Annotated in this window: 49 protein-coding genes and 2 pseudogenes (1 of these 51 cut by a window edge); 26 read left to right on the top strand and 25 right to left on the bottom strand. The window is 63.4% G+C overall.

Annotation, left to right across the window (positions count from 1 at the left end):
• The 9 genes from AC628_RS07360 to AC628_RS43785 all read left to right on the top strand — a co-directional run.
• Window positions 1–1126, top strand: a 1126-nt coding sequence (locus AC628_RS07360) for a metallophosphoesterase (RefSeq protein ID WP_143201482.1), incomplete at its 5' end; no start/stop codon positions are given.
• 58 nt (window positions 1127–1184) lie between these two features.
• Window positions 1185–2453, top strand: a complete 1269-nt coding sequence (locus AC628_RS07355) for an MFS transporter (protein ID WP_074126050.1) — start codon at window positions 1185–1187, stop codon at window positions 2451–2453.
• Between the two features lie 239 nt (window positions 2454–2692).
• Complete coding sequence (locus AC628_RS07350; RefSeq protein WP_245321082.1) at window positions 2693–4189, top strand: sensor histidine kinase; 1497 nt, start codon at window positions 2693–2695, stop codon at window positions 4187–4189.
• Window positions 4174–5592 (top strand): sigma-54-dependent transcriptional regulator, encoded by a 1419-nt coding sequence (locus AC628_RS07345; protein WP_074126049.1) that lies wholly within the window; start codon window positions 4174–4176, stop codon window positions 5590–5592. The genes AC628_RS07350 and AC628_RS07345 overlap by 16 nt, the downstream gene beginning before the upstream one ends.
• Window positions 5593–5664: 72 nt before the next feature.
• Entirely contained in the window at window positions 5665–6423 is a 759-nt protein-coding gene (locus tag AC628_RS07340; protein WP_143201481.1) for a hypothetical protein, read from the top strand.
• A gap of 51 nt (window positions 6424–6474) precedes the next feature.
• The gene (locus AC628_RS07335) at window positions 6475–7095 is read left to right on the top strand and encodes a hypothetical protein (protein ID WP_074126047.1); all 621 of its coding nucleotides are present in this window, start codon (window positions 6475–6477) and stop codon (window positions 7093–7095) included.
• 62 nt (window positions 7096–7157) lie between these two features.
• A complete protein-coding gene (locus AC628_RS07330) occupies window positions 7158–8420 on the top strand; it encodes an MFS transporter (RefSeq protein ID WP_074126046.1) in 1263 nt (420 codons plus the stop codon).
• A gap of 171 nt (window positions 8421–8591) precedes the next feature.
• Window positions 8592–9824, top strand: coding sequence for an anion transporter (locus AC628_RS07325; RefSeq protein ID WP_074126068.1), 1233 nt, complete (start codon window positions 8592–8594; stop codon window positions 9822–9824).
• Window positions 9825–11174: 1350 nt separating this feature from the next.
• Window positions 11175–11333, top strand: a complete 159-nt coding sequence (locus AC628_RS43785) for a hypothetical protein (RefSeq protein WP_168193323.1) — start codon at window positions 11175–11177, stop codon at window positions 11331–11333.
• Between the two features lie 323 nt (window positions 11334–11656).
• On the opposite strand, the gene AC628_RS07320 is transcribed toward AC628_RS43785, so the two are convergent.
• The 5 genes from AC628_RS07320 to AC628_RS07305 form a co-directional block, all read right to left on the bottom strand.
• A complete protein-coding gene (locus tag AC628_RS07320; protein WP_074126045.1) occupies window positions 11657–11920 on the bottom strand; it encodes a hypothetical protein in 264 nt (87 codons plus the stop codon).
• Between the two features lie 536 nt (window positions 11921–12456).
• The gene (locus AC628_RS45180) at window positions 12457–12924 is read right to left on the bottom strand and encodes a hypothetical protein (RefSeq protein WP_245321081.1); all 468 of its coding nucleotides are present in this window, start codon (window positions 12922–12924) and stop codon (window positions 12457–12459) included.
• 97 nt (window positions 12925–13021) lie between these two features.
• The gene (locus AC628_RS07310) at window positions 13022–13207 is read right to left on the bottom strand and encodes a hypothetical protein (protein WP_074126044.1); all 186 of its coding nucleotides are present in this window, start codon (window positions 13205–13207) and stop codon (window positions 13022–13024) included.
• 120 nt (window positions 13208–13327) lie between these two features.
• A complete protein-coding gene (locus tag AC628_RS42635; protein ID WP_143201480.1) occupies window positions 13328–13513 on the bottom strand; it encodes a hypothetical protein in 186 nt (61 codons plus the stop codon).
• A gap of 309 nt (window positions 13514–13822) precedes the next feature.
• Window positions 13823–14116, bottom strand: a complete 294-nt coding sequence (locus tag AC628_RS07305; RefSeq protein WP_502689541.1) for a PRC-barrel domain-containing protein — start codon at window positions 14114–14116, stop codon at window positions 13823–13825.
• A gap of 158 nt (window positions 14117–14274) precedes the next feature.
• Between AC628_RS07305 and AC628_RS45175 the strand changes: the two genes are divergently transcribed.
• The 6 genes from AC628_RS45175 (at window position 14275) to AC628_RS07275 (ending at window position 18161) form a co-directional block, all read left to right on the top strand.
• Window positions 14275–14508, top strand: coding sequence for a DUF6894 family protein (locus AC628_RS45175; protein ID WP_074126067.1), 234 nt, complete (start codon window positions 14275–14277; stop codon window positions 14506–14508).
• Window positions 14509–14515: 7 nt separating this feature from the next.
• Window positions 14516–15781, top strand: coding sequence for an ATP-dependent Clp protease ATP-binding subunit ClpX (gene clpX / locus AC628_RS07295; protein ID WP_074126042.1), 1266 nt, complete (start codon window positions 14516–14518; stop codon window positions 15779–15781).
• A 71-nt stretch (window positions 15782–15852) separates the two neighbouring features.
• Window positions 15853–16038 (top strand): hypothetical protein, encoded by a 186-nt coding sequence (locus AC628_RS07290; protein WP_074126041.1) that lies wholly within the window; start codon window positions 15853–15855, stop codon window positions 16036–16038.
• A complete protein-coding gene (locus tag AC628_RS07285; RefSeq protein WP_074126040.1) occupies window positions 16035–16241 on the top strand; it encodes a hypothetical protein in 207 nt (68 codons plus the stop codon). The genes AC628_RS07290 and AC628_RS07285 overlap by 4 nt, the downstream gene beginning before the upstream one ends.
• A gap of 137 nt (window positions 16242–16378) precedes the next feature.
• The gene (hemA, locus tag AC628_RS07280; protein ID WP_074126039.1) at window positions 16379–17608 is read left to right on the top strand and encodes a 5-aminolevulinate synthase; all 1230 of its coding nucleotides are present in this window, start codon (window positions 16379–16381) and stop codon (window positions 17606–17608) included.
• A gap of 61 nt (window positions 17609–17669) precedes the next feature.
• Window positions 17670–18161 (top strand): hypothetical protein, encoded by a 492-nt coding sequence (locus AC628_RS07275; RefSeq protein ID WP_143201479.1) that lies wholly within the window; start codon window positions 17670–17672, stop codon window positions 18159–18161.
• 115 nt (window positions 18162–18276) lie between these two features.
• Here AC628_RS07275 and AC628_RS07270 read toward each other — a convergent pair whose 3' ends face one another.
• Complete coding sequence (locus tag AC628_RS07270) at window positions 18277–18492, bottom strand: dodecin family protein (protein ID WP_074126066.1); 216 nt, start codon at window positions 18490–18492, stop codon at window positions 18277–18279.
• Window positions 18493–19191: 699 nt separating this feature from the next.
• Here AC628_RS07270 and AC628_RS07260 point away from each other — a divergent pair.
• A complete protein-coding gene (locus tag AC628_RS07260) occupies window positions 19192–20061 on the top strand; it encodes a COG3904 family protein (RefSeq protein WP_074126036.1) in 870 nt (289 codons plus the stop codon).
• 366 nt (window positions 20062–20427) lie between these two features.
• Here AC628_RS07260 and AC628_RS42625 read toward each other — a convergent pair whose 3' ends face one another.
• The 4 genes from AC628_RS42625 to AC628_RS07245 form a co-directional block, all read right to left on the bottom strand.
• Window positions 20428–20784, bottom strand: a complete 357-nt coding sequence (locus tag AC628_RS42625) for a hypothetical protein (protein ID WP_143201478.1) — start codon at window positions 20782–20784, stop codon at window positions 20428–20430.
• 790 nt (window positions 20785–21574) lie between these two features.
• Window positions 21575–23890, bottom strand: a complete 2316-nt coding sequence (locus AC628_RS07250; RefSeq protein WP_074126035.1) for a molybdopterin-dependent oxidoreductase — start codon at window positions 23888–23890, stop codon at window positions 21575–21577.
• A gap of 263 nt (window positions 23891–24153) precedes the next feature.
• On the bottom strand, window positions 24154–24321 hold the full coding sequence (locus AC628_RS43780) for a hypothetical protein (RefSeq protein WP_168193322.1): 168 nt from the start codon (window positions 24319–24321) through the stop codon (window positions 24154–24156).
• A gap of 110 nt (window positions 24322–24431) precedes the next feature.
• Window positions 24432–24731 carry a hypothetical protein gene (locus tag AC628_RS07245; RefSeq protein WP_168193319.1) on the bottom strand — a complete coding sequence of 100 codons (300 nt, stop codon included), beginning with the start codon at window positions 24729–24731 and terminating at the stop codon, window positions 24432–24434.
• On the opposite strand from AC628_RS07245, the pseudogene AC628_RS46090 reads away from it, so the two are divergent.
• From AC628_RS46090 to AC628_RS44705, 4 genes and pseudogenes are all read left to right on the top strand, one after another.
• Window positions 24667–25006, top strand: a pseudogene (locus tag AC628_RS46090) (polymorphic toxin type 17 domain-containing protein). The gene AC628_RS07245 and the pseudogene AC628_RS46090 sit on opposite strands and share 65 nt — an antisense overlap.
• Before the next feature lie 8 nt (window positions 25007–25014).
• The gene (locus tag AC628_RS07230; RefSeq protein WP_074126031.1) at window positions 25015–25287 is read left to right on the top strand and encodes an Imm31 family immunity protein; all 273 of its coding nucleotides are present in this window, start codon (window positions 25015–25017) and stop codon (window positions 25285–25287) included.
• 37 nt (window positions 25288–25324) lie between these two features.
• Window positions 25325–25450, top strand: coding sequence for a hypothetical protein (locus AC628_RS45780; protein ID WP_283806540.1), 126 nt, complete (start codon window positions 25325–25327; stop codon window positions 25448–25450).
• A gap of 131 nt (window positions 25451–25581) precedes the next feature.
• Window positions 25582–26145 carry an RHS repeat domain-containing protein gene (locus tag AC628_RS44705; RefSeq protein ID WP_210190169.1) on the top strand — a complete coding sequence of 188 codons (564 nt, stop codon included), beginning with the start codon at window positions 25582–25584 and terminating at the stop codon, window positions 26143–26145.
• Window positions 26146–26663: 518 nt separating this feature from the next.
• Here the strand turns inward: AC628_RS44705 and AC628_RS07220 are convergent.
• On the bottom strand, window positions 26664–26909 hold the full coding sequence (locus AC628_RS07220; protein WP_074126029.1) for a hypothetical protein: 246 nt from the start codon (window positions 26907–26909) through the stop codon (window positions 26664–26666).
• Window positions 26910–27144: 235 nt separating this feature from the next.
• On the opposite strand from AC628_RS07220, the gene AC628_RS07215 reads away from it, so the two are divergent.
• Both AC628_RS07215 and AC628_RS07210 read left to right on the top strand, forming a co-directional pair.
• Window positions 27145–27525 (top strand): hypothetical protein, encoded by a 381-nt coding sequence (locus AC628_RS07215; protein ID WP_143201477.1) that lies wholly within the window; start codon window positions 27145–27147, stop codon window positions 27523–27525.
• Window position 27526: 1 nt separating this feature from the next.
• Window positions 27527–28476 (top strand): annotated as a pseudogene (locus AC628_RS07210) (UDP-glucuronic acid decarboxylase family protein).
• 39 nt (window positions 28477–28515) lie between these two features.
• On the opposite strand, the gene gspM reads toward AC628_RS07210, so the two are convergent.
• The 11 genes from gspM to AC628_RS07155 form a co-directional block, all read right to left on the bottom strand.
• Window positions 28516–29088, bottom strand: a complete 573-nt coding sequence (gene gspM, locus AC628_RS07205) for a type II secretion system protein GspM (RefSeq protein ID WP_083632674.1) — start codon at window positions 29086–29088, stop codon at window positions 28516–28518.
• 3 nt (window positions 29089–29091) lie between these two features.
• Window positions 29092–30141: a PilN domain-containing protein gene (locus AC628_RS07200; RefSeq protein ID WP_074126026.1), complete on the bottom strand. Its 1050-nt coding sequence runs from the start codon at window positions 30139–30141 to the stop codon at window positions 29092–29094.
• Entirely contained in the window at window positions 30138–31013 is an 876-nt protein-coding gene (locus AC628_RS07195) for a type II secretion system protein GspK (RefSeq protein ID WP_168193321.1), read from the bottom strand. Before AC628_RS07195 ends, AC628_RS07200 begins: the two co-directional genes overlap by 4 nt.
• Before the next feature lie 58 nt (window positions 31014–31071).
• On the bottom strand, window positions 31072–31806 hold the full coding sequence (locus AC628_RS07190; protein WP_074126024.1) for a PulJ/GspJ family protein: 735 nt from the start codon (window positions 31804–31806) through the stop codon (window positions 31072–31074).
• Entirely contained in the window at window positions 31803–32270 is a 468-nt protein-coding gene (locus AC628_RS07185) for a prepilin-type N-terminal cleavage/methylation domain-containing protein (protein WP_083632672.1), read from the bottom strand. Before AC628_RS07185 ends, AC628_RS07190 begins: the two co-directional genes overlap by 4 nt.
• Window positions 32242–32691 carry a prepilin-type N-terminal cleavage/methylation domain-containing protein gene (locus AC628_RS07180; RefSeq protein WP_074126023.1) on the bottom strand — a complete coding sequence of 150 codons (450 nt, stop codon included), beginning with the start codon at window positions 32689–32691 and terminating at the stop codon, window positions 32242–32244. The genes AC628_RS07185 and AC628_RS07180 overlap by 29 nt, the downstream gene beginning before the upstream one ends.
• Before the next feature lie 9 nt (window positions 32692–32700).
• Window positions 32701–33906: a type II secretion system F family protein gene (locus AC628_RS07175; protein WP_074126022.1), complete on the bottom strand. Its 1206-nt coding sequence runs from the start codon at window positions 33904–33906 to the stop codon at window positions 32701–32703.
• 7 nt (window positions 33907–33913) lie between these two features.
• Window positions 33914–35635, bottom strand: coding sequence for a GspE/PulE family protein (locus tag AC628_RS07170; RefSeq protein ID WP_083632670.1), 1722 nt, complete (start codon window positions 35633–35635; stop codon window positions 33914–33916).
• A 6-nt stretch (window positions 35636–35641) separates the two neighbouring features.
• Entirely contained in the window at window positions 35642–36274 is a 633-nt protein-coding gene (locus AC628_RS07165; RefSeq protein ID WP_074126021.1) for an RNA polymerase sigma factor, read from the bottom strand.
• Window positions 36275–36537: 263 nt separating this feature from the next.
• The gene (locus tag AC628_RS07160) at window positions 36538–38997 is read right to left on the bottom strand and encodes a tetratricopeptide repeat protein (RefSeq protein ID WP_074126020.1); all 2460 of its coding nucleotides are present in this window, start codon (window positions 38995–38997) and stop codon (window positions 36538–36540) included.
• 185 nt (window positions 38998–39182) lie between these two features.
• The gene (locus AC628_RS07155; RefSeq protein ID WP_168193320.1) at window positions 39183–41375 is read right to left on the bottom strand and encodes a tetratricopeptide repeat protein; all 2193 of its coding nucleotides are present in this window, start codon (window positions 41373–41375) and stop codon (window positions 39183–39185) included.
• Window positions 41376–41743: 368 nt separating this feature from the next.
• Between AC628_RS07155 and AC628_RS07150 the strand changes: the two genes are divergently transcribed.
• Both AC628_RS07150 and gspG read left to right on the top strand, forming a co-directional pair.
• Window positions 41744–43666, top strand: coding sequence for a substrate-binding domain-containing protein (locus AC628_RS07150; RefSeq protein ID WP_083632667.1), 1923 nt, complete (start codon window positions 41744–41746; stop codon window positions 43664–43666).
• A gap of 159 nt (window positions 43667–43825) precedes the next feature.
• The gene (gspG, locus tag AC628_RS07145) at window positions 43826–44317 is read left to right on the top strand and encodes a type II secretion system major pseudopilin GspG (RefSeq protein WP_074126018.1); all 492 of its coding nucleotides are present in this window, start codon (window positions 43826–43828) and stop codon (window positions 44315–44317) included.
• 58 nt (window positions 44318–44375) lie between these two features.
• On the opposite strand, the gene AC628_RS07140 is transcribed toward gspG, so the two are convergent.
• From AC628_RS07140 to AC628_RS07130, 3 genes are read right to left on the bottom strand one after another with little or no spacing between them, the layout of a single operon-like run.
• Window positions 44376–45110, bottom strand: coding sequence for a COG3904 family protein (locus AC628_RS07140; RefSeq protein WP_074126017.1), 735 nt, complete (start codon window positions 45108–45110; stop codon window positions 44376–44378).
• A 20-nt stretch (window positions 45111–45130) separates the two neighbouring features.
• Complete coding sequence (gspD, locus tag AC628_RS07135; protein WP_245321080.1) at window positions 45131–47497, bottom strand: type II secretion system secretin GspD; 2367 nt, start codon at window positions 47495–47497, stop codon at window positions 45131–45133.
• 58 nt (window positions 47498–47555) lie between these two features.
• A complete protein-coding gene (locus AC628_RS07130) occupies window positions 47556–49703 on the bottom strand; it encodes a hypothetical protein (protein WP_074126016.1) in 2148 nt (715 codons plus the stop codon).
• A 366-nt stretch (window positions 49704–50069) separates the two neighbouring features.
• On the opposite strand from AC628_RS07130, the gene AC628_RS07125 reads away from it, so the two are divergent.
• Together AC628_RS07125 and AC628_RS07120 are read left to right on the top strand one after the other, a co-directional pair.
• Window positions 50070–50576: a hypothetical protein gene (locus AC628_RS07125; protein WP_143201474.1), complete on the top strand. Its 507-nt coding sequence runs from the start codon at window positions 50070–50072 to the stop codon at window positions 50574–50576.
• 291 nt (window positions 50577–50867) lie between these two features.
• Window positions 50868–54516 carry the start of a filamentous hemagglutinin family protein gene (locus AC628_RS07120; RefSeq protein WP_143201473.1) on the top strand. It continues 9659 nt past the right edge of the window, so 3649 of the gene's 13308 nt are visible here — the first part of the coding sequence; the start codon lies at window positions 50868–50870; its stop codon lies off the right edge, out of view.

Below are 54516 nucleotides of genomic sequence, written 5' to 3'. Positions count from 1 at the left end.
CCGCTATTCCAACGTGCTCTCCTGGGTGCACTTTGGCGATCTGCATATCACCGATCGTGACGAGCAGAACTATCAGGAGTTCCTGACGCTCATCGCGCAGGCGAACACGAACCTCTCTGGCGGAATCGACTTCGCTGTCCTTCCTGGTGACAACGCCGAGGACGGAACCGAGGAGCAGTTTCTCCTCGTCAAGCAGGCGATCGAACGCCTGACCATCCCGTCGGAGATCATTCCCGGCGATCACGATGCGAAGACTGGCAGCCTTGATCTCTATTGCCGCTGCTTGGAGCCCGCGCTTTGGCGCAGCCGTTCGATCAGCTCTTATCGGTGCCTGTTCCTTAATGCTCGAGACAATGGGCGCCCGAAGGGTTTTGGGATCGGTCCCGGCCAACTCGAGTGGCTCGCACGCGAGTTGCAGGCGGCCGATGCGGGTGAGCAACGGCCGGTCTTCTTCGTGCATACCTATCCGAGCGAACTAGGAAGCAGCGCGGACACAGTGCAGGCGCTGATGCGGAAGCATCGCGTCATCATGGTCGACATGGGGCACACGCACTACAACGAAATCGCCAATGACGGCCGGACGATCTATGCAGCCACGCGCTCGACCGGCCAGATCGAGGAGGGGCCGGTCGGCTTCTCCATCACCAATCTCGACGACGGCGTGGTGAGTTGGAAGTTCAAGCCAATCGGCGGCTGGCCGTTCGTCATGATCACGTCGCCCGCCGATCAAGCCTTCGTCATTGATCTTGACCAGCCCGAGCAGGTGGTGCGCGGCGTCGCCGAGGTGCGCGCCAAGACCTGGGACGCCCTGGGGGTTGTTTCCGCCATGTGCCGTATCGATGACAGCTCGTGGCAGCCGATGCAAAGGAGCGGGACCAGCACGACCTGGGGCTGCGTCTGGGACTCCCGTGAGTCGGCGGATGGCGTCCATCACGTCGCAGTCCAGGTCAAGACCGCGGATGGGCGCGAGGCTTCCGACGCGATCTCCGTGCTGACCAGCCAGTCAGGCCGCTATGAGCTGCCGCCGTACCTGCCAGGCGACGATGCCAACGCGATCGGTGCTTATCCGGAGAAAGGCATTCTTGGAACGCAGCTCGGCCCGAACAAGAACGGTCGCAAGTGGTGAATGTATTCGTATCGCCCTACGAGTCTGGCCAAGTCGCTGTTGTAGCGGGAGACCAACCATGCGATGGGCGTCCCTTGACTGGCTCAACTTCACTCTTGCCGACGTCAGGGGCTCGTTGGGGCCATACCTCGGAATTTTCCTATTGACCGAGCGGCATTGGGACCCGGCGACGATCGGTATCGTCGCCACGGTCGCCGGAATTGTGGGGCTGGTCGTTCACGCACCAATTGGCGCCTTCATCGACGCGACGCGTTGGAAACGTGGGGCCGTTGTGGCTGGACTTGGCGTCCTGACTGCAAGCGCGCTCGCCATCGCGACTGCGCCAAACGTCCCTGTTGTGCTGACGGCACAGACGATGATGGCCGTGGCCGGCGCCTTCTTCGGCCCGGCGATTGCCGCGATCACCCTCGGTATTCTGGGATCACACGGTCTCGCTTACCGCACAGGTAGGAACGCTGCCTTCGATCATGCCGGCAATGTGTCGATCGCCATTGTGGCTGGGGTCGTGGGCTGGTGGTTCTCCCAGAGCGCGGTCTTCTTTCTTGTTCCGATCTTTTCCGTGCTGGCAGCTCTTTCGGTACTGTCGATCCCTGCCAGCGCCATCGATCACGCGCGGGCGCGCGGTCTCGACCGAACCGATCCAGTCGGCGGCGAACAGCCGTCTGGCTTGAGCGTGCTCCTCACATGCAGGCCGCTGCTGATCTTTGCCGTCTGTGTGGCGCTGTTTCATTTCGCCAACGCCGCGATGTTGCCATTGGTCGTTCAGAAGCTGGCACTCGCGCACAAGGGTCAGGAGACGCCGTTAATGTCGGCCTGCATCGTGGCGGCGCAGGTGGTCATGCTGCCGATGGCGCTCCTTGCAGGAGCCAGGGCGGACGCTTGGGGACGCAAGCCGATCTTCCTCGCCGCCTTCGCGATCCTGCCGCTCCGCGGGGTGCTCTATACAGTCTCGGATGATCGCTTCTGGCTCATCGCCGTACAACTGCTCGATGGGGTCGGCGCCGGCATCTTTGGGGTACTGACGCCGCTGGTGCTGGCCGACCTAATGCGCGGGACCGGTCGCTACAACGTGAGTCGGGGCGCGGTGGCGACGGTGCAGGGGATCGGCGCTTCTCTCAGCAACATCGTCGCGGGTGTGATCGTCGTAAACGCCGGCTACAGCGCCGCCTTCTTAACGCTTGCCGGCGTCGCGCTCGCAGCCTTCATGGTCTTCCTGATCGCAATGCCCGAAACGGGAGAGGACACCAAGAAACAGCGGCACGAGCCTGCGACAATGGGCGAGCCTGCGCAAGCAGCGATGGCTGGCACCGTGATCGGTTCGGGGTAAACCCACGCCGCCCGGGGATCCGCACTGATGGCAGCCCGGATTGTCGTTCGTGGGTTGTTGCCGGAGAACGGGCCATGAGGCGGCTTGAAGTAGCGTTGTTCGACGAGGATGATCGGACGGGAGCCCCGTAGACGTGAACCAAGGGATGGCCAGATTGCTCGGAGATTATCATGCGCTCTGCCGCTCCCTGTGACGCAAAGGCGTCCGTCGGGCGCCTGACCAGGACTGGTCGTCAAATCTTGGACCTGGCAGACAGAGCCGTACCGCGTTCGATCATCGGCTGGTTCGTCGTCTGCTGGGGTACTTTCCTTCTCGCTTCCGTCGTCGTCGGCGCACTGCTGCTTTCGCTCTACGAGCAGTCGACTACGGAACAGCTGCGGCGGGCATCAGCAGCCGTGGCCCATGGTTGCGATGCGATCGCGGCGCGCTACCAGTTCTTCACCACCGGTGCGACACGCGCACCGGCGGATGTCCACGACCCTGACCTGACTCGTGGCTTGACCGGGGTGGTGCAGATTGCGCTCCGTGATCTCAATGGCGTCGAGGGCGGGATCTGGCAGAGGGGCGAAGGCTCGCTTGCCTATGCGTTTCCGACCTATGAGGGGACCGGACAGAAGACCGATCTGCCGGAGGCTGAGCTGCCGAGCATCCGCGAAGCCGCCGACACCGCGGCGCTCGACGGCGCGCCTTTTGACCGCCGCCGGGAAGGCCGGGCACAGACCCTGCTGCTCCATGCCTGCCCTCTGCCCGGACCTGTTCCAGGTCTGTCTGCGTGGACCATGGCCCGCGTGCCGACCACGGGCGGGCAAGCCTATATCCAGGCTATGGCGGGACTGAGCGTTCTGCTCCTCGTCGTGCTGGGGTCTGCCGCCTGGCTTGGGCGCTTGCTCCTTGGCTGGTCGCGACGGCTACAGCGGGTGGAAGCGGCGCTCACCAGCAGCAACGATGAGCTGCCCAAGCTCGACCTCACCGGACAGCGGGATCTCGATCGAATTGTCGAAGCAATCAACCGCGCGGGTATCCGCCTGGCTGAGGCCCGCCGGACCTCAGAGGCATTGGTGCGGCAAGTGGCCGAGGCCAACCGTCTCGCCACACTGGGGCGTGTCGTCGCCGGCGTCGCGCACGAGATCCGAAACCCGATTGCAGCAATGCGGCTCAAGGCCGAGAATGCTGTCGCTGCCGGCCCCGATCTCGCACGCAAGGACAACGCGCTGCGGGTCATCGTCGAGCAGATTGGTCGCCTGGAAACTCTGCTCCGCAATCTCCTGAGCTCAGTCCAGCGCGCGCCGCTGGTCGCGCTACCGGTCAAAGACGTGGCCGCCTTCCTGACGGAGCGCATCGAGCTGTTCCGCGAGCAAGCGGCCGAGCAGGGGCTCGAGCTCGAAGTCTGCGGAGGCGGCGCCGAGGCGCGCTTCGACCCCGCACGAATCGCGCAAGCGATCGACAATCTCATCCTCAATGCCATCCAGAACACGCCGGCTGGTGGTCGCGTGACGCTCTCTGCGGAAAGGATAGGGGATCGTATGGCTTTGTCCGTTGCTGACACCGGTCGCGGAGTCCCCGAGGAAGTGCGAGCCCACCTATTTGAGCCATTCGTGACAGGACGTTCCGAGGGTACGGGTCTTGGCCTTGCCGTTGTACGGGAGATCGCCGAGGCGCATGGTGGGACGGTGCGGGCCGTTCACAGAAGCGATGGGACCGTATTTGTATTGGAGCTGCCATGGCGACCATCCTGATTGTCGACGATGACGCAGCGCTGCGAGAAGGGCTGGCCGAGACGCTGAGTGATCTCGGCCACCGCGCGGTCGAGGCGCCGAGCGGACTGGTCGCTCTTGATCTCGCCAGCCGCGAGCGGGTCGATGCCGTCCTGCTCGATCTTCGGATGCCAGGGATGGATGGCCTCGAAGTTCTTCGGCGCCTGCGTGCCGACCCCGCTAAAGCGCCGCCTGTCGCGATCCTTACCGCCTATGCCAGCGCTGCCAACACCATCGAGGCGATGCGGCTGGGCGCCTTCGATCATCTCACGAAACCGATCGCTCGCGCCGATCTCGATTTCCTGATGTCGCGGATGCTGCGGGCGCGGGCATATTCCGACGCGACGCCTGCGTCCCGCGCGTCACCGCCAGATGATGATCTGGTCGGCTCAAGCGAGGCGATGCGCGCGGTACAGAAGACAATTGGGCTCGTGGCCGACAGCGATGCAACTGTCCTGATTACCGGCGAGACTGGAACCGGAAAAGAGCTGGTGGCGCGCGCCATTCACCGGCACGGACGGCGCGGCAGTGGGCCGTTCATCGCCGTGAACTGCGCCGCGATTCCGAGAGACCTGCTTGAGAGCGAGCTGTTCGGTCACGTGCGCGGGGCGTTCACCGGCGCCCTTGCCGAGCGCAGCGGCGCATTCCGCGATGCCGACAAGGGTACGCTGTTTCTCGATGAGGTCGGAGATATGGATCTCACGATGCAGGCGAAGATCCTTCGCGCGCTGCAAGAGCGAAACGTCGCGCCGGTCGGTGGCCGTCCGATTCGGGTCGATGTGCGCGTGCTGGCGGCGACCCATCGTGATCTTGCGGCCGCCGTGCAGGAGGGGAAGTTTCGCGAGGACCTGTTCTATCGGCTCAACGTGGTGCCGATTCACCTGGCGCCGCTGCGCGAGCGTCCCTCCGACATCGTACCGCTCGCGGAATATTTCCTGAATCAAGCAACGGACCCGCCCAAGCGTCTGAGCACGGAAGCCGCCACCAGCCTGTCGGCGCACACCTGGCCCGGGAATGTCCGCGAGCTCAAGAATGCGATTGAACGGGTGGCGATCCTCTGCCGCAGCGATACCATTGCGGCAACGGATTTCGACTTCCTCTCGATCGCCGCTCGCGCGCACGGATCTACCGCTGCGCCGGACTGGGCGGAGGGTGATCTCGCCTCTGCGGTCGGCCGGCTGGAAGAGTTCATGATCACGCGCGCGTTGCGCGAAGCGGGCGGTAACCGGACCGAGGCGGCCCGGCGCTTAGGGATTCATCGCCAGCTCCTTTACGCGAAGGCGCAGAAGTACGGGATCGATGTCGGCGAGGCGTCCGCTGATCGGACAGGCGATGTCGTGAAGCCGGACGAGGCGCGCCGGGCTCCTCCCGAAAACATCAAATAGATCAACACGATCATGGTTGGCATAGCCCTTGCGGAAGACTTGGTACCGCGGGGGCGAACAGGAGTGCCAACCATGAAGCGATCGCTGCGTCTACTCATCGTTGCCGGAACCGCGCTGGTCTCGAGTGCCGTCCCGGTATCGCTCTACGCCCAACCATTGCCGCCATCACCCTCGGCGGGCGCGCCTCCGCCTCCACCGCTTCCGCCGCCTTCCGGGCCTGCGGCCGCCGCAGGCCCCGCCGCCGTCTATGACCCCCAGCAATTGCCGGCGATCAACGGGACGGTGAACCGTTACACGCTGACCCCGCGCGGCGACGTCGACGGCCTGATTCTTGCCGACGGCACCGAGGTGCATCTTCCGCCGCACCTCTCGACGCAACTCGTCTATGCGGTCAGGCCCGGCGACGCGGTGACGGTGCGTGGCCTCAAGGCGATGACGATCCCGCTGGTTGCCGCGGTCTCCATCACCAATGATCGCTCGGGTCAGACGGTCACCGATAGTGGCCCAGGATTCGGTCCCGGCCCCAAAGGCCCGCGCCAGGCGGGTCAGCCCTCGACCGTGCAAGGCCGCGTCCAGATGGCGCTACACGGGCCGCGCGGCGACGTGAACGGAGTGCTGATCGAAGACGGCACCATCCTGCGCCTGCCTCCGCCTGAGGCCGAAAGGTTCACGGCGTTCCTGGCTCCGAGCCAGCCCATCACGGCCCAGGGTGATGCGCTCACGACGCCGATGGGGCGTGTCATCGACGTGCAGGCAATCGGACCTTCACCGACACAGCTCAGCTTCATCCAGCGTCCGGAGCCACCCGGCAAGAAAGGCCCGCGTCCCTGAAGCTTCCAAATTCTTCCGCCTACCCCCTCAAAGCATTAACAGGAGAAAACTATGCATTGGCTTGATCCCGACCACCTTCCGGTCACGACCGGCGTCGTTGAGCGGTTCACCATCAATCTCGATGGCGACATTGATGGTCTTGTGCTCAGCGACCAAACCCTCGTCCATACCCCGCCACATCTGTCGGACAAGTTGAAGGCCAGTGTTCGCCCGGGCGGCTCAGTCCGTGTGCGGGGCGTGAAACCGCGTGGTGCCGATCTGATCGCCGCAGTTTCGATCGAAACGGCGGGTGGTGCGGTCGTGATTGATGAGGGGCCTGAAGAGAAAGATGCGGACAGCGGCGACCAGCTGCCAAAGGCGGAACGCGCCGCGATGGAGGCGTCGGGGATCGTGCGGCTGACCCTCTTCGCCCCGAAGGGGCAGGTCCGCGGCGCCTTGCTCCACGACGGCACCATTCTCCATCTCGGGCATAAGGAAGCGCGGCGGCATTCCGATCGGCTGCGACCCGGCTCGGAAGTCTCCGTGCATGGCGAGGGGCTCGTCAACGAGCGGGGCCGCGTGATCGAAGTCCGCGAGATCGCAAAATCGGACGGCACTTTTGAACCCGTCAAGAAGCCGAAGCACGAGGACGCTAACGCTGCGGAGCCCGACGCGGCCGAAGCGACAGCGTGAGAGGTGCAGAAGGCAGGAACGTCGCTGGCGCGACGTTCCCACTCTTCAAGGCGGAGAGGACGATGAAGAACCGGTATGCGCTCGATTGGGTCAACTTCCTGCTTGCGAACGTCAAGGATGGCCTCGGCCCGTTCCTCGCCGTCTATCTGCTCGCCAGCCAACATTGGGACGCCGGCAAGATCGGCGTCGTCATGATGATCGCGGGTGTCGCGACCGTCATCGCCCGCGCCCCGCTCGGCGCGTTCGTCGACTGGACCCATTGGAAGCGCGGATTGATCGTCATAGCCTCCGCGACCGTCGCGCTCGGGGCTCTGGCGATATCGCTGTTTCCGACTCTCATCCCGGTTGCCATCGCCCAAATTGCGATCGGGATTGCCGACGCGGCCTTCCCGCCGGCCATCGCGGCCATCTCGCTGGGCCTCGTGGGTCCAAAGGCCTTCACGCGCCGTGTCGGCCGGAATGAAGCATTTACCCACGCAGGGACGGCATCGACGGCGGTCGCGGCTGGCGTCGCCGGCTGGCTCATCGCGCCCAGCGCCGTCCTGTGGTTCATCGCTGCGCTCGCGCTTGCGAGCATCTGGGCAACGTTGCGAATCGACCCAGGAGCCATTGATCACGCGCTCGCGCGCGGCGCCGAGCGCGGGCATGAAGAGCAGCACACTGATTGGCGCAGCCTCGCACGATCAAAGCCGCTTCTTGCGTTCACTGCCGCGATCTCGCTGTTTCATTTCGCCAACGCCGCGATGCTGCCGCTGCTTGGCGAAAAGCTCGCAATCGGCAATCAGGAGACCGCGACCCTGTTCATGGCTGCCTGCATCACCACGGCACAGATTGCGATGATTCCGATGGCGATCCTGGTTGGCCGCAAGGCCGATGCGTGGGGCCGGAAGCCGATCTTCCTTGCCGGCTTCGCCGTGCTGCCGCTGCGCGGCGTCCTCTACACACTGGCTCAGAGCCCATACGCCCTCGTTTCGATTCAGATTCTCGATGGTATTGGTGCCGGCATCTTCGGCGCGCTGTTCTATATCGTCGTTGCCGATCTGACGAAGGGCACCGGCCGCTACAACCTCGCGCAAGGGGCGGCCGCCGCGGCCTGGGGGCTCGGCGCCGCGCTGAGCAATTCCGTCGCCGGCGTCATCGTCGACATGGCAGGATATAATGCGGCATTCCTCTTCCTCGCCGCGGTTGCGCTTGCCGCCTTCATCCTGTTTTGGATTGCGGTTCCAGAAACCGGCGGACAGATCAAGTCCATCGAACCTGAGGTCAATGAGCCACGCCTGCCCGCGCCAGCAACCCTGGTCGGGCTACGCGTCCCTGCGGAGTGAATTATGGTGTCGATCGAAACCCAATCCGGCCAAGCCCAGGTCCAACCGGCGGCCACGAACAATGGCGCGCTGCGAGCTCGTAGGTTCGGTTGGATTGCAGTCGCGTTGACTGCGGCGGCGATCATCCTCGGGATCGTTGGCGCAAGATATTTCGGATGGCAGCTCCCTTCCATGGGAGCGCTTCGCGCCAACGCAACGGCCAGTATCGCGGTCGTAATCTTCGCGGGCACCTATCTCGTCATCGCCATTGGCAAGTTGCCTGGCTATCACCTCGACCGCGCCGGCGCCGCCCTGCTTGGCGCAAGCCTCATGGTCGGATCGGGGGTGATGTCGCTCGATCAGGCGTATCGGGCGATTGATTTCGACACGATTGCGCTTTTGCTCGGGATGATGATCGTTGTCGCCAACCTGCGGCTCTCTGGATTCTTCCGACTGGTCAACAACTGGGCCGTGACGCGCGCTCGCCATCCGCTCGTGCTGCTTACCTCGATCGTGCTGCTCGCAGGCGCGCTCTCGGCTTTCCTGGTCAACGATACGATCTGTCTCGTGATGACGCCGCTCGTGCTCGACCTGGTCACGCGGCTCAAGCGGGATCCAATCCCGTATCTGCTCGCAATCGCGATGGCGTCCAATGTTGGGAGCACAGCTACGATCACCGGCAATCCGCAGAACATGATCATCGGCGGGCTTTCGCACATCCCCTATGGCACGTTCGCGGCCGCCCTGTGGCCGGTTGCGGCCGTTGGTCTTGTGCTTACAGCGCTTCTGATCGCCCTGGTCTATCGCCGTGAATTCTTCACTCGCGAGCGTTTCTCCCCCGTTGTTGCGGATCCCGTGCGTTACCACGGACCACTGGTCCTGAAGTCGTCTCTAGTGACGCTTGCGATGGTCATCTTGTTTTTTGCCGGCCAGCCGGTCGCGAAGGTGGCCATCGTGGGCGGCGCGCTGCTGCTGTTCACAAGGCGCGTGCGGCCCGAGAAGGTCTACAGTGAGATCGATTGGACGCTGCTCTTGATGTTCGTTGGGCTATTCATCGTGGTGGCTGGCTTGGAAGCGACCGTGCTCACGCCGGAGATGGTCGCGCGAATCGGCGAGCTACACCTCAACTCTGGATCGGTCTTGTCACTGGTCACCGCTGGCCTGTCCAACCTTGTCAGCAACGTGCCGGCCGTGTTGGTCCTGAAGCCCTTTGTTGCCAACCTGCAGGATCCAACGCGGGCGTGGCTTCTCGTTGCGATGGCGTCCACGCTTGCCGGCAATCTGACGCTCGTCGGCTCAGTCGCCAACCTGATCGTCGCGCAACGGGCTCGTCGCATCGGCATCACACTCGGCTTCTGGGCGTATTTCAGAGTGGGCGCCCCATTAACGATGCTGACGATCCTGTTCGGCACCTGGTGGCTTTGATCAGCGGTTGGCCGATGCGAGCAGGGGTGCGGTATTAGATGCTTCTACTGTGACAGTGTCCGCGGGATCTGTGGAACGAAGTGCCTCCGCGGGGGAAATCCGATGACTCCGCTCCACTCACTCGAGCCAGAAGCGGGGGAGGCTGCTGCCGCCAGCCAAGTGGCGCCCGACAACGCAAGCCGCCAAAGAGCACCGGTGCCGATCGCTAAATTCTCGCCGTAGGGCTTCTCCTTTCGGCCGGATTTGTATTGCAACCTGTGCACGACGTGGAACCTCGTTGCACTTGCCGCTTGGATCACCTACAGAAAGCCGGGGCAGGGAGCTGGGAATGAACGACAACAAACCCTCGGCGCGAAGCGATCTGCAGGGATTGAGATTGATCCGCGCTTTTCTCAGGATACGCGATCAACCGCCGCCTGGTTGCTCAATTACAAGAAGTCGATTGCCCCGATGTTGAAGCTCATCCTGCATGGCTCAAACCACTCATCTACGAGAGAGTGAGACCAGCCCCAGCGAGAGGCACAAGCTGAGGCCAGCTTCCACAAACAGTGCTGTTGCCGAACAGCACTGGCGGCCCAATAACGGCAGCTGCCAGCGCTTGGTTCCTACCACTGGCTGAATAGGACGCAGTCTGCGGGCCTAACCGAAAAACGGAAAGACGAACGAGCCGGTCTCTGGCATCCTTCCTGGTATTTCCAGTGACGAATCAATTTCCGGTGGAAGGGACATGGGACAGTGGTCCGCAGAGGAAGAGCGACGGCTTCTGCAGCTAGCACGAAACACTCATCTTACGCAGTGGGAGATAGGCCAGAGGCTCGGACGGAGTGAAGCGTCCGTACAACTCCGCTTGGCGATCCTTCGCAAGCGGATCGCCGAGAATGAATAAGGCAGCTTTCAAGATTAGAGGAGCCCCCAACTGGCCGCCTTGTCGGGCGTGCGGCAAGGGCATGGCCACGATCAAGCATAACGCCGATGACGATGGTCGCGAGTGGTGCGTATTCGAGTGCTTCAACTGCGGCTACACGGAAACGTCGGAGCCGGCAGCGCACGGACGATAACCAATAGGAAGGTACCGTGCCGGGAATGGTTGGTGCGCTCCTGTATGCTGATCGGTCCGTTGTTCGGAACACCGTGCTTTCCCGGAATCCTCAAACCCTGTGGATAAGGGTAAAGTAGCTCTTGCCGAGTGAGAGCATTTCAGCGCGTGAGATTTTCGAGAATTTTCTCGGTTGGGGGCCGTAATACGCGAGCGGCCCTCTCTCGATTCAGCCCGCGCGGTGAGACGCCCCCAGCATTGCCCTCCAAGGGTGCTGGGGCCGTTTCTTATGACAACGTCGCTGCCATACCTAAGTGAATGCAGGAACGTATGCGCTGGACCTTCCCGATGGCGCACATTGGGCGCTGATCCATGAAAAGCTCAATCTCAACTACGGCGAGGTGTTCGACTATATCGCCGAGGACCCGGCTTTCTTCGGCGCGGCGCCAGATCCTCCGGGACGGCAGACTTAGGCGACCTTTTGGAAGAATGGTGGGCCTCGTCAGCCCGTGCACCTGCCAGGGCGAGCAAGACGGCGTCGACGAGCGGGAATCGGATAAGGTCTTAGAGGTTGATAACGACGACGGCAAACGTCGCCATTAGAACGAAGAAGCCGATAACGGAAATGGCTAGAAAGACTTTTCCCATTCGGGCAAAACCCAGCTCCTGGCCATAGGTTTCTCGTGCGACGATTTGACCGGCTTAACGTCGGCCGCGCTTGTCCAACCGGATTAGGAACACCGATCTTCGAGGCATGTTGCACAGCACCAGCGCCCGGTAGAGGCGCTGGTGTTTTTCATGAGAGGAGGTCCTTGCCTGGCTGCAGCATCCTCACGAATGTCCCGCTCTCGTGATACTCGAGCCAGCCTTGGCCGATCGCGTGTTGTAGACCAGCCCAGTATTCGGCCGGCGTCGCCTTGTCCTCGTCGATCATGGGGCGGTTGATTTTCTCGATGTAGATCCGGCCGTCCTGGATCGGCTCGAATGCTCGAGCGTGCTCCATGAGCCTACGGGCTGCTTTCTCAGGATTAACGAAGGGGCGATCTGCTGTCAGTTTCATCGGCGGGGAATCAAGACTTCCATCGCGCACGGAGTGGCATCGTGTGACCAACTCTGTCACGCCAATTCACGACGATGTTCACAGCGCCCGGAGCCGTGTACCCATGTGAGCGCGCCGAAGCCGGGTTCTCCCAATCAATACCCCGTCGGGTCTGGGTCGACGGGAGTGGGAAAGATGGTGCGAGGCGAGACATATCCTGGTGGCGCTCCAAGGACCCATCCACATCACAGCGTGATGGAGCAACCTTCGTAAGGTGATTTGTTGGGCAACCGGCCGCGGATTGGAGCATCGTGGGGTTCCGAAATTAGACGACTATCGATTCCTCCTTACGTATGGCGCTCCAACGTGCTCATCGGGCGTGGCCTGATTTATGCTTCGAGATGACCGACCGTATATGGAGGCACGCAATGAGGCAGGACCTTTTGGCGATCTGCGGTGGAATACTTGCCAGTGGCGCAATCGCTTGGACCTTGTGGGGCAACCCGGCGAATGTGGCGCACATGCACGGGCCAAACACGATAGCAGCGGATCAAGACTTACGACTCGTCTCTTAGCGAAGTCCATATATGCGGGACGAGCGTTAGGGCTGTCACCGTTCCCCCCGGCCACCAAGTCGACGGCGGATTCATGGTTGAGATCTTGTTCGTCCGCAGTGCCACCAGATGGCTGCGCTTAAACGGGTGACCGGCCCGGCGTGAGCAAGCCTTGCATCGCATATACCGCTCGAGCTCGTGGATCGGTGTCCACTTCGGTCGGCGGACGATATCCAGCGCCACTGTCTGATGGGTGTCGCAGCCGAGGCACTTCACCTCGAGATAGCGGTAGCCGGCGTTGAGCGCGTCACCGAGGGCAGGGGATGGCTGGGCAGGCCCCTGGAAGGCGAGCATCCGGGCGTTCCACGCCTGGCAGCCTAGCACATTGGCCTCCCGACGCGCCTCCGCAGCCCGTTCGGCAAGGTGCCTGACAGTCGCGCCGAACATGTACTCCCGGGATTTCGAGCCCATGCGGCCATGATCGCCCGAAACATGTTGGGCGAGAAGCCGCTAGGATTTGGGTCTCGCGTGCGCTCGCAATGCGAGACTTTGGTCAATTGGGCGTGCGTTAGCTCGACGGCCTTCGAAACGGGATCACGTCGCCGTCCGCGGCGCGTATCACGACGTTCGCCGGATCCATAATCTTGAAGCCTCGATCGGCCAATAACTCGGCGACGCCTTGGCGGTCCATCTCATGGACGATCGCCTCGGCGACCTTCATCAGCCGGGCTGTCTCGGCGGTAGTGTCGGTCATGGTGGGGGCTACTGCTGGAGGGGAGGCATTCCAAGAGGCTACCGGAGGAGAAATAGCCGGGGCAATCCCGCGATCAGCACATTGTTGATTGCCGCCGCGATGCCGGGCTGGACGAGTGCTCTAATAGCGTCGACGCCCTAGGAGGGCTCCGACCAAAAATGCTGCGGCGAGCATTTCAAGCGGAGCTTCGCGAGTTGCGGCACTAAGGCGGTCGATCCACGTCGGGCGCACAACATCGTTAGCGATGCCCCGCGAAAACTCGCGCAGCGTCTCTCGGACACCTGTTTCCGTCTCTTCGATGGACATTTATAGCCTCCAGACGCTGACAACGCCGAGCGAGTGGCTCAGTTCATTTGAGCGAGCGTTGCAATCGGTCGAAGCAGCGCTTGTTGTTCCGGGCCGGCCTTACCGTGAGACAGAAAATCGGAAATCTCGATCTGCTCCAAGGCGTCGCCGATCGCAGATTTGCCTCGTGCAGGACGAAAACGCGCCCGTCATCCTCGCTGCATAAAGTCCAGCGATTTCCGTTAGAGCTTTGGTAGATTTCGCGTTGAACGGACATGCGCAAATAGAGCTGGGCGCGCCCAGAGCGGGCGCGCCTCGGAATGGATACAGTCAGAACGGGACGCCGTAGTACTCATTCACAGATCGGCCGACCGTAGGGTCGTTCCAATTCCAGCCCGCGTCGTCTCGATATTTCGGCGCGCCTTGAAGCTGGCTTTCCGTGATGCCTGTGACGTAGCCGCCAAGGTTTGTGTCGTATTTCAGCGATTGCCATGGCAACGGATAGTGGTCGTCGCCGATGCCGAGAAAGCCGCCAAAACTGAGAACCGCATACGACACTTTGCCGCTCGTCTTGTCGATCATCAGCCGTTCGATGCTGCCGATCTTCGCGCTATCCGCCGCCACATACAGTCAACGAGGTGTTCAGATGATCCTATTTCCTCTCATGACCACCTGGATGTGGTTCGAGCTCATGCGAGCATCTTCCACTCTGCCGTCAGTGTCACCGCGACGACATCTGCGGCGGTAATTTTCGGTAACCCGTTCTGTTGAAGGAGCTCAACATGACCCAAGTCTATTTTCACTGTTCGAGCACGCAAAAGGTTTTCGTCGATCGACGTGGCGCCGTTGTAGACGGTCTCGAAGAGGCCCGTGATCACGCGACTCGCGTCGTGCACTCGTTCACTGATGAGCTTAGCCTTGAAGACTGGCGCGACTGGGTCCTGCACGTTAGCGACGACCAGGGCGATGAACTCTTTGTCATCCCCTTCTCGTTCGTCCTCGGCAAGCCGCATTGAGGTCGCCATGGCAGTTCAATTACCTTCCAAGAACCCGCTATTTTGCTCGTTCTGCGGCAAGAGCCAGCACGAAGTCCGCAAAGTAATTGCGGGTGGCACGGTCTTCATCTGCGACGAGTGCGTCGAGCTCTGCACGGACATGATCCGCGAGGAGGACAAATCCTCGCTGGTCAAGTCACGCGACGGCATTCCGGCGCCGAAGGAAATCTGCAAGGTCCTGGATGACTACGTCATCGGCCAGAGCCATGCGAAGAAGGTGCTGTCGGTCGCCGTCCACAATCACTACAAGCGGCTTAACCACCAGACCAAGCACAACGACGTCGAGCTCGCGAAGTCGAACATCCTGCTGATCGGTCCGACCGGTTCGGGCAAGACGCTGCTCGCGCAGACGTTGGCCCGCATCCTCGACGTTCCCTTCGCCATGGCAGACGCGACCGCGTTGACTGAAGCCGGCTATGTCGGCGAGGACGTCGAGAACATCATCCTGAAGCTGCTGCAGGCCGCCGACTACAATATCGAGCGGGCCCAGCGCGGCATCGTCTACATCGACGAAATCGACAAGGTCAGCCGCAAGTCCGACAATCCCTCGATCACCCGCGACGTGTCGGGTGAGGGCGTGCAGCAGGCGCTGCTGAAGATCATGGAAGGCACCGTGGCTTCGGTCCCGCCGCTGGGCGGCCGCAAGCATCCGCAGCAGGAGCTCCTGCAGGTGGACACCACCAACATCCTGTTCATCTGCGGCGGTGCGTTCTCGGGCCTCGAGAAGATCATCTCCGCGCGCGGCCGGTCGACCTCGATCGGTTTCGCGGCGCAGGTGATGGCGCCGGAAGATCGCCGTACCGGCGAGATCTTCCGCCACGTCGAGCCTGAGGATCTCTTGAAGTACGGCCTCATCCCCGAGTTCGTCGGTCGTCTGCCTGTTGTGGCGACGCTCAAGGATCTGGACGAGAACTCGCTGAAGAAGATTCTCACCGAGCCCAAGAACGCGCTGGTGAAACAGTACCAGCGGCTGTTCGAAATGGAGAACATCGAGCTGACCTTCGCCGACGAGGCGTTTGGCGCGATCGCCCGCAAGGCGATCGAGCGCAAGACCGGCGCGCGTGGTCTGCGTTCGATCCTCGAAGCGATCCTGCTCGAGACCATGTTCGATCTGCCGGGCCTGGAAGGTGTGGAAGAAGTCGTGATTTCACGCGAAGTCGCGGAAGGCACGGCCCGTCCGCTCTACATTTTCGCGGACCGACCCGATCACAAACGTAGCGCTCGTGGGGCGTAGGCGATCGAACGTAGAGTGAGCGGCTCATGTCGCCAAATGAATGGTGTAGAGAGCTAGAGAGGAGACGGAACATGGAAGAGTTCTTTCGGTTCATCCAGCAGTCCGGGCGCGAGCGCAGTCGCCTGGTGCGGGAAGCTCAGGCAACTTGTGACAGCGTGGTCCTGCCATTGCCGAGGGAAACGCCGAGCAACAAAGGGGCGACGGCTCACACCATCGGCCATGCCATTGCGGCTCGCGACCTTGGGGCTCTCTCGTGATCAAGATCATCGCCGTCCTCTGCAGCCTGTCCTCTCCGGAAAATTGTCACGAGCAGACCGTCACCACCTCAGATTTCGCGGATGTCTCGGTGCGGTCATGCTTGATGGGGGCGCCGCAGCTTGCGGATTGGATGAGGCAGCATCCGGCCGAGCGCCTCGCAGCGTGGCGCTGTGTCATCGGCAAGCTGGGCAGGGGAGCCTAGGGTGGCTCCCCGCGGGCGGTCCTTAGCCTCCGGAAGGACCGGCCGCTCCATTAAGGCCCGACTCGAATTGGCGGCGGCCGTCTTCATAGAAGGGTTTTTTCGATGATCGAGCGCAAGCTGGACGGAGATCGTTCTCTATGAACTATGATCACTTCTTTTCCGCAGCGCTTGCGCGCCTTCATGAGGAGCGGCGCTATCGCGTGTTTGCCGATATCGAGCGTATTGCCGGTCGATTTCCACACGCGATCTGGCATTCAGCGGACGGCCCGCGGCCGGTCGTGATCTGGTGCTCGAACGACTACCTCGGCATGGGCCAGCATCCGAAGGTGATCGGCGCTATGGTCGAAACCGCCACTCGCATGGGCGCCGGCGCCGGCGGCACCCGCAACATCTCCGGCACCGATCACCCGCTGGTCGAGTTGGAGCGCGAGCTCGCCGACCTGCACGGTAAGGAGGCTGCCCTGGTCTTCACCTCGGGGTACGTATCCAACGAGACCGGTATCGCGACCATCGCCAAGCTTCTTCCAAACTGCGTGATCTTCTCGGACGCTTGGAACCACAATTCGATGATCGAGGGCGTAGGGCGCGCCAGCGCGGAAAAGAAGATCTGGTGCCACAACGACGTGAGTCATCTCGAAGATTTGCTGGCGGCGGCGGCGCCCGACCGTCCGAAGCTGATCGTGTTCGAGGCTATCTACTCGATGGACGGCGACGTCGCGCCGGTGAATCGGATCTGCGACCTCGCCGAGCGCTACGGCGCCATGACGTATATCGACGAGGTCCATTCGGCCGGCATGTACGGGCCACGCGGTGCCGGCATCGCCGCGCGGGAAGGGGCTTTGCACCGCATCGACGTAGTCGAGGGGACGCTGGCGAAGGCATTCGGCTGCCTCGGCGGCTACATCGCGGCCAATGCTGATATCATTGATGCGGTGCGCTCGTACGCGCCCGGGTTCATTTTCACCACCGCGCTGCCGCCGGCGGTGTGCGCCGCGGCGACCGCGGCGATCCGGCACCTCAAGACCTCGCAATGGGAGCGCCACCGCCATCAGGACCGTGCCGCGCGGGTCAAGGCTGCGCTCAATGCCGCCGGCCTGCCGGTCATGCCGAATGACACGCACATTGTGCCAGTGATGGTGGGTGATCCGGAGAAGTGCAAGGAAGCGAGTGATCTCCTCCTCGCCGAGCATGGCATCTACGTCCAGCCGATCAACTATCCGACCGTTCAGCGCGGCACCGAACGGCTGCGCATCACGCCGACGCCGTATCACGATGACGCTCTCATCAATGCGTTCGCTGAGGCGCTGGTCCACGTCTGGGAGCATCTCGGTCTACCTCTCCGTTACGGCGCGCTCGCGGCAGAGTGAACATCATGGGAGCATCGGTCGGGCGCATCAACCAAGCTCTACCGGTGGTGACGCGCTCGGCATGGCCAAGATTTCAAACGATGTAATCCGGCTCTCGCATGTGCACGAGCAAAGGAGAGTGCAAGTGCTTGATCATATTCTGCGATTCATGACACTTGGCACCGTCATCGTTGGCAGTATTGCCGTCTACACTGCGCTTTACACCAACAATAGGCGTTTGGGAGCCGAGATATTTCTCAAATATTCTGATCAAATCTCTGACGTGAGGCGCAACCTCCCAATAACTGCTTTCGATGGGCGGGACGGGCCCGGTAACTTGGAGATGACGCCGGAAGAACGTCGAGCAGCACATGAAATCATTTACTCGATCTTCGAACTCTATGAGCTCAAAGTGCATGGCTACCTTCCATCGGAGGTCTGGAAGATAAGAGAGCCAGATATCAAAAGAACACTTTCTCTCCCGATTTTTCGACAAGAATTGGAAGCATTGGGGAGCAGATTTGGAGGGCGCCCACACTTTGTGAGCTGGCTCGAACAGGTCAAGCGGATGTAGCCCCGCTTGCGACCTGACATTCGCGGAGGAGTAACTTCGGGGGGCCCGCATGAAGTGTCAACGCGAGCGCGATCCGGCGGTCGACGATCCGGCCGTGAAGCAAGTTCACTTCAGGTCAGGAGCCCTCGAACTTGAATGAGACGTTGAGTTTGGCGCGATAGGCTTCGACTTTTCCCTTGGCGTCCAGTTGCATATCGAGTTTGACGACCTCTGCAACGCGAAGATCTCGCAGGGATTTTGCGGCTTGCTCCACCGCGTTGGCGGCGGCCTTTTCCCAGGATGTATCGCTGGTCCCGATGAGCTCAATGACCTTGTAGACGCTCTCAGCCATGTTGTCCTCCCGTTCTGTATGAAGCAGGAAGCAGGTAGTTCCTGCCGACGTCGAACCTAGCATCACGACGTCGGTGCTGAAAGCACGCGGCATCGCCGCAGCGCAGGTCAGCTGGGCCGTGTTGCATCGCGGCAGATCCGAGTAAGCGCCGTTTGAAGGTCGGTTAGGCTCGGGCAGATCTAAACTTAGGTTTGCTGTTGTTCGCCAATGTAAAGTACGCGATCGACCTCTGTGCAATGGTTTGGTTCTCTTTTCGTGGACTATGCTCGGGGCGTCAATTGTCCGATCTACCGTGGGCGACCGAGGAGTCACAGCGATGAGAATCTTGGATGCATGCGCCTTGTCGGGTCTTGCTCGGAGGGCGGCCGACACGGCCTCCGATTTCGCTTGTGTCGTTCGTAATCTGATTCTGGACGTGCGCGACAGCTACCGGCCCGAGCTGCACTACATGCGGGGTCCTGGTCCGAAATGGCGTGCCAAGTATCAGCCTTGGCTGCAATTCGATTCTCAAGCCGTACCGCCAACTGGGCAGCACCAGCCATCGTTGCTGTATGCACGCCGCCGCGATGCGACCAGCCCCGCTCGATAGTCAACTGAGGTTACGGTATCATGCCCCTATCGAGGGCCGGATCCCTGGATTGTCCCCGCAGCTCCGATCCAACCTCTGCTCGCGCTCCTTGGGTGGAAGTCCGAGGTTGGATGCTGCTCATTGGCGCCGCTCTTTGCATCGCATTGGTGGCCATGTTGACCAGTTCGGCGCATGCCGGCGTTGCGGTCGAAGGACGCAAATTGCCGTTGAAGTTCAGCTGGGTCGCTTGCCAGCCGAATTGCCGAGGCTGGATCAGTGCCGTCGGCGTCGTGACTGCCGATAGCCCAAGAGACTTCGATGAATTCGCGCGTGGCAGGCGGCTCAACGGCGTCACCATCGCGCTGGATTCCAGCGGCGGTTCGGTCAACGATGCGATTGCGCTTGGTCGACGCTGGCGCAATCTCGGGGTGCTGACCACCGTCGGCACCGGCGTTCAGGCCAACCCAGCGCAGAACGATCCCATCAATATGGCGCCTGCAGCTTATTGCGAATCCATGTGTGTGTTCCTGCTTCTGTCGGGGAAGACGCGTTACGTGCCCAAGACCGCCCATGTTCGTGTGCATCAGATATGGATGGGGGACCGTGCCAATGACGCCAGGGCCGCGACCTATAGCGCAGATGATCTGACGATCGTCGAGCGCGATATTGGGCGTCTCGCCAAATACACGTTCGACATGGGGGGCACCGGCGATTTGTTGTCGCTGTCGCTGAATGTGCCACCCTGGGAAGATCTGCACGAGCTGTCACAGGACGAATTGCGACTGACCAATCTCGTCAACATAGAAATGATTGATCAACCGGGCAGCCCCAACACTGCGGTGGTCGAGCTCCCGCGCAAGCCAGTCCAGGGCGGCAGCTTCGTGGCCAGTGCCACTGCGAACGGGACATCTCTGGAGCCCGCGAAATCGGTCCAGTCAGCTGAAGCCATGGGGCGGATGGGCGACCTGGGGACCACAGTGGCGGTGCCCGGACAAGAGTAGCAGATCAGAGGGTACCGGCAGGGCTTGAACCGCGCTATGGGACGCAGGGAAAGTCGAGTGGATGCCGTTCGTCATCGATCACGGCAAGCTCGATCGCGCAGTCAACGGAGCCGACGCGATATCCCGCCATCCCAATGAAGTCAGCCTTCTCATCAATGAAGTGAAGATCTGACGCATGTCGTGAATCACTCCGCTCACGCATCGATCGTCACATGCTCATTGGCTTGAATGTTTGATTCAGCGCAACTGCAGTGCCGGAAATTTATGCCCTCGCTTTGGACTGAGTGCGTAGCAACGCGTTTCCAGGGAGAAATCGTTGTAATCGAAACGGACTGGCTTCTCTTCGGGCTATTCAAGGTCCGAGGTCTACCGCTGTTCAACCCTGGTGCGCCACAGGGTATCGAAAGTACTCGGATGAGTCGGAGTCCATTCTTCTGAACCGCTCGGATCGCCAGCTTTCTCCACGACAGCGCTTGCAAGCTCCTTTTTGGGACGAGGTTGCGTCGAAACCTGCACAGGCCATTCCAACAATAATTTTGAGAGCATGGGCCTGCCGACGTACCAGCATTTTCGTCCGTCGATGAGGCGCCAGGACCAATACTCGCGTGGATTTGTCGGCATCGCGGCGTTGCATTGTTGTTTCGCCTGCGTGCTTGGCATTCCCATTAATAGAGACGAAGTGATGCAGGTGGCCAAAAGAATTGATGGAAATTGCTTCGTCATCTGAGCACTCAGAGACTACTTCGTTGCTGCAATCGGCTCACAGCAACGACCAGATCGGGCCGCTCAAGAACTTCCACCACCTGTCGAGAATGCGCTCATTGTCGTGGGGTCGGGGTTGAAGGTATTCGTTCAGTATGCGTTGGGCCTCGCTGACGGCCCGAAGAGCAAGCTGTTGATCGGTCACCACTTCTTACCCATTCGACTGATGGAGGATCGCGACGTCAAAGAAGGATGAAGGATCAAGTCGTCATTTGGACTTATCCCATCAAATTTTATTTCAATTGAGGCGGATTGCGAAGTTACGGAGCACGCCACCAGCCGCGCTCGCTAGGCCACGGATACCATAAACTCGGCGGACAGCGGTCGGGGGGAACGTAAGTAGCGCTCCAGCGACTCGAACCCCCGACGCGTCCGGACTGCTTTTCCGAACAGTAGCCGGTGCGTCGTACTTGCGAGCCTAAACCCAGCATTCCGACGGATGGAAAAGCTCTCGTGCCTTCAATGCAGTTCCATCTCCTCATTTATTGCAATGGGTACTGATCCTTCTTGCAAATCATCGTCTCTTAATCAGCGGCTCTGCCGCAAGTTTCCAGGTCATCAGGCGGAGCGGGGAGCCGCACTTGCGGCAGCATCGGTTCTTGGTGACTTCGACCGCCGCGCCGGCGCCCGCATTGCGCTCGCTGCGAGCGTACATTCGGGAAGGTGAAGCGCGTTCCCGATGCTAAGCGCCGCATATGAAGCGCCGCGAGCACTTCGCAGGCCTTGAGAAACTCGCGCTCGGCCCGAAAGCTCAAGTGGTGTGAATACGCCGCGAGCGCTCCTCGAAGACGGCGGCTTCGCTTTCCGGGAGCCGCTCCAATCGAACCGCCACATGCTTGTGGTAAGGTGTCGCGGCGATTGGATCGCAATTGTTGCTGTCGGTCAGGGCGTTAACGCGGGGACCGTTGCTGAGCCGTTCACCGTCGCGGGTCGGGTAGCTTTGACCGTAGCCGTGCGGCAATGCGAGCTGGCCTTGGCGCAGGCTGTCATCCACCTTGCAACGGACCACGACCCGGCCGGCTGGTGACCGAACGGCTATCCATTCGCCGTCGCTCGCTCCGAGCTCGTTGAGGTCACGTGTATTGATCAGGAGCGCTCCATCGGGATCGTCACGCCGCCAGGCCGGATCGCGGAAGATCTGATTGCCGTTGAACATGCGCCGCTGGCCGGCGGCGAGCACGAAGGGGTAATCCTTGGGCATCTGCGCCGCCGCCGGATCGAGCCTGCCGAGCCATTCGAGCAGCGGTGCAATGGCGAGATGCACCTTGCGGTCGGGATGGCTGACCAACGACCACACGTCCTCATAACTGTGCTCGGTGATGGCAACACCGCTCCGCGTTCGGACTATGGCATCAAACAATGCATCGCCCAGACCGGCGTCCGGTACGTTGCCATGAGGTCCGAGTGCGCGCCGCACCGCTTCGGGCGAGCGCTTGGCGCAGGCTTGCGCCGCCTGCCAGAGTGGTGCGGCAGCGGCCGTGCCGTCCGGCAAGGTTGCCCCCAGGGTATGATAAAGCACGAGAGCGCCGACCGCGGAGCTTTGCGGATTGGCGCCCATGAAGGTACGAAGTGCCTGCGCGAAGGCGGGTCGTGAATGGAGGGCGGCCTCGCGGAGCGGAGCCAGCGCGTTGTCGCCGGGCAGGAGCCCGAGCGCACGGGCGAGCCGCGTATAGATTTCCGGTTCGGGGAGGGTACCTTGTAGCGGCGGCACCGCGCCTGAACGGACATGGAAGAAGTTCTTCGGAAATTCGAAATTGAATAGCGTGAACTCGGTCTTCTCATACTGCGAAGAGGCCGGCAGCACGTAATGGGCGAGCTGGGCCGTTTCGGTCATGGCCACATCGACGACGACACAGAGGTCGAGCGCGGCGAGCGCTTTTTCCACTTCTGCGGTATTCGCAGCTGTGTTCGCTGGGTTGGAGCTGTCGATCCACACTGCGCGCAGACGGTCAGGATGATCGTTGAGTACCGCTTGCGGGAATATGTTCGGCGGCAAGAGCCCACCGATCACGTCGGTATCGGTTGCGGCGAATTTCTGGTTTGGCGAGTTGCCCCAGAGCGGCATCAACCAGCTATGAAGCTGGTTGGTACCTGGCCTGCCAAAGCTTCCCGTCAGCATGATCAGGAGCTTTTCCAGATAGGAATTGAGGGTCGAGTTGACACCCTGCTGTATGCCGAGTTCGACGCGGACCGTCATCGCCTTGGCCTCGCCGATCATGTCGGTACAGCGTTCGATTTGGTCAAGCGGGATGTCAGCCGCTGCGGCCCAATCCGCGACAGGAATGCGGAGCAGGGCGTCCTTTACTTCGCTGAAGCCCGTCGTATGCGCAGAGATGAATTCAGGGTCCAACGCATCGCGCCGCAGCAGAGTAGCGAGGATCGCCCCTAACAGGAATGCATCCGCGCCGGGACGAACGGCGAGGTGGAGGTCGGCCATCTCGGCGGTCTCGGTACGCCGCGGGTCGATCACGATGAGCTTGCGGGCGGGATCCTTCCTGATCTGGTTTAGATGGTCGCGAGCATTGGGGAAACCGTGGGCGATCCAGGGGTTTGCGCCGATCACGAAAAGGAGATCGCAGTGATGCACGTCCTCCGCCGTGTGGCAGGTCTGGCTGCCGAACAGATGACCGTTGACCCAGAAATCCCCGGTCTTCTCCTGCGATAGCGCGTTGAACACGTGGCGCGAGCCGAGTGCGCGCAGGAACCCGGTCGCGTAGGCGCCGCCGGCATGATTACCCTGGCCGCCGCCGCCATAGAGGGCAATGCTCTTGCCGCCGTGGCGGTCGACGACATCCCGTAGCCGCGCGCCGATCTCGGCAATCGCAGTATCCCAGTCGATGGCGTCAAAGCCGCCATCAGGGCGTCGTCGCAATGGTGTGGTCAACCGGTCGCGATGGTGAGCATAGTAGGGAATGCGTGCTGCCTTGTTGCAGAGATAGCCTTGCGACTTTGGATTGTCGCGGTCGCCCCGCACCTTAGTAAGGCGCCCCTCCTCGACGAGGACCTCAACTCCACAATTGACGTAGCAGATATTGCACGCGGTTTTCTTCCATCCTGCGCTCGACATCGCATCTTCCTCCCGGACTGGATGGCGGCAGATGTTATATGATGGTCATAATAAAACAACCTGGGCCACGGGCGAGCGGCTCAAGGAAATGTTCTGGCACGTTTCGTAATCGGCCCGCCGGTATCGGCTCGTCCACGGTTACGGATATTCTCACCGGCGCGGACGGCGACGCCATCTTGCCCCATCCCCATCCTTCACCCTGACTTCGTTCTGAATTGCCTGGTAACCTATTGATCAAATTGAAGCCGAAAATGGCTCGAAATTCAGAATGGCCACTGATTTTTCTCGAAATCCTCGCGGATTTTGATTCCGCCATTCGGAGGTTCGATCCCTCCCGCCCCAGCCACCGTCAACACATTGATTTTGTTGCCGTAATCGTTGTGGATCGAGTCGCCATTTCGCGGCATTTGGAAACGGATTTGCCGCGTCATTTGGAAATCCGTGCCCATTTTGTTTCGGCGCCCGCACGCAACGCGTGTCGCGTCGCTATCTGTGAGCGATGTTCAAAATTCGGCTGTGAATGAAATGAGCGTCGGCCTCGTTATAACGCATTCCGTCGCATCTCGCCGTCACCGCTCGTCGTGCTCGGCTCACCCGCGTTGGCATCCGCTTGTTCGAGCTGCTTCTGCGCCAAAAGGTGCGCGTGACGTTTGCGTGTTGCCGCCAGCGCCCGCCGCATTGTTTCTTTAGCGTAGCCCCGATAGGCCTGCGCCGTCTTGTGTCCGGAGAGCGCACGGCCCTGACCGTCTGTCAGTTCGGCTTCCTCGAGTTCGGTCATGCCGCCGAGCCGGCATGCATCAAGCGTAAACAGCTCAGATACGCCGTCGATCTTCTTGCGCATCTGCTGGACGCTGAACACAAACAACCTGCCGACGAGCGGGAAGATTCGGTTCGTTCCTGAACGTGGATACGATCCAAACGTTCCCCTTCCGCGAGGACCGAACTGGGGATTCTTGGATCGATTCGGCAATGAATGGGTCAAGGGTCCATCGTACAGCAGGACAGCCGTTCGAGTGGGACGTTCAGCTTAGCCGCATGGGTCGAAATCAGCTGGGTTGGGCATCGCGAGATGGTGCCCATCTCAACGTATCGTTAGATGGACACATAACGCACTGAGGATTGTCATGAAGATCGGATTCTATGAAAGGGTTATCATCGCTGAGAGCGATCGCTTTCCCGAATATGTTGGAAGAACCGGTGTCGTGCTGGGTATTAGCGAAGACGATACGCAGGTCCACTCGTATTCTGTGTTCTTCACTGGCGAGGACGAAGGTGTTAGCTTTCTACCGACCGAAGTGAAGGGAACGGGTGAATTTGTCGATCGCAGTCAGTTCTATGATGATGCTGACCGCATCAAGGTAAGAGTTGAAGGCGAAGACGGTTCTATTAGCGAATAGTTGTCGTGGGCGACTTCTCGGTCGGCGGGGCTGGCCGATGCTCTCGGCGGCGTTCGGCGCGGCCGCATTCGGTGCCGGCATCAGCGGCAGCACGATCGGCACCACCTTCAGCTATGATGCCATCGGTAACCAGAGCGCCGGGCTCGGCCGGAGCGTCACCTAGGACCTCCTACAACAAGCCGGCAAGCATCACGTAAGGCACCGGCCCCATCAGCTTCCTCGACCGACACCGCGCACCAGCGCTTCAAGCAGGTGACGCCGGAGGGCACGACGCTCTATTTCGCGGCCTTCGGCGTGACGGCGGAGATCACAAGCCCCGGCGCGCCGGCGCAACGCTGGACCGAATATCTGTCGGTGTCTGGCTCGTTCGTCGACATGCGCAGCACGGCGTCCGCGATGACGGCGCTGCGCTACTTCCACCCCGACCATCTCGGCTCGATCTCTGTGATCACTAACGAGACCGGCGCGGTGGTGGAGCGGCTGTCGTACGACGCCTGGGGCAAGCGGCGCAATCCCGACGGCAGCGACGATCCCTCCGGCGGCCTCACCAGCCAGACCAATCGCGGCTTCACCGGCGAGGAGCAACTCTCGGTGGCCGGCCTCGTGCATCTCAACGGCCGCGTCTACGACCCGCTCACCGCGCGGATGAGCGGCAGCCTTAATTCCTACAATCCGGCGGCGCACGATGGCGTCGTTGCGGCTACCAATGCCGGCTGCTGCCTATTATCGCTCGCGAGGAGCGTTTGTAGCCGCCCATTCCTATCGGGACGTGTGGATGTCAATCTCCATCAGCTAAACGTTGGCACCGAAAATTTTTGTGGTTGGCTTCGGTTTTCATTTGAACCCATGCATTTGTAAAAGCGGCGCTTGGCCGGCATCGTAGCAGGCGCTCACGAACTGCCCTCATGCGGAGGACTGAATGAGATAGCGCAGGCTTGCTTGGTTTGGGGAAAGGCAGTAGCGCTCCACGGACTCGAACTGCCGACGCCCTCGGACGTGGGGCACGATCCTCGCTCGGAGAGGCATCTCCATTTGGAAATGCGTGCCAAGTAATTGATATCACTGGGGCGAATTCGAACATTTTTTCCAAACGCGGCTTGAAATCGTTGATTAAACAATCAGATTTTGATTCCGCCATTCGGAGGTTCGATCCCTCCCGCCCCAGCCAACACGCAAGCCATTGATTTTGATAATAAAATAGGCGAAGCCCTTGCCGGGCGCTTGCGGCTGATCGGGAAGGCGATTGACCGGCGTCCTTGGGGCGCCGCTGTCGTTTCCTCGCGGGCAAGTGGCCGGCATCGAGTCGCTCGCCGATATAGAATTGAGCGGCGTTCAAATTGTGCCGGACCCGCCGTGGGCGAAAAATATTGCCCGGGTCATCGCGCGGCGGCGCGGCGGCGAAAATGCGCACCGTCGCATTCGGCGAAGACCGACTCGACGTTGCGGACACGTCGGCAGGTGATCTGCGCCATGACGACGCAGTTCTCAACTTCGAGACTGCTCGCCGTTGAGTTGAAATTCGATCGAGACGCGAAAAATTTTTGCACGTTAGCCCGATGTGAATCGTCGCACTCCATCAAGCGATCGGAGGTTGCGCGAAGCCGCATCAGCTCATCGCGCATCACGCAAAACGCGAGCGCTACGAAGCGATCAGCTGCGCACGTTCCGCACTGCGCAGTCATTCACGTAACGCAATGCGGACGAGACAATTACAACGGGAAACGCCACAAAACTGCAATGGCGCGCTGCTATCGTTCAGCGCCTGCCACGTGGCAGCTGCAATGAATGTCCGCAGTGCGTTCGCCTCCCATGCATCGCTCATCTTATCGACAGCTCGTTGTGACGGTGATGGCGGCGATGCTCTCGTCTGCTGCGGACGCGGCTGAATTCACCATCGTCAACGCCTCGAACACGCCGCTGCAGCATCTCTACATTTCGCCGTGCGGAGCCGGGCAGTGGGGCCCGGATCAATTTGCCGAGGCGCTGCCGCCGTCGCGATTGCACACGGTCTCGCGCATCGTGCCGGGCTGCTACGATATCCAATTCGTGGTTGCTCCCTGGAATAACTGCGTGATTGCTGGAGCTGCGCTCCGCCGCAACGAAATCTGGAAGGTCACGCAGTGGACGGTGTTCGGCTCGCAGAGCGGCGATTGCTCGCATGTCGCCGGCTACGTTCCCGCGCGCCGGCGTGCATGGGTCTGGCAACCGGCTTCAAGCTCGGACATCAAGAGAGAGTGACGTGGCAAAGGTGCTGGTGACCGGCGGAGCCGGATTTCTTGGCTCACATCTGTGCGAGCGGCTTGTCGAGCAGGGCCATGACGTGCTCTGCGTCGACAATTACTTCACCGGCAGCCGGGGCAATATCGCGCATCTGATAGGCAATCCCCGGTTCGAAGTCATGCGCCACGACGTCACGTTCCCGCTCTACGTCGAGGTGGACCAGATCTACAATCTGGCGTGTCCGGCTTCGCCGATTCACTACCAGTTCGATCCGGTGCAGACGACCAAGACCAGCGTCCACGGCGCCATCAACATGCTCGGCCTCGCCAAGCGCGTGAAGGCGAAGATCTTGCAGGCCTCGACCTCGGAGGTCTATGGCGATCCGGAGATCCATCCGCAGGTGGAATCCTATTGGGGACACGTCAATCCGATCGGATTGCGTTCCTGTTATGACGAAGGCAAGCGCTGCGCCGAGACGTTGTTCTTCGACTATTGGCGCCAGCACGGCCTGCGGATCAAGGTTGTGCGGATATTCAACACCTATGGCCCGCGCATGCACCCCAATGATGGTCGCGTGGTGTCGAACTTCATCGTCCAGGCGCTCAGCGGCAACGACATCACCATCTACGGAGATGGCCGCCAGACCCGCAGCTTCTGCTACGTCGACGATCTGATCGAGGCGATGATCCGGACCATGAACACGCCGAGCGATTTCACCGGCCCGATCAACATCGGCAATCCCAGAGAGTTCACCATCCGCGAACTGGCCGAGCAGGTCATTGCCATGACCGGATCAAGAAGCAGACTGGTGTTCGCGCCGCTGCCGTCCGACGACCCCCGTCAGAGGCAGCCGGACATTTCGCTGGCGCGCGCGGTGCTTGGCTGGGAGCCAACGATTGATCTCAGCCGCGGCGCCTCGAGCGAACGATCGGTTACTTCCGCGGCCAGTTGAAAGCTGCGGCTGGATAGCGTCCCTTGAGTTGGCCGCCCGTGCGCCGATGCGGACGATCAAGCCGTCCTGCGGCGCCAGAACGCGTGCACCGTCAGGTTGACCTTCAAGACCGGATCGCCGGCGCTGCGCTCGGCGGATCCCCCCGGCTGCACCAGCAGTGCGTCGACGAACACATAGGGCGCGCCGCTCTCGAGCCGGTAGAGCAATGTCTGCAATGCCGCGAGCGAGGCATTCAGGGAGATCTGGAGCCTGATGGCGTCGTTCTTCTCGTCGCGGTCGGCGGGAACCCCCGACGAGACCAGCACCGCGTGCTGACTGGTCACCAGTTCGGACAGATAGGCCTGCAACTGCGCGGTGGCGAGGCCGCTGGTCGGCGCATCCAAGAAAGCCGTCGCCGGCGCCGCGAGACGTTGGGTCTGCGCACGCTTGTTGGCGGCCGGCCGCGAACGCGCCTCGAGCGCTGCGAGTTCGTCGTGCTGTTCGGCGAGGTGTTGCAGGGCATTGGAACGTGCCTGCAGCGCGACCGCGATCGCAATTGCGCAGATCATCAGCAGCGCGCAGAAGCCGCCGACTGCGAAGATTTGCTCGCGGTTGAGGTCGATATCAAAGTTGAGCTTCGCCTTCAGCACGATTCACTCTCCCTCGATCCGGATATGCGGCTCGACGCGGGCCTCGATGTGGAACACGAAGCGGCCGCCATCGGCGTTGCGCGTCGTCGGGGCAAAGAAATGCACATCCTTGAAATGTCCGGAACGTTCGAGCGGCGCGATCAGCGCCGGCGCGTCGCCGGCGAGGCCTGTGATGCGCAGCGTCGCGCCGTCCATGTTCAGCTCGGTGAGATGGGACGTATCGGGGAGGGCGCGGGACAGCGCCTCGACGACGACCACGGCAACCGGCGACGTTTCCTTCAGGGCGCGCGCCCGTTCGGCCGGCGCGAGCGCGGCGATCGCCTCTTTCGACGAATTGCCCATGATCTGGCGCTGCAGTGTTGCAAGGCGCGATCCGACCTCGTCGTTCTCGCCGTCTGCGGATGCCGCGGCCATGAAAGCCCAGACATTGACGGCCAGTGTCAGACAGACCGTTCCGACCATCAGGCCGGCGGCCATTCGGCGTGTCCGCGCGAGATTGCTGTCGGTCGCATCGGCGAGACGGGACCACAGCGTGATCGCTCCGTCATCGCGGCCCTTGCCGGCGACGACGCGGTCGACCCGCAGCCCCAGCGCGCGGAGCTCGCCGCACGCCTCGTCGAGCGTCGCGCGCGAGGTGGCGAGGACCTGCACATTGAGGATATTTGCATCCGCTCCGGCGGCGACCCTGAAGCCATAGGCGGCCTGGCTCGCCCGCCAAGGAAACAGCCGCTCGATCTGATTGCGCACGATGCCCGCCAGCAGATCGCGCGCCTGTGCCGGGACAGTCATCGCGCGCGAAACGATATCGGAGGCAGGAAGCTCGAGAATGACGAAGGATTTCTGCGCGGCGCGAACGATCTCGTCCGGCAGCCCGACACCCGCGGTCCCCGCCGCGAATGTCGATCGTGTCGATGTCTTCGCGTCTTCAAGAACCCATTCGCTGCCGACCCTGGTCACCTTCAACCAATGCCTGGCGCGACGCCGCTCCTGCCAGCCAAGCCAGAGCCGGACGAGGATGTCGATCCAGCGCCGCATGATCACGTCGATGTTCATCGGCGCGCCTCCAGCGCTGCGACGACGCCTGTCGTTGCGAACCGCGATACCGGTGTCCAGGCCAGAACGCGGTACGGTTGCTTGTCGTCGGGGAGCAGCACGATGAATGCCCTGGCCGCGGCGGTGTATCCGCCGGTCGTGCCCGCGACGAGGTTCACCGCGATCACATGCGTCTGCTGCGCCTTGAGATATTTCTGCGCCGGCCCAAGCAGGAAGGCGAGCCGCTCAGGATCGGCGAACGGAGAGCTCCGCATGTCGAGGAAGGCGTCGAGGCGCTCCGCATCGAACGACGGCAGGGCCCGCAGCACCGCGACCGGCGCGGTGAGCGGATTGACGCCGTCGCTGCCGAACACGGTGATCAGGGGTGCCATCGCAGCCATCCATTGCGGCTGCATGCCGGGAATATCAGCGATCTGCCCGACGTCGGTGAACGGTGCGGCGGCGGGCGCGGGCTGGTCCGGTGTATCCGGCGCCGATGGCTTCGCTGCATTGTTCGATCGCGGTTGCGCATCGTTCGGTCGCGCTTGCCCCGCGGCATCGCGCAACGCGACGATCCGTTGCGCCACGATGCCGGCATCGTCATCCTCGGCACCGACCGAGCGCAGCAGTGATGCGAGCAGTTCGACCGGGGCTCTTCCGATGTCGATGCGGCCGCCCTCATCGCTGACGGTCAGCCGAACCGATCCGGCCGCGAATGTCAGTGTGGTGCTGCGCTCGGCGAGCGGGGCGTCGCGCAACGCCGCAACGATGCCGGCGGCGGCTTCGAGCCCTGCGCTCAGGAGTCCGTCGGCCTGCACGCGTTCGCGATCGATCCGGACGATGCCGGCGAGACTGCGAAACTCGTCGAGGTGGCCATGGCGAGCGCGGCGCACAGTGCGATCGCCCATAGCACGGCGAGCAGAACCATGCCGCGTTGGGTGTGAAGCCTGTTCATCGGCGTGCTCCCGGCGGCGGGTCCTTGGCCGGCGGCTCCTTCGATGCGGACTTCCCGGCGACGCACTCGGCGTTGGCTCCGGGCTGGGCGCAGCCCATCGGCGCGTCGGCGCGCAGCGCGAACTGAACGCCAGGCAAGAGATCGGCACCGCTGGCGCGGTCGCGAACGGTCAGCCGCACCAGCCCTGGCAGCAGCGGCTGCCCGATCCATGTCGCGCTCCAGGACAAGGTCCCGTCCGGGCCTGAACTTCCAAACGCAAACGCGATGTTGACCTGGCCCTCGATCAGACGAACGGGATCCTGCAGCGCGACGCCCGCGAACGGCGTGCGTTGCCCTTGCCATCGAGCACGGCGCCGGACCAGATGATTGACGCCATCGGTCTCCTCGACTTGCAGGCTGACCACTTCCTCGCCCCGGCCGCCACCCGCGCTGCTTCCGGTGACGAACGTCATCTGGTTCGCATCGCCATTGAAGGCGGCTGCCGCGTCCGCGCCGTCACCTTGCTTCACCTGCCGGGCGGACCCGATGTCCGCGGCAAGGCGGTCGACCGCGAGCAGCAACTGATCGGTCTTTCCCACCAATCCTGTCCTGCGGTCGAAATTCAGCGCGACGTTGTTGATCAGCACCGCGGTTGCGGCAATCACCGCCGACCCGATCGCGAGCGCGGCAAGCACCTCGATCAGCGTGAAGCCGCGCGCCGCATGGCGCCCCGGGCGAAGGGCTGCGCTCATTCGTCGGCTCCCAATCCGAGCCGCAGCGTATCCGCGCTGACCATCTGTCCGGGCGCCCACGACACCGTCGCAACGAGATGATATGCGATCCAGTTCGGACGCTTGGTCGCTTGCCCCTCCTTCTTGTCCGGCGCGGCTGCGGCCGGCGTGTCCCGCCGCGCGACCATGGCGTCGACGAACATCGGCTCCGATGTAACGGACCAGCGCAGACCGGCAGTCTCACCGTCGCGTGTTCCATTTGTGAGGATCGAACGGTCGACCGGCGAATCGAGGATCGTGCGCAACAAGACCTGTGCCGCAATACGGCCGTCGATCTTGTCCGCGATCCGGCGGGCGTAAAACAGGTGCGGGCCAAGCACCGACACAAACGCCAGGAGCAGCGCCAATGCCACCAGCGCCTCGATCAAGGTGAAGCCTGCCTCAGCCGCGCGAGGTTCAGGGCAGGTCGACCGCAACACGGCCATTGTACCAGTTGACGTCCACCTCATAGCGCACATTCTCCCAGGAGAGCTTCACTACCGAGCCGGTCGAAGCGCCGTCCGGCTCGAACCGCACGACCGCCTGCCGTCCCGACCAGAGCTCGTTGACGCCGGTCACGTCGACCCGGACGTCGCGAGGGATCGCGATCGTGCCAGCCTGTGCGACGATCGTCCGCGCATTCCCGTCGAGCGACACGCTGCGGCTTTGGCCGATGAGAATAGCCGCAAGTCGCTCGCGTCGGAGCAGGGCTGCGGTCTGCAGCGTCAACGCCTTCAGGCTGCCGCGCCCGGTGCCGGGAACCGTCGTCACCACCAGCGATGCCAGCATCGCGATGATCAGCATCACCGCCATCATCTCGATCAGGGTGGAGCCCGCCGTCGAACCGCTGGTTGTCGCGCGTGTCATCGGCCATCCCTACATCGCAAGCTCGGTGATGCTGAGCAGCGCACTCATGATCGACACCACCAGCGTTCCGATGCCGATGCTGACCGCGATGATGGTGATGGGTCCGATCGCACCCATCAGCCGGTCGAGGCCAATGGCGAGGCGCTGCTCGTAGAGATCAGCGGCGTGCTGCGCGATTGCCGACAGGTCTCCGGTCTCGTCACCGACCCTGAGCATGCGGATTGCGAGCGGCGGCACCAGATCGCTCTCGGACAGTGCCTCGATGAAACGGCGCCCGTTGCGCACCTGCTCATGTACCTGCTCGACTGCCGCGGCGTAGCGGGGCTCGGTCATGATGTCGCGCAGGATCTTCAGCGCGGTCGGCAATGCGACGCCGTTCTCGACCAGCAGCCCGAGCGTGCCGATGAAACGGGCGGTGCGGCGATCGTGCATCGGGCCGGACACGCCGGGGATGGCCGCGAGCAGCGCCATCAGCGAGGCCCGCGCAGCCGGCTGGCGCAGGATCAGCCAACCGAGCAGCAGCACCGCGCCGCAGCCGCCAAGGAATGTGTTGAGATGGGCGCGCAGCCAGGTAGACATTGTGAGCGCAAAGGCCGCGCCGGAATTGAGGCGTCCGCGCAGCTCGGTGAAGACCGATTCGAATTGCGGCACGACATAGAGCAGGAAGAAGAACAGGATGACGAGCGCCGACCCGACCAGGAACATCGGATAGCGAACCGCTGACGTGATCCGTTGCGACAGCTGCTCGCGCCGCGTCCGGTCCTCGACGATCGCGCGCAGCACCACCTCCAGCTTGCCGGACGCCTCGCCGGCGCGCACCATCGCGATGTAGATCTGTTCGATGATCTGGTTGTGGCGCTCAAGCGCCTCGGCGAAGCCGTCGCCGCCGGAGACCGCGGAGCGCAGTCCGCCGGCAAAGCGCGCCACCGCCTTGTTGGTGTCTTCCTCCAGGGTCTGCAGCGCCGCTTCCAACGTCAGTCCCGAGCGGAGCAGCAGCGCCAGCAGGCGGAGGAACGTGGTCAGTTCGCGTTGCCGGGGCAGGCCGCCGCTTGAGATGTCGGCGCGCAGCGCGCTGCGGCCGGCGATCTCGGCCTCCACCGGGAGGTGGCCGAGATACTCGATCCGTCGCAGCACCTCCTCGCGCGAGGGCGCGTCGACGTCGCCGAGAATGATCTCTCCGGCCTTGGTCAACGCGCGATAACGGTAGTGCGGCATGACCTTCCTACAGGCTCATGGTCAGTCTGAAGATCTCGTCGAGCGTGGTCTGCCCGGCACGAAGTTTTGCGACACCGTCCTCCGTCATTGACGTCATGCCGGCGCGCCGGGCCACGGCTTCAAGATCGGAGGCATCGGTCTTCGGACCGATCGACCGACGCAGCGCCGGGCCGATTTCCATGATCTCGAACACGCCCTTGCGACCGCGGAATCCGGTCGAGCCGCACCAGTCACAGCCCTTGGGCCGGCAAACCACCTCGCCAGCCTCGATGCCGAGTGTGGCATAGCGTTCGTCGGCCGCGATGTCCGCCGCCGACAGCGTGTGGCGTTCCTTGCAGTGGTCGCACAGGATCCGGACCAGCCGCTGTGCCACGATCACCCGTGCGCACGACGCCAGCAGGAAGCTCTCGATTCCCATGTCGATCAGGCGGGTGACGGCGCCGGCGGCGGTGTTGGTGTGCAGCGTCGTCAGCACCAGATGGCCAGTCAGCGCGGCGTGGACGCCGATATGGGCCGTCTCGGAGTCGCGCATCTCGCCAACCATGATGACGTCGGGGTCGAGCCGCATGAAGGAGCGCAGCGCCGACGCGAAGGTGAGCCCGATGCCCGGATGCACCTGCGTCTGGGTGATGCCAGGTATCTGGTACTCGACGGGGTCCTCGATGGTCAGGATCTTACGGGTGGGCTCGTTGATCACGGCGAGCGATGCTGCCAGCGTCGTCGTCTTGCCGGAACCGGTCGGGCCGGTGACGATGACCATGCCGTAGGGCGCGAGCAGCGCCTTGCGCAGGACCGCTTCGTGATGCGCGCTGAGTCCGATCTGGTCGAGCGAGACCAGGCCGGCACCCTTGCGCAACAGTCGAATGACGGCGCATTCGCCGTGCATCGTCGGCATGGTGGCGACGCGCAGGTCGATCTCGTTGCCGCCGACCTGGATGTGTGCACGTCCATCCTGGGCCAGTCGGCGCTCGGTGATGTTAAGGCCTGCCATGATCTTGAGGCGCGACAGGATGCCTTTGGCCATCGCCATCGGCGGTGCCGGCACGTTCTTCAGCATGCCGTCGACGCGCAGGCGCGCCTGCAATGCGTTGCCGGCCGGCTCGATGTGCAGATCGGTCGCGCGCTGCTCGACGGCGAGGCGGAGCAGATCATCAAGCGCGCGCACCACCGGCGCACCGCGCGCGAGATCGCGCAAATTGTCGAGATCGTCCTCGCCGGCGCCGGTCCCGGCCTGCGGAGCATCGCCCGGTTGATCCGGCTCGAGCCGCAGCGACAGCGCGGCCTCAAGATCGTCGGCGGTCGCCGCCGCGAGTGCAACCGGCCGGCGCAGCATGAGCTCGACCGCGCGCAACGTCTCGTCGTCGATCGGGGAGGCCACCGCGAGACGCAACGTCCCGGCCGTGCCCTCGTAAGGAAAGAGGCGTTCCTCCCTGAGGAATCGCGCGGACATCTCATTGCCGGCAAAGCGTCCGTCCACCAGATCGTCGCGACGGACCCGATCGCAGCGATAGAAGCTCGCCAGCTCGTCGGCCAGCGCCGACGGCGTCAGCTTGGTAACGGCGCTCCAGTCGACATGGCCAGCCGACCCGTCGCCGTTACGCGGACGACCGGCGCCGTCATCTTTCTGGCTGTCGCGCAACGCGCCCTTGCCGGCGAGATACGCCATGAAGTCGATCGGCGTGGCGGCTGGTGTCGCCGGCGCATTGCTTTCACGCGCTAGCCTTGCCATCGTGCATCACCTGCTGCCGCCCAACGGCAATCGCCGGCCAAGCACCGTATCGCCATCGCTCGCGGGATGAAGCGCGGCGCGGTCGCGCTCGGTGAATGGATTTCGGCGCCGAAACGCAACCCGCGGCATCTGCGCATTCCGATCGATGCATACTGCGCAATGCACCAGCGCCTGCTTGATCTCGACCTGGACCGTGCGCACGCTGATGCCGAACCGCTTGGCCACTTGTTGCAACGGGACTTCTTCAACGCATATCGCCATGAAGATCTCCCGGCGACGCGTCGGTAACTCCTGGATGGCGCGGCGGAGCGCGGTGATCTCGGATCGCGCCTCGATGATCCGGTCCGGGCCGGGAGTGTCGTCCGGCAGGTCGAACAGCGTATCCGCTTGCGGCACCGTCCGACGGCGTCGTTCGGCAACACGCCGGTTGCTGATGGCGCTCATCGCCACGCGGAACAGATATGCGGGCAGATCGCGAACGGGACCGATGCCGTCCGCCTTGCTCAAGCGCAGAAACGTATCCTGCAAGGCCTCGTCGGCGAGATCTGCCGACCCGGTCCGTCGCGTCAAACGTTGTTTGAGATCGTCGTAGCTTGTGACGAGGAGCGCGAGCAACGCCGTTCGATTGGTGTCGCTCATTACTGGGGCCCCATCCCCAACCGCGGCAATCGTCACATTTCAATTCGGTCGCGACACTTCTAGCTGCGGTTGGTGACATGGAAATGAAACCACAGCGAGTGCTCACGTCGCGACATGCGGAGCCACGATCGACGATGCAGAATTGACCTGCGTGCTGCGCGAGTGCTGCGCGCGTCGCGGCTGCGACTGCACATCCGCAGGATCCGTCGCAGGCGCCGGACACGATGGAAGTACGAACGTTGTCACCGGTAACGAGACGCATGTCACGACATTTCGCTGACGACCGAGTTCCGCTGCGCAGTCTGCGCCCGTTCGATTCCGAGCAAGGCTGCCGCACTTCCGGCATCGATCGCCAATGCCTCGCGGAAACTCGTCGATGCTTCATCGGGTTGTTCGAGCGAGAGATAGAGATCGGCAAGCGCGCAATGGGCAGTCACCCGGCGCGGATCGAGCGCAACCGCGTGTTTCAGGCTGATCTCGGCGCCCTGCGGATTGCCGCGCGCGGCGCATGCGCGACCAAGCGCTTCGTAGAATTCCGAAGACTGTTGCTGATTGATCCTGGTCGCTGCCAGGAAATGCAGCATGGCGTTGTCGAGATCGCCGAGCTCGCACAATGCCAGTGCGTATTGCGCATGCAGTGCGTCACTGGCGGGGGCGAGTTCCAGCGCCTTGCGGTAATGTTGATGAAGCTGGCGCTTCAACACATCGGCATCCATGCCGCTCGCCTGCTCGTGACCAGCGAGCTTGCGCAGCGCATTCGCATACGCCGCATGGACATCGACGCTCGACGGCGTAAGCTCGATTGCCTTGCGGTATTGAGCAACCGCTTGCTCCGCCCTCTGAGTAGCGATCAGCACATCGGCGAGCGCAACACGCGCCGGCGCCAGGTCGGGCGCCGCCGTCACCGCAGTCTGCAACAGCGTGTACGCGCGTTCGTGATGGCCGCGGCCAAGCTCGATCGCGCCGAGATTGCACAGTGAGTTGACGTGTCCGTGATCGAGGGAGAGAACGTGCTCGAACAGTTTCGTGGCGCGATCCGAATTGCCTGCGCGATGCTGACGGCATGCCTCGACGAACAGGGCGTCGCATAGCAGCGCGTCGTTCTCATGCTGCGGTACGGTCATCCTGAGCGCGGAGGTCATGATCGGATCGGCGATCCATTCCGCCGCCGGCTCGGACCCGGCTCCGGCGAGCGACCTGAGCTCGGCGTTCAGCCGTCCGATCACCTCAACCCAATCGCCCGGTCTGGTCTGCCGGAACAGCCGGGCTTGCGGATACCACGGTGTATCGCTGCGATCCCGAAGCCATCGCCAATCGCTGCCGTTGGCGAGCAGAATCCAGACCGGCTTGCCCATCGCACCGGCCAGATGCGCGATGGCACTGTCGATCGAGATGACGAGGTCGAGATTGCCGATGATCGCGGCCGCATCGGCGAACGACGCCGCGTCGATTTGCGCACCGGCATCGAGGATGCGATCGTCGAAAGCAGCGAGCTGCTCGCGTCCGCGGCCGATCTGCAGGCTGACAAATCGCGCGCCCGGACAGTCGAGCAGGGGACGCAGCAGATCGAGCCGGATCGAGCGGCGCTGATCATTGAGATGGCCGGGATTGCCTTGCCACACCAGTCCGATGGACATGCCGTGGCCAGGACTGCCGCCGAGGCGTTCGCGCCATCGCGTGACCAGGTCCGGATCGGGGGTGACATAAGGTGTTGCGGCGGGAACCGTGTCGACTTGCGTGTCGAAGATCAGCGGCAAGGACAGCAGCGGCAGGTGGACGTCGAATGCCGGCGCCATGGTCGCGTCACTGACCACATCATCGATGCCGGCGACGGTTTGCATCAGGGACAACAAGACCTGCGGCGTGCGCAGGATCACGCGGCCGCCCCGCGCTTTCACCATCGACGTGTAGCGCACGAATTGAAGGGTGTCGCCAAAGCCCTGCTCGGATTGCAGCAGGATGGTCCTGCCGGCAAGATACTCACCCTGCCAGCGCGGCCGGTCGGTCGAGATTAGATGCTTGCTGACACGCGGGTCCGACAATCGTCCTTCATACTCCGCCCATGCCGCCGACCAACTGCCGACGCCGAACAGGCAGACGGCAAGCACGGCGCGCAGTTCCGCGCGCATGGGGTATCGTTCCAGCGCGTCGCGCAGCAACGTGATGCCTGCGTCATGGCGGTTCGTGTCGCTGAGCAACCATCCGAAATCGACGATCGCATCGATATAGTCGGGTGCGCTCGCAATCAGGTCGCGGAATACGTCGTCGGCGAAATCGCTCAGCTCCAGCATCGCCAGCGCGCGGGCGAGGCCAAGCTGCGCCGCTACATTGTCCGGCCGCAGCGTCAGCGCAGCCGTGTAGGCTGCCAGCGCCTGCGGATACTGGCGGCCCTTCAGCAGCAGAACCCCGAGATTGCCGTGCGCTTCACCGTCGGCCGGATTGAGCCTGACTGCTTCCTCGAGCAACTCCAGCGCGCGCTCGTCCTCGTCCCGCTGCAGCGCGATCACGCCGCGGATATGCAGGACGTGTGGCCGCACCGCGGGTTCCTGCTCCATGGTTTCGAGCAGCAGATCCGCGCTGTCCAGCTGGCCGTCGCGAAACAGCGCGATGGCACGGTTCATGACGGTCTGGATGAATTCGGCGCGCCGCTCGGACGAAGCTTGATTCAGCATCGCCAGGCCTGCGCGCATCGTCTGCGCTTCGCTGACCCCCGCTTTCGACATCAACGCACCCTCTACTCTCGACCTGCGCGTTCCGCGCAATTCATCGGCGGACCGCAGCTTGTCCGCTTCGCCAGCGATTGCGACCAAAGCGCGATGAGATGGGGTTGGATCGTCATCGCGCTTTAGCTCTTTAGTTTGAGCATGATCTCTTCGCAGAACCGCTTCGCACTTTTCCGGATCACGCTCTAGGCCGCCGTGTTGGTGCGGGCCTCGCACCATTCCGCCCAGAGCCTCATCAATTCGCGGGAGAGATTGTCGGCGAAGCGCGGCGCGTCGCAGAGCGGCGAGGCCGCTACGCGATCGCGCAGGCTGCGGCGCAACTCGGCGAGTTCATCGCGGCGGTGCGTCCAGCCGACTGCCATGGCGACGTAGTCGTCGATGCTGTCTGCGCAGAAGCTGCTCAGTCCCGCCGCGGTGAGATGGGCCGCCGAGTGACGGCCGGCGAACGTATCGCCGACGAAGGTCACGGTCGGAACGCCCATCCACATCGCCTCGAGCGTCGTGACGCCTGCAGAATAGGGAAACGGATCGAGCGCGACGTCGACCTCGCCATAGGCCACAAGCAGCTTGTCCTGCTCGGTTTCGCCGACCAGCTCGACCCGCTCGCGCGGCACGCCGCCCTGGCCGAGCACGTTGTAGACCGCATCGCGCGTGCTGGTCTCGCCGAGGCCGCCATAGACCATCAGGATGCGCGATTCCGGCACCTGCTCGAGAATCCGCGCCCAGGCCTTGCCAAGCTCGCTGTTGAGCTTCGCCGGACGATTGAAGCAGCCGAAGGTGAAGCGGCCACCGCTCAGGCTCGGCAGCGGCGGCACCTCAGGCGCCTTGGCCGGCGGGTGATAGCAGACATAGCAGTCGGGCAGGCGGATCGGACGCTCGATATAACTCGCATCGTGCTCCGGCGGAATCTCCACCGGATCGGCGATCAGGCCGTCGTACGTATCGAGCCCGACTGTGCCGACATAGCCGGCCCAGCTGAGCTGGATCGGCGCCGCGCGCATTGCAAACAGCGAGAGGCGGTTGCCGGCAGTGTGCCCGGCAAGATCGAACAGGACGTCGATCCGGTCTTCGGCGATCTGTTGCCCAAGGGCCTGATCGTCCAGCCCGGAGACATCGCGCCAGGACAGCGAGATCTCCTTGTAGCGTTCGCTGAAGTCGTCGTCCTGTCGCTTGCTGTCGGTCTTGTAGCAGAAGATCTCGTAGCCGGGTGCGGCGAGCGCCTCGAAGGCGCGCAGGACCAGGAACGACACGGCATGGCGATGCAGGTCCGCCGACACCAGGCCAAGCCGCGGCTTGCGCGCCGGATCCGGGGCGTTGGCGAACGCAAGACGACTGAGCGGCGCGCTCGGCCGATAGAGCACCGCCCATCGCCGATGCTCGCGCAGCAGCTCGGCGCGTGTCACGCCGGGCTTGTGTTGAAGTGCGAACAGCAGGGTTCCGGCGATGCCGGCGCTGCCGGGATCGAGCTCGCCTGCGCGCCGATAGGCCGCGACGGCCTCCTCGATGCGACCCTGTCCGAGCAATCCGAAGCCGCGGCCGACGTGGTGCTCCGCCTGCAGCGGATCGATCGCAAGCGCGCGATCGACATAAGAGAGTCCGCGCTCGAACGCGCGATGATTGATCAGGAAGTGGCCATAGAGATATTGCGGCAGCGCGACGGTCGGCGCGCTCTCGGCGGCGATCTCGAACAGCCGCGCTGCCTGCTGGTCGCGCGCGGCGATGCCGAAATTCATGCCGAGCTCGATGATCGCCTTGTAATTGTCGCTGTCGATCGTCGAGGCGGCGCGGAGATCGTCGACCGCCTTGTCGAATTGTCCGTCCATCACATAGGCGAGGCCGCGGGTGCGGTAGGCTTCTCCGTATCCGGCGTCGAGCTCGATCGCCTTGTCCAGCGCCACGAGGGCCTCGCTGCGCCGGTTCTCGGTCAGGAGCGCAAGGCCGAGGCTGTATTGCGCGAGCGGCATGTTCGGCAGCAGGCGCAATCCGTCCTGGAGATAGGGAATGCCGTCCCGGGTGCGCCCGGTCCGCGCAAGGCAGGTGCCGATCTCGGCCAGTGCCGGCGCGTGCGTCGGTGTCACCCTGAGTTCCGCAGCGAACGCCTCGCGCGCGTCGTCGAAACGATCGAACCGGCACAGCGCGACGCCCTTGCAGTAATTGAAGCCGGACTGGTCGGGCGCGAGCCGCGCGGCTTCGTTGAATGCGCGCAGCGCCTGGCGCCAGCGGTCCTGGCGTGCATGCGCCACGCCTTCCTGATGCAGCGCTTGCGCTCGCTTCAGATCGGTCGATGGATAGCTGCCGTTTGTCAGCGAGCGCGCCAAAATTGCATGGCCGCCATGCCCCACATGAATCGCAAGACGCCCGCTCGAGTTGTCTTCCATGTGGGAGGCCTCGCTTGAATGAAAGCCCGTGTAGATTGTTTCATCGACAATCTACGATCAGACGGAGAGCCGTCGGACGATGAGTCCATAGAGCATCCGGCGAGGTATTGCCAAGATGTTTTTCGGACACTGATCGAAAAAAATCCCTGCGCGAAGCCTATTGTCGAATTGTCTATCAGACGTGAAGTCAATCATCGGCGACGGAGACATGACGTCGACGGCAGAGGTACTTGCCTAATCATAGATTCATTCCAATAAATCTTGAATAGGCGGCAAAATAAGCTTCTTATTGTTTGAAGATTACTTTGCGCTCTCATGACGACGCAATGACGATGTGCCGGTGGTGATCAACCCACAGGAACAGCGCAATGAAAATGCAAACGTCCAAATACATGCTCGGCACCGCTTCGGTGCTCGCCCTGCTCGCGTCCTCGACCATCACGCCCGCGAACGCGCAGGCCTCCACCGCCACTGCCGGCATCTACGCGGGCGGCAGCACGCTCGCCTCGGAAGCCTTCCGCCAGATCTTTGACTGCTACATGGGCGGCATCGTCGGCTCCGGCACCAGCTATCCCGACGGCTTCGCGTTCAACGCCGGCTTCCCGGCGCCGGGCAAGCTGCCGACCACCTGCACGCTGGTCAGCCTGCCGGTGCAAGGCATGTATGCCGGCGTCGGCAGCGGCAACGGCGTCCGCGGCTTCATCACCAACAATCCGCAGCAGTGGTACAACGGCACGGTGACGCCGAACGCGTCGGCCAACATTTTGATCAACACGCCGCTGCCCGCGAACCAGCCCGCGATGATCGACCTCGCCAATCCGGGCAGCCCGGCGACCAAGTTCGGCAGCTATCCGTATCCGCGCGTCGATATCGGCCTGTCGGACTCGCCGCTCGGCAGCACCCTGGCGGCCCTCACGACGTCGTCCGTCAGCTTCAACCCGACGCAGAGCTGGACGACCACCGGCGGCGCGCTGACCCAGATCACGCTGAACAGCACCTCGACGGCTTCGGTCGCCTACAACACCACGGTCTACGGCAGTCCGATCCAGATCCCGGCGTTCGAAGTCAACGTCGCGATCGGCGTCAACACCAGCACGATGACGGTGAACTCGGCCGTCGTCGGCACCGGTGTAACCCCCGGCACCCAGGCCAACCAGGGCGCCGCCATCCAGCTCTCGACGGCGCAGATGTGCGCCATCTTCACCGGCCTGGTGACCGACTGGAACAACACGACGCCCAACAACATCCCGTATCTCGACAAGACCGGCGCGCAGCAGCTCGCCGCTTTCGACTACACCAACCCCAACAGCTCGGGCACCGCGCAGGCCTACTCGACCTCGTCGCTGCCGATCCGGATCGTGTACCGCGGCGATGGCAGCGGCACGAGCTTCATCCTGACCAACTATCTCAAGGCGGTCTGCCCGCTGCTCGATACGGCGACCGGCACCTACGGCTACAAGTCGATCTTCAACACCACGACCCTGCCGAGCACGTCCTTCACCAACCTGATCGCCCGTATCGACGCCGTCCGCGGCGCCGGTCCGTGGTCGGTGACCACGACCGTTACGACCAATGCGTGGATCAGCGCGACAGGCAGCGGCGGCGTGGCGTCGGCGATCAGCACCGACAGCAGCAAGGCCGGCCGCATCGGTTACGTCAGTGCCGACTTCACCCAGCCTTACACCACCCAGGTTGGGACCATCGCGGCGCCGCGCTCGGCGGCTCTGTCGAACGAGCAGCTGCGTGGTGCCGGCACCTATGTTCCGAACAACGGGGGATCGACCACCCTGGCGTTCATCGCACCGACGCCGGATGGCGCTGCTGCCGCGTGGAGTGACACACGGCTCAAGACGCCGGCCACGACCTGGACCTGGAACGACTACAACATCTACGCCAATGTGTTCGGCACTGTCACCCAGTCGGGCGTGACCGTCACCGGCCTGCCGGTACTGCCGCTCACGAACAAGCTGAACGCCTATCCGCTCAGCGGCACGACGTTCCTCGACCTCTATAGCTGCTACAACGTCCAGGCCGACGCCAACCGCAAAACCAACCTGGTCAACTTCCTAACCACCTACGTCGCCGGTGCCGACTCGACCGATCCGAACTTCGATCCGGATGTCTCGGCGGTGATCGAGAATGCCGGCTTCCACCCGGTGCCGGTTAGCTATGCGCAGAACATCAAGAAGCAGTACTGGGGCACGCTATCGACTGCCATCAGCGCGGCTGCCGCCACCCAGACAAACGGCTGCTTGAATGTCGCCAACGGCGCCAGCGGCGGCGCCAAGTAAGTCGGCGCATTGCGGACGGTGCAATCGCGATTGCGCCGCACCGAGATAGCGTCGAGCACATGACAAGGCCGGGCGCCTCAATCGAGGCGCCCGGAACTATTCACAGAGCGCGCCGGCAAATCGCGTGATGACGCTGTGCAGCTCGTTGGATGAACAACGATGTCGAAGCAAAACTCGATCCTTGTTTCCAGGCGTATCGACCGCGACAAGACGCGGCAGGGCGAGCGCGGATTCACGCTTGTCGAGATGCTGGTCGTCATCGCCATCATCGGCTTGATCATGGGACTGGTCGGGCCGCGCGTGCTGAGTTACCTGAGCGAATCGAAGGTCAAGGCCGCCAAGATCCAGATGCGGAGCTTCGCGAGCGCGCTCGACCTGTTCCAGCTCGATACCGGCCGCTACCCGTCGACTGCGGAGGGGCTCACGGCGCTGGTGCAGCGGACGTCGGGCGCGGCCAACTGGAACGGTCCTTATCTCAAGGGCGGCGTGGTTCCGAATGACCCCTGGAGTCATCCCTATATCTATCGGGCGCCCGGCGAGCACGATGCCTACGACATTCTCTCCTATGGCTCCGATGGACAGGAGGGAGGCAGCGGGACCGCCGGCGACATTTCGCTGGACAAGCTGACGAGCGCCGCCAGCAACGAGTGACACGGCTGCGATCGCGGTGTGCGTTCAACGAGCTCTTCCGCGTCAGGCCGCCTCGGCCTTACTTCCCTTGCCAAGGCAAAACGCGCTGGTCCGGTTTGCCAGTCGCCTCACGCGGGCGCCGATCGGCGCCTCGCGATCTCGTTGCTGTGCCTTCCGGCTGCGTCTCGAGCCCGGCAAGCCATCGATCGTCGGGCGAGTTTGGCAGCGGCGTGTGGCGTCCGGGCCGATCGGTCATGATGGCGCCCATGGCGCGCAGATCGTCCGGCGTCAGCCAGGCGATCTCGTGGGCGTGGGTCGCCACCATCTGTCCGATAATGCGCGGCGGCACGCCGAATCCGCTGGCGACACGGGCCATGGCGATCGTCGCCTCCTCGGTCTGCGCCGTTTCGTGGCCGAATTTGTCGGACACGCCGTGGACGCCGATCGCGGCCTCATAGCTCGCGAACTTCTCGTTCCCCGCCGCGAACACGATGAAGCAGGCCGATGCGCAGCGCGAACCGGCCGCAACGATGGTCGGCAGCTTCGCCCTGCGGATCAGACCGGCGAGCTTGACCGCCTCGGCGAGGCTGCCGCCCGGTGAATCGAGCCGCACCGCCGAGATCAGGCGGTTGCCGTCGTTGGCGGCCTTGATCAGCGCTTCCGCGGCCTCGGTGTCACCCTGCGCGACGTCGCCGCTGAGCGCGACAATGGTGACGTCCCCCTTCAGGGTCACGCTGCTCAGCTCGGCGGCGGTCGCGGCTGTGCTGAAGACGGCTGCACCGAGCACCCTCAGCATGGATGAAACGACCGCCATCGGATGCCTCAGGCTTCGGCTCATTTGCGTGTGGCAGCCGGCGCTGGCGCGGCCGACGCATCGAAGGTGGTCGGTGCGCGCCGCATGCTGTCGAGGCGCTCGCGGAACTCCTCGGCGACGACCTGGGCGTCGTGAGGATTGCGGACGATCTTGGTGGTGACGAACACGATGATCTCCGAGCGGGTCTTGCTGTCGCTCTTCTGGCTGAGCAGGTCGCCGAGATACTTGATCTCGTTCAGGCCGGGCAGTCCGGCCACCGTGCGCTCGTCGTCCTCCTTGATCAGGCCGCCGAGCAGCGCGGTCTGGCCGCTGCTGGTGGCGATTGTCGAGTGGATGCGCCGCTGCGAGATGGTGGGCGTGAGATTCTGGGCACTCGCGCCGGCGGGATTGACGACGTTGGAGACTTCCTGCTCGATCTCGAGCTCGATCGATCCGTTCGGATGCACATGCGGCAGCACCTTCAGGATGATGCCGGTGTTCTGCCGGCTGATGCTGCTCACCACATTGAGCCCGGTGACCGTGCTGCCGGTCGAGATCGGCACCTGGTCGCCGACCTCGAGGATCGCCGGCTCGTTGTCGGCGACGACCAGCGAGGGCGCCGAGAGCACCTTGACGGTGGTCAGCGTGGACAGCGCATTCAGCACGAGCTTGGGATTGGCTTCGGCGCCGAGCAGTGCGTTGAACCCGGGCAATACGCGCGAGAGCAGGGCGGTCTGCGTCGCCGATTGCGCGGCGGCGAACAGGCCGACTGATCCCTTGTCCTGTCCCGCGCCGGCATTGGCGCTGGTCAGATAGGCCTGCACGCCATATTGCAATTGGTTGGTCAGTGTGACCTCGGCGACCATGGCGTCGACGGCGACCTGCAGCCGCGGCCGGTCGAGCTGCTCCAGCGCGCGCTCGATCACGACGTAGTCCTCCTGGTTGGAATAGACCATGATCGCGTTGGTCGCCTTGTCGGCCGTGATGCGGACATTCTGGAAGATGCCGCGCGGCAGGCTGCCCAGCCCCATTCCGCCGCCGGGTCCCGGTGCGTCCTGGTCGTCGTCCTTGCGGTCGCCAAATCCAACCTGGGTCTTGTTGGCGTTGCCCGAAGCATCGGTGCTGCCGCCCGTCGCGCCGGTGGCGCCCTGGGTGTTGTTGTTATTGCTGCTGAGCGTACCGCTGCCGAGCGAGTCGATCCGCGATGTCGCTGCGCTCTGACCGGGCGCGGTCGCACTGGTCTGGCTGTCGCTGGCCGATTGGGAGCCGCGGCCGACGAACATCTCGTTGAGGATGCGGGCGATGCTCCGCGCGTTGCCGAAGCGCAGGCTGTAGACCCGCACCGTCGTGCCGGTGGGGTCGGAGCGGTCCAGCCGCCGCACCCATTGGGTGGCGCGCTCCAGCACTTTGCTGTTCTTGCTCACTGCCAGCACGGCGTTCATGCGCGACACCGGCTGGAACTTGATCACGCCTTGTCCCTGTCCGCCGTCGGCGGTGTCGAAGACCTTCTCGAGCTCGCGGATCATGGTCTCGGGCGCGGTCGACTTCAGCGGATAGAGCCCGACCGACTGATTGCGCAGCCACTCCACATCGAGCGTGCCGATGACGCCGAGCGCCGCCTGGCGCTCGGAGGCGGTGCCCTGGATCAACAGCACGTTGCGGGCTTGATCGACGCGCACCGCGCCGGGCCGCGACAGGAAGCTTTCCGCCGTCTTGCCGATCGCCGCGGCAGAGACAAAGCGCAGCGGTACGATCGAGACGCCATAGCCGGGCTGCCCCGCGCCGACGACCGAGACGCCGGCGCCCGCGGCCTCCGGCAGCGGCACAATGCGGACCAGATTGTCCTCGCGCAGCAGCGCCGCGTTCGACATGCGCAGCACGCTCTCGAAGATCGGCAGCACGTCCTTGCGCGGAATCCGCTGCGCGGAGGCCAGCGTGACCGTGCCCTGCACCCGCGGGTCGACGACGTAGTTCATTCCGAGGCTGTCGCCGATGACGGATTTCACCACGGTCGGAATGTCGGCATTGTCAAAGTTCAGCTCGATGCCGCCGCCCTCGGTGACGACGTCGCCGTCGACGGCGCTCGCGAGACGAGTCGTTGCCGTCGTGGCGGCGTCCCGTTGCGCCGGCGCCGACGCGGGCGCGAGATCCTGATCGGCGCCGGGAAACACCATGGGCTGTGCGCGCGCGGAGGCTGTCGCGCCGGACGTTCCGCCGACCGGGCCGTTCCAGCGCGCCCGCAGATCGGCATCGCGGATCGGGTCGGTAACCTGGTCGCGGCCAGGCAAGTCGATGCCCTTGTCCATCATGCAGCCGCCGAGCAGGCTGGCGAGCGCAAGCCATGCGCCGGTCAGCGCACCAGGCGATGCCTTGCGCGGGTGACGAGCCTGGTGGAGACGCCGCCGCACGAGGGGTCTCTCTTCTCTGCCTCGCTGGAGCGCTGCCGTGTCGCCGGCCGTTCGGTTGTCAATGCGCATCGCTTGCTGCCTTCCAGGGACGATCGGCGGGGGCCAGGCTGCTGCCGGCGAGATCCTCGACCTCGTTGACCAAAGCCCCGGCGCGACCGATCAGTGCGTGGGCGTAAGCCGGACTGATCGGCCGATGGCCGAAGACAGCGCCATCGAGTTGCGTGTTGATCTCGCGTGTCAGCGCGTCGCGCCTCGCCGTGATCGCGCGCATCGTGTCGAGATAACGCTGATAACCGACGTCGCCGCCCTTGATGGCCTGGGTTGCAAGGGCAAGGCTGTTGCGTCCGAGTTGGCCGAGCGGATCGTTGATCGTCTTGGCGGCGCGTGCCAGATCCAGATAAGTCTCGCGATCGTTTGCGAGCTCCGCCGGCAATGCACCGGCTTCGAGCGCATCCACGAGCACGACGCCGTCGTGGACGTAGCGGTCGTTCAGGCCCAACAGCGCCAGCAGCGTGGGCCGCAGGTCTGCGTGGTGCGAGAGGATGTCCGGCGTCTCGCCACGGTGGGCGACACCGGGCCCAACCATGCCGAACCAGCTGCCGCCGAGGATTTGCGCGATGTCGCCGCGCACCCACGCCGTGTCGGGATCGACCGCAACGCAGGCCGGCGGCTGCGCACAGTCGGCCCGGCTGCCGGCTGTCCGGATGATGTAATCGGGATCTGCGAACATGATGACATGCGGTGTGCGCGCGGGGCTCGCCGTGACCATGTGCATGAGCTGCATCTGGGCGCGATCGGCGACCATCGACGTCAGGCGATCGCTCTTGCCGGTGACCGGGTTGACCACGCCGAGCCTGCCGACATCCTGCGCGAGCGTGCGTGTCAGCGGATCAGTGGCGAGCGGATTGCCGTGGATGTAGATTGGCAGCGTGTTGCCCGCCTGCGCGTCGAACGCGGTGACGTTGCGCCGTTCGGTCGCGAGCAGCCGGTCGATGGCGATGCCGATCGCGCCGATCGGCCCGTAGCTGCAAGGTACCGCAAGGCCGTCGCACTCGGGCGGGCTGGGTGGCCCGCCGACGAAGCGGTCGTTGCCGGTGGGCACGATCACGAACAGCGTATTGCGCGTGGTGATCCCGCTTGCGGCCAGCCGGTCGATAAAGGCCTTGAAGGCGGCATCGTCGGCGGCGAGCCTTGCGACATGGTCGTGCTCTCCGGGGCCGAGGGCGCGCCGATGTGTGGCGGCCGGTCTGTGCGCATTGCCGATTCCGACATAGACCACCGGCACGCCGGCCTCCAGCATTGCCGCGGCATAGCCGAGCGATTGCGCGGCCGTCGTCTCCGACGCACCGGGAAAGCCCGGGTGGCCCGCGTTGTCGCCGACGATATCGCCGTCAAGATCCCTGACCGGGCCGTCAGGCGAGATCACCGGCTGCACATTGCGGTTGCCGAACAGGGCGCTGAAGCCGGCATAGCCGCCGGGTTCATCGGGCAACAGATCGGAGCGCGCATGGGCATTGCTGCACAATGCGCTGCCGCGGGCGCAATGGATGGCGATGCCAAGCAGATCGGCGCGCGCCTTGAGCGGATCGCCGGCGGCGGCGGGCGCTTCGGAGGCGCCGAGCGCGGCCGCGACCTCGGGGCCGATCTCCTGCAGCGTCAGACCTGTCGTTGCGAACGCGCCGACATCGCAGCCGGCCGCGGTGAAGGGCACCCATGGCGCGGGGACGGTCTTGCCGGTATCGGCCAGCATCAATGGCTTGCCGTCGCTGCCGTTCGCGGTCCAGTAGGCGAAGGCGCTGACGAAGCCTAGGCTGCCGTCGCTGCGGAACGCGGCGCTGCTGTTGCCGGTCGCAACGCCCATGCGGTCGCCATGCAAACCGGTGAGGATCGTGAGCGCATCGGTCGCGGTCTCAGCCAGCGGCGAGGTCTGATGATTGCTTCCGATGATTCCGCCGCGGGTGATGAAATCGCGCAGATGCGGCATCTGCTCGAGGTCCGACGGCACGTTCGGGTTGTCGCGGCGCAGGTGAATGTTGTCGAGCTCGATCTGCACGACGCGCTTGATCGCGCCGCCGGGCGAACGCAACTCGCATGCGGCGTGCGCCTGTCCGGCGCCGGTGCTGCAGGTTAAAACGCAATCCAGCGCCAGGAACAGGGCGCCGAGCAGCAGCGGCTTGAGGCCGGCACGGATGCGACTCGAACGCATGACGCTACGTCTTTGATACCGGTGTTTCGTCTCGACGATCTTGGAGTCGATGTAAGCCGCAGCGCCGGCAAGTTGCCGTCTGCTGCACCCTGCGAGTGTGTGCGGCTTGGATGACGCCGTCGTAACAACAGCTCGCGCATGACATGCATGGCGACAATGTCCGGCTGTGATTCATCTTCACAGATTTGACGCATACGCGCTGCGATGCGTGGCACCTTGCGCTGCATCTGACGAGAAGCCTTGCAACACGTACGCTCCTGGCGCAGGTTGATTGTTGCACGCGCTGATGACGATCCATCGACGCTGGTGCATGCAGACACGTAGGCGCAGACATCAAGTACGCGCAGATCTATGGACCGCCGACAGATGCCGATCGCATTGCGAATGTTGATGGTTGCCGGACTCTCTCTTTGCGCATTGGTTGCGCGCGCGGCGGAGGTTCCGGCAAGTGGCGAGGTCATCGTCAACAATCCGGTGGAGCTCCAGCCGTTGCAACAGTTGAGCGCGACCAAGGACAAGCCGCTGTTTTCGCCCGCGCGGCGGCCGCCGGCCAAACCGGTCGCACCGGTGGCGCGGCAGGAACCGCCGCCGCCACCGCCACCGCCGCCGAGCGTGGTGGTGCTCGGCATCGTCAGCGAGAATGGCGACGGCCACGCCGCGATCCGTGCTTCAAGCAAGGGCGACAAGGTGGTGCGCGTGCGGACGGGTGACGACGTGAGCGGCTGGAAGGTCGAGCGGATCGAGCCGCGCCGGCTGGTGCTCAAACAAGGGGAGCGCTCGGTGGATTTCGCCTTGTTCACCGGTGCGTCGAAGCTGCCGAAGCCCGCTGAACGGCCGATCCGCCAAACCAAAGCCGCAGCGCCAACCAATTGACATGGCGCTGGTTTTGGCCGGCCGGCTGAATTCGCGGCTTCGCGTCGAGGTTGAGTTCCACCGCAGGGTTAAAACTTTTTTGCGAAATCGCTTCGCGTTAGCCGGTCTCAAACTGTCTTAACAACAGGAGAGGCGTCCCGAACTGTCGGGCGTGTCCGCTCGCGGGCGGCTGCGCCGGTAGGGTTGCGCGCTTTTCACTGAGTTGTCGGCATCGGGCCAACTGATTGCAGGCTGGCCCGTGCCTTGTTGCGTCACGATCGCTCGCATCGTCTGCTGCATTGGAAGGCCCGCATGCATTCGCTCCCTCGCTCGATCTCGCGCCGTGGCCTGTTGCTCGCAGGCGCCAGTTCGATCGCGATCGCAATGAGCTCACCTGCGGCAGCGCGCCCGTTCGGCACCTGGGGCGGCGTCGGCAGCGCGGCCACGCAGGCGGCGATCAGCGCGGCGCAGGATGCCGCGCAGCAGGCGCAGCAGGCCGCGCAGAACTCGCAGGCGTCGATGACGCGCGCCGCGCAGGCGATCCAGGCTTTGCAGGCGGCGCAGAGCATCGCGCGCGGGCTTGCAGCGAGCGCGCCGAGTGCGGTGCCAAATGGTCTCAATGCCGGCGGCCTGGTGCCGAGCGGCGGCTTGGCCGCGTCCGGCGTCGCCAATCCCGTCACCAACTGGGTCGGCGCCACCACGCCGACGCAGACCAGCAGCGGCGGCCAGACCACGGTCAATATCAACCAGACTCAGCCCCAGGCGGTATTGAACTGGCAGTCGTTCAATGTCGGCCGGGACACCACCGTCAATTTCAACCAGCAGGGCAACCCGAACTGGGCCGCGCTGAACAAGATTGCATCGAGCGGCGTGCCGAGCCAGATTCTGGGATCGATCAGGGCCGACGGTGCGGTTTACCTGATCAACCAGAACGGCATCATCTTCGGCGGCACCAGCCAGATCAACGTCCACACCCTGATCGCCTCGACGCTGGATCTGCCGACCAAGCTGAGCGGCAGCAACTATCAGGGATTCCTGCAAAGCGGGCTGTTCTCGCTGCTTGGCGATGTCCAGGCGCAATCGTCTTCGATCACCGGCGCTGGCGCGGCGATCTTCAACCAGGGCAGCGGTGGCAAGGTCACGGTCCAACCGGGCGCGATCATCGACACGACCGGCAGGCTGAGCGCGAATGGCGATGGCGGCTATGTGGCGCTGCTCGCCGATGGAGGCGTCAGCAACGCCGGGGCGATCACCACAAGGAATGGCCAGATCATTCTGGCCTCGGACACGTCCGTCGCCTTGATCACGCCGCCGTCCAACGTGGTTGGTACCCAGACGGCGATGCAGGTCAGGGCGGCCGGCGGCCTTGTGACAAACGAGTCCGCTGGTTTGCTGGTTTCCAATGATGGCGCGATCACGCTGGCCGGCGGATCGATCAAGCAGCTGGGCGGCGTTGTCGCCACCACCAGCACCACGCGCACCGCTTCAATCAGCCTCAACACGGTATGTCCGTCGGGAGCAACCTGCGCGACCGGCGCCGACGGCAATATCGTGCTGGGGGCGGCGAGTCTCACGTCGATCCTGCCGGATGAAACCAGCGGAACCCTGCCGACTGCGACACTGAACACGCCGACGTCGGTGAACGGCGCCAGCAACGCGTCGTACTTCCAGACAGTGCTGCAGCCGCAGATCAAACTCACGGCGGTCAGCAGCGTTGATGTGCAGGGCAGTAGCGCGGGCAGCGCCGGTGCGCTGATCAAGGCGCCGGGCGCCGCGCTGAGCATTCGCGCCGGCGCCACAATTGATCCGAGCGCTGTTGCCACCAGCGGCACGGTGCTGCTCGAGAAGGGCAGCACCATCGATCTCTCCGGTATCGCCGGCGTCACGCTGCCGATGTCGATCAACCAGATCAGCATCCTTGTCACCGCGGCCGAGGTCGCCGACAGCCCGCTCGCCCAGGTCCTGATCGGCAAGACCGTGACCATCGATGCCCGCCTCAGCGGCACGCGTGCCGACGGCGTGCAGTGGGTCGGCTCGCCGCTGCTCAACGCGGCGGGCTATGTCGGCCTGATCCCGCAGAGCATCGACCAGATCCTCACGGCGGGCGGCAGCTTCTCGACATCGGGAAAGAATGTCGTGCAGCAGCCGGGCGCGGCCATCAACGTGTCGGCCGGCTATGTGCAATACACCGGCGGCATGATCAGCACCACGCGCCTGCTGGGCGCCGACGGGCGCATCTACGACATCGGCCGCGCCGATCCCACCATCGCCTATGTCGGCGTTGGCGGCGGCTTCACGGTCCTGCACAAGGTCAATGGTGTCGTCGATACCAAGCTAACTGAAATCTATCTCAGCCCCTGGGGCGGCAGCAGCAATTCGCATTATGAGGCGAGCTACATCACCGGCGCCAATGCCGGCTCGGTCACGGTCGCGGCCATCAATCCGATCGTCAATGACATCATCGGCAACGTGGTGGCGGGCAGCCGGCAACGCGCGCTGGCGGGATCGTTGAATCTGTCGCCTGCCGACCAGATGCCGAAGGGTGCATCGCTGAGCATCACGTTTGCGGCTCCATCCGGCACCGGTAACCAGAACAATGTGGTGCTCACGTCGCAAGCCGATGCCGGGCCGGATCCGTACGGCCTCAGCGGCCTGAGCTTCGCCAATGCGTCGAACTGGTCGCCAGTGCTCACCAATGGCGTGTTTCCGATCTTCAGCGACGTGCTGTCCAATGCATCGCTGGGTGCCGTCTCGATCAAGGGCGCGCAGCGGCTCGATATGGCGACGAATGCCGTTCTGTCGGTGCGGCCCGGCGGCAGCATCACGCTGGATGGCGTTGCGACCATCGACGGCACGCTCAGCGCGCCGGCCGGTCAGATCAGCATCACCGGCTTTACCTATCCCACCGGAAAACAGCCGGCGCAGCCGCCGGTTCCGGCCCTGGTCATCGGGCCGCATGCGGTGCTCGACGTGCGCGGTCGCTGGGTCAACGACAGCGGCCTGTCGGCGGATCAGTTAGAGGGCCGTGCCTACGTCAACGGCGGCAGCGTGAGCGTCTCGACTCTCTCCGCCAGCAACGGACCGAGCAGAGGTGACGGCGCATTCGTCGACGTCACCCAAGGCATCGTGGTCTCGCCTGGCAGCGTAATCGACCTGTCCGGCGGCGGTTATGTCGATACGACCGGCAAGGTCAAGATCGGGTCCGATGGCTTGCCGGTCGGCAAGGGTGGTAGCTTGACCCTATCCCTCTACACCGGCACCTTCGCCGGCCATCCAGGCAATTCAGACGGCGATGCCGGCTTCAACGTCCCCCCGCACGGCACCAATCCCGATGGCACCGTCAACTATCCCAACCAGGCCAGTGTGCTGCTCGGCGGCACCATCTACGCAGGCGGCTTCGATGGCGGTGGCACGCTGACATTGCAGGCCTCGACCATTGTGGTCGACGGCGCGACCGCGGACGTGACGTCGTATGTTTCCACGAATACGGCAAACGCCATCGCCCTCCAAAGCGGAATGCCTGTCACGGGCATGGTCGTGTCGGACGCGAAGGCCGGCCAGCTCGTTCTGCCGCCGTCGTTCTTCACCGGCGGCGGATTCTCCCAATACACCCTGACCGATATCTATGGTGGCACCACGGTGACCTCCGGCACGCAGTTGCTGCTGCAGAAACAGCCGACCGCCGTGCTCTCGGGACATGAGGTGAAGATTCCGACCGGCGCGCGGGTGCGCGACTTCGCGTCTCTGGGACTTGTGCCCGATGGCTTGCGCAAGCCAGTCAGCCTGACGCTGGGCGGGACGAATGTGCTGGTCGATCGCGGCGCTGCCATCGTCACCGATCCGCTGGCCACGGTCACACTGAATCCGGTTGCGACCGCCGATATTCTCGGCAGCATCGTTGTGCCCGCAGGCAGCATCAATGCAACGGGCTCGGAGGTGCGTATCGGTGCGAGCGCCGTGC

This window comes from Bradyrhizobium sp. NAS96.2, assembly GCF_001908235.1.
Taxonomy (GTDB): Bacteria; Pseudomonadota; Alphaproteobacteria; order Rhizobiales; family Xanthobacteraceae; genus Bradyrhizobium.
This window is presented reverse-complemented; position numbering and strand designations above follow the sequence as displayed.

Coding starts and splice junctions, on each gene's coding strand:
- AC628_RS07355 (WP_074126050.1), top strand. CDS start 1,185: ATGCGATGGGCGTCCCTTGACTGGCTCAACTTCACTCTTGCCGACGTC.
- AC628_RS07345 (WP_074126049.1), top strand. CDS start 4,174: ATGGCGACCATCCTGATTGTCGACGATGACGCAGCGCTGCGAGAAGGG.
- AC628_RS07340 (WP_143201481.1), top strand. CDS start 5,665: ATGAAGCGATCGCTGCGTCTACTCATCGTTGCCGGAACCGCGCTGGTC.
- AC628_RS07335 (WP_074126047.1), top strand. CDS start 6,475: ATGCATTGGCTTGATCCCGACCACCTTCCGGTCACGACCGGCGTCGTT.
- AC628_RS07330 (WP_074126046.1), top strand. CDS start 7,158: ATGAAGAACCGGTATGCGCTCGATTGGGTCAACTTCCTGCTTGCGAAC.
- AC628_RS07325 (WP_074126068.1), top strand. CDS start 8,592: ATGGGAGCGCTTCGCGCCAACGCAACGGCCAGTATCGCGGTCGTAATC.
- AC628_RS07320 (WP_074126045.1), bottom strand. CDS start 11,920: ATGAAACTGACAGCAGATCGCCCCTTCGTTAATCCTGAGAAAGCAGCC.
- AC628_RS45180 (WP_245321081.1), bottom strand. CDS start 12,924: ATGGGCTCGAAATCCCGGGAGTACATGTTCGGCGCGACTGTCAGGCAC.
- AC628_RS07310 (WP_074126044.1), bottom strand. CDS start 13,207: ATGACCGACACTACCGCCGAGACAGCCCGGCTGATGAAGGTCGCCGAG.
- AC628_RS42635 (WP_143201480.1), bottom strand. CDS start 13,513: ATGTCCATCGAAGAGACGGAAACAGGTGTCCGAGAGACGCTGCGCGAG.
- AC628_RS45175 (WP_074126067.1), top strand. CDS start 14,275: ATGACCCAAGTCTATTTTCACTGTTCGAGCACGCAAAAGGTTTTCGTC.
- clpX (WP_074126042.1), top strand. CDS start 14,516: ATGGCAGTTCAATTACCTTCCAAGAACCCGCTATTTTGCTCGTTCTGC.
- AC628_RS07290 (WP_074126041.1), top strand. CDS start 15,853: ATGGAAGAGTTCTTTCGGTTCATCCAGCAGTCCGGGCGCGAGCGCAGT.
- hemA (WP_074126039.1), top strand. CDS start 16,379: ATGAACTATGATCACTTCTTTTCCGCAGCGCTTGCGCGCCTTCATGAG.
- AC628_RS07275 (WP_143201479.1), top strand. CDS start 17,670: ATGGCCAAGATTTCAAACGATGTAATCCGGCTCTCGCATGTGCACGAG.
- AC628_RS07270 (WP_074126066.1), bottom strand. CDS start 18,492: ATGGCTGAGAGCGTCTACAAGGTCATTGAGCTCATCGGGACCAGCGAT.
- AC628_RS07260 (WP_074126036.1), top strand. CDS start 19,192: ATGCTGCTCATTGGCGCCGCTCTTTGCATCGCATTGGTGGCCATGTTG.
- AC628_RS42625 (WP_143201478.1), bottom strand. CDS start 20,784: ATGACGAAGCAATTTCCATCAATTCTTTTGGCCACCTGCATCACTTCG.
- AC628_RS07250 (WP_074126035.1), bottom strand. CDS start 23,890: ATGTCGAGCGCAGGATGGAAGAAAACCGCGTGCAATATCTGCTACGTC.
- AC628_RS43780 (WP_168193322.1), bottom strand. CDS start 24,321: ATGACGCGGCAAATCCGTTTCCAAATGCCGCGAAATGGCGACTCGATC.
- AC628_RS07245 (WP_168193319.1), bottom strand. CDS start 24,731: ATGCGCAAGAAGATCGACGGCGTATCTGAGCTGTTTACGCTTGATGCA.
- AC628_RS07230 (WP_074126031.1), top strand. CDS start 25,015: ATGAAGATCGGATTCTATGAAAGGGTTATCATCGCTGAGAGCGATCGC.
- AC628_RS45780 (WP_283806540.1), top strand. CDS start 25,325: ATGCTCTCGGCGGCGTTCGGCGCGGCCGCATTCGGTGCCGGCATCAGC.
- AC628_RS07220 (WP_074126029.1), bottom strand. CDS start 26,909: ATGCGCGATGAGCTGATGCGGCTTCGCGCAACCTCCGATCGCTTGATG.
- AC628_RS07215 (WP_143201477.1), top strand. CDS start 27,145: ATGCTCTCGTCTGCTGCGGACGCGGCTGAATTCACCATCGTCAACGCC.
- AC628_RS07200 (WP_074126026.1), bottom strand. CDS start 30,141: ATGAACATCGACGTGATCATGCGGCGCTGGATCGACATCCTCGTCCGG.
- AC628_RS07190 (WP_074126024.1), bottom strand. CDS start 31,806: ATGAGCGCAGCCCTTCGCCCGGGGCGCCATGCGGCGCGCGGCTTCACG.
- AC628_RS07185 (WP_083632672.1), bottom strand. CDS start 32,270: ATGGCCGTGTTGCGGTCGACCTGCCCTGAACCTCGCGCGGCTGAGGCA.
- AC628_RS07180 (WP_074126023.1), bottom strand. CDS start 32,691: ATGACACGCGCGACAACCAGCGGTTCGACGGCGGGCTCCACCCTGATC.
- AC628_RS07175 (WP_074126022.1), bottom strand. CDS start 33,906: ATGCCGCACTACCGTTATCGCGCGTTGACCAAGGCCGGAGAGATCATT.
- AC628_RS07170 (WP_083632670.1), bottom strand. CDS start 35,635: ATGGCAAGGCTAGCGCGTGAAAGCAATGCGCCGGCGACACCAGCCGCC.
- AC628_RS07165 (WP_074126021.1), bottom strand. CDS start 36,274: ATGAGCGACACCAATCGAACGGCGTTGCTCGCGCTCCTCGTCACAAGC.
- AC628_RS07160 (WP_074126020.1), bottom strand. CDS start 38,997: ATGTCGAAAGCGGGGGTCAGCGAAGCGCAGACGATGCGCGCAGGCCTG.
- AC628_RS07155 (WP_168193320.1), bottom strand. CDS start 41,375: ATGGAAGACAACTCGAGCGGGCGTCTTGCGATTCATGTGGGGCATGGC.
- AC628_RS07150 (WP_083632667.1), top strand. CDS start 41,744: ATGAAAATGCAAACGTCCAAATACATGCTCGGCACCGCTTCGGTGCTC.
- gspG (WP_074126018.1), top strand. CDS start 43,826: ATGTCGAAGCAAAACTCGATCCTTGTTTCCAGGCGTATCGACCGCGAC.
- AC628_RS07140 (WP_074126017.1), bottom strand. CDS start 45,110: ATGGCGGTCGTTTCATCCATGCTGAGGGTGCTCGGTGCAGCCGTCTTC.
- AC628_RS07130 (WP_074126016.1), bottom strand. CDS start 49,703: ATGCGTTCGAGTCGCATCCGTGCCGGCCTCAAGCCGCTGCTGCTCGGC.
- AC628_RS07125 (WP_143201474.1), top strand. CDS start 50,070: ATGCCGATCGCATTGCGAATGTTGATGGTTGCCGGACTCTCTCTTTGC.